61 protein-coding genes and 3 tRNA genes (2 of these 64 running past the window's edge) are annotated in these 54,495 nt (G+C 67.9%); 47 read left to right on the top strand and 17 right to left on the bottom strand.

Features of this window, described 5'->3' with window-relative positions:
- The 5 genes in view from JK358_RS19220 to nagB are tightly spaced (each overlapping or abutting the next) and all read left to right on the top strand, a layout consistent with a single transcriptional unit that may run on beyond the window.
- On the top strand, positions 1-1,001 hold the 3' portion of the coding sequence (locus JK358_RS19220; protein ID WP_232851541.1) for a PTS transporter subunit EIIC. It extends 223 nt beyond the left edge of the window; 1,001 of the gene's 1,224 nt are visible here — the last part of the coding sequence; the start codon falls outside the window, past its left edge; the stop codon is at positions 999-1,001.
- Complete coding sequence (locus JK358_RS19215) at positions 998-1,261, top strand: HPr family phosphocarrier protein (protein WP_201949114.1); 264 nt, start codon at positions 998-1,000, stop codon at positions 1,259-1,261. The genes JK358_RS19220 and JK358_RS19215 overlap by 4 nt, the downstream gene beginning before the upstream one ends.
- Positions 1,251-2,906 carry a phosphoenolpyruvate--protein phosphotransferase gene (gene ptsP / locus JK358_RS19210; RefSeq protein ID WP_201949113.1) on the top strand — a complete coding sequence of 552 codons (1,656 nt, stop codon included), beginning with the start codon at positions 1,251-1,253 and terminating at the stop codon, positions 2,904-2,906. Before JK358_RS19215 ends, ptsP begins: the two co-directional genes overlap by 11 nt.
- Positions 2,903-4,069, top strand: a complete 1,167-nt coding sequence (locus JK358_RS19205) for an N-acetylglucosamine-6-phosphate deacetylase (protein WP_201949112.1) — start codon at positions 2,903-2,905, stop codon at positions 4,067-4,069. The genes ptsP and JK358_RS19205 overlap by 4 nt, the downstream gene beginning before the upstream one ends.
- Positions 4,057-4,839 carry a glucosamine-6-phosphate deaminase gene (nagB, locus tag JK358_RS19200; protein WP_201949111.1) on the top strand — a complete coding sequence of 261 codons (783 nt, stop codon included), beginning with the start codon at positions 4,057-4,059 and terminating at the stop codon, positions 4,837-4,839. The genes JK358_RS19205 and nagB overlap by 13 nt, the downstream gene beginning before the upstream one ends.
- 21 nt (positions 4,840-4,860) lie before the next feature.
- On the opposite strand, the gene JK358_RS19195 is transcribed toward nagB, so the two are convergent.
- Positions 4,861-5,463, bottom strand: a complete 603-nt coding sequence (locus JK358_RS19195) for a TetR/AcrR family transcriptional regulator (RefSeq protein WP_201949110.1) — start codon at positions 5,461-5,463, stop codon at positions 4,861-4,863.
- A gap of 100 nt (positions 5,464-5,563) precedes the next feature.
- On the opposite strand from JK358_RS19195, the gene JK358_RS19190 reads away from it, so the two are divergent.
- The gene (locus tag JK358_RS19190; protein ID WP_201949109.1) at positions 5,564-6,682 is read left to right on the top strand and encodes an alpha/beta hydrolase family protein; all 1,119 of its coding nucleotides are present in this window, start codon (positions 5,564-5,566) and stop codon (positions 6,680-6,682) included.
- Positions 6,683-6,721: 39 nt separating this feature from the next.
- On the opposite strand, the gene JK358_RS19185 is transcribed toward JK358_RS19190, so the two are convergent.
- Complete coding sequence (locus tag JK358_RS19185) at positions 6,722-7,498, bottom strand: AraC family transcriptional regulator (protein ID WP_232851540.1); 777 nt, start codon at positions 7,496-7,498, stop codon at positions 6,722-6,724.
- Between the two features lie 91 nt (positions 7,499-7,589).
- Between JK358_RS19185 and JK358_RS19180 the strand changes: the two genes are divergently transcribed.
- Together JK358_RS19180 and JK358_RS19175 are read left to right on the top strand one after the other, a co-directional pair.
- Entirely contained in the window at positions 7,590-7,955 is a 366-nt protein-coding gene (locus JK358_RS19180; protein ID WP_201949108.1) for a DUF4345 domain-containing protein, read from the top strand.
- Positions 7,956-7,995: 40 nt separating this feature from the next.
- Positions 7,996-8,865, top strand: a complete 870-nt coding sequence (locus tag JK358_RS19175) for a class I SAM-dependent methyltransferase (RefSeq protein WP_201949107.1) — start codon at positions 7,996-7,998, stop codon at positions 8,863-8,865.
- A gap of 46 nt (positions 8,866-8,911) precedes the next feature.
- Here the strand turns inward: JK358_RS19175 and JK358_RS19170 are convergent, their stop codons facing one another.
- From JK358_RS19170 to mptB, 4 genes are all read right to left on the bottom strand, one after another.
- On the bottom strand, positions 8,912-9,880 hold the full coding sequence (locus JK358_RS19170; RefSeq protein WP_201949106.1) for a COX15/CtaA family protein: 969 nt from the start codon (positions 9,878-9,880) through the stop codon (positions 8,912-8,914).
- 65 nt (positions 9,881-9,945) lie between these two features.
- Positions 9,946-10,728, bottom strand: a complete 783-nt coding sequence (locus JK358_RS19165; RefSeq protein ID WP_201949105.1) for an ABC transporter permease — start codon at positions 10,726-10,728, stop codon at positions 9,946-9,948.
- Entirely contained in the window at positions 10,725-11,657 is a 933-nt protein-coding gene (locus JK358_RS19160) for an ABC transporter ATP-binding protein (RefSeq protein ID WP_201949104.1), read from the bottom strand. Before JK358_RS19160 ends, JK358_RS19165 begins: the two co-directional genes overlap by 4 nt.
- A gap of 38 nt (positions 11,658-11,695) precedes the next feature.
- The gene (gene mptB / locus JK358_RS19155; protein ID WP_201949103.1) at positions 11,696-13,450 is read right to left on the bottom strand and encodes a polyprenol phosphomannose-dependent alpha 1,6 mannosyltransferase MptB; all 1,755 of its coding nucleotides are present in this window, start codon (positions 13,448-13,450) and stop codon (positions 11,696-11,698) included.
- Between the two features lie 138 nt (positions 13,451-13,588).
- On the opposite strand from mptB, the gene JK358_RS19150 reads away from it, so the two are divergent.
- The 12 genes from JK358_RS19150 (at position 13,589) to JK358_RS19095 (ending at position 24,422) form a co-directional block, all read left to right on the top strand.
- The gene (locus JK358_RS19150) at positions 13,589-14,557 is read left to right on the top strand and encodes a hypothetical protein (protein ID WP_201949102.1); all 969 of its coding nucleotides are present in this window, start codon (positions 13,589-13,591) and stop codon (positions 14,555-14,557) included.
- Positions 14,558-14,641: 84 nt separating this feature from the next.
- On the top strand, positions 14,642-15,235 hold the full coding sequence (locus tag JK358_RS19145; RefSeq protein ID WP_201949101.1) for a TetR/AcrR family transcriptional regulator: 594 nt from the start codon (positions 14,642-14,644) through the stop codon (positions 15,233-15,235).
- 40 nt (positions 15,236-15,275) lie between these two features.
- Positions 15,276-16,295, top strand: a complete 1,020-nt coding sequence (locus JK358_RS19140; RefSeq protein WP_201949100.1) for a zinc-dependent alcohol dehydrogenase — start codon at positions 15,276-15,278, stop codon at positions 16,293-16,295.
- An 83-nt stretch (positions 16,296-16,378) separates the two neighbouring features.
- A complete protein-coding gene (locus JK358_RS19135) occupies positions 16,379-17,293 on the top strand; it encodes an alpha/beta fold hydrolase (protein WP_201949099.1) in 915 nt (304 codons plus the stop codon).
- Positions 17,262-17,831, top strand: coding sequence for a peptide deformylase (locus JK358_RS19130; RefSeq protein WP_201949098.1), 570 nt, complete (start codon positions 17,262-17,264; stop codon positions 17,829-17,831). The genes JK358_RS19135 and JK358_RS19130 overlap by 32 nt, the downstream gene beginning before the upstream one ends.
- 148 nt (positions 17,832-17,979) lie before the next feature.
- On the top strand, positions 17,980-18,828 hold the full coding sequence (locus JK358_RS19125; RefSeq protein WP_201949097.1) for a helix-turn-helix transcriptional regulator: 849 nt from the start codon (positions 17,980-17,982) through the stop codon (positions 18,826-18,828).
- The gene (gene sufB / locus JK358_RS19120; RefSeq protein WP_201949096.1) at positions 18,825-20,261 is read left to right on the top strand and encodes a Fe-S cluster assembly protein SufB; all 1,437 of its coding nucleotides are present in this window, start codon (positions 18,825-18,827) and stop codon (positions 20,259-20,261) included. The genes JK358_RS19125 and sufB overlap by 4 nt, the downstream gene beginning before the upstream one ends.
- The gene (sufD, locus tag JK358_RS19115) at positions 20,261-21,463 is read left to right on the top strand and encodes a Fe-S cluster assembly protein SufD (protein WP_201949095.1); all 1,203 of its coding nucleotides are present in this window, start codon (positions 20,261-20,263) and stop codon (positions 21,461-21,463) included. Before sufB ends, sufD begins: the two co-directional genes overlap by 1 nt.
- 37 nt (positions 21,464-21,500) lie before the next feature.
- A complete protein-coding gene (gene sufC / locus JK358_RS19110) occupies positions 21,501-22,301 on the top strand; it encodes a Fe-S cluster assembly ATPase SufC (protein ID WP_201949094.1) in 801 nt (266 codons plus the stop codon).
- Between the two features lie 2 nt (positions 22,302-22,303).
- Complete coding sequence (locus JK358_RS19105) at positions 22,304-23,557, top strand: cysteine desulfurase (RefSeq protein WP_201949093.1); 1,254 nt, start codon at positions 22,304-22,306, stop codon at positions 23,555-23,557.
- Between the two features lie 3 nt (positions 23,558-23,560).
- The gene (sufU, locus tag JK358_RS19100; RefSeq protein ID WP_201949092.1) at positions 23,561-24,064 is read left to right on the top strand and encodes a Fe-S cluster assembly sulfur transfer protein SufU; all 504 of its coding nucleotides are present in this window, start codon (positions 23,561-23,563) and stop codon (positions 24,062-24,064) included.
- Entirely contained in the window at positions 24,057-24,422 is a 366-nt protein-coding gene (locus tag JK358_RS19095; RefSeq protein ID WP_201949091.1) for a metal-sulfur cluster assembly factor, read from the top strand. The genes sufU and JK358_RS19095 overlap by 8 nt, the downstream gene beginning before the upstream one ends.
- A gap of 91 nt (positions 24,423-24,513) precedes the next feature.
- Here the strand turns inward: JK358_RS19095 and JK358_RS19090 are convergent, their stop codons facing one another.
- Positions 24,514-24,825, bottom strand: coding sequence for a hypothetical protein (locus JK358_RS19090; protein ID WP_201949090.1), 312 nt, complete (start codon positions 24,823-24,825; stop codon positions 24,514-24,516).
- 139 nt (positions 24,826-24,964) lie between these two features.
- On the opposite strand from JK358_RS19090, the gene lexA reads away from it, so the two are divergent.
- The 3 genes from lexA to JK358_RS19075 all read left to right on the top strand — a co-directional run bounded on the left by lexA (position 24,965) and on the right by JK358_RS19075 (position 26,973).
- Positions 24,965-25,624, top strand: coding sequence for a transcriptional repressor LexA (lexA, locus tag JK358_RS19085; protein WP_201949089.1), 660 nt, complete (start codon positions 24,965-24,967; stop codon positions 25,622-25,624).
- Positions 25,625-25,786: 162 nt separating this feature from the next.
- A complete protein-coding gene (locus JK358_RS19080) occupies positions 25,787-26,224 on the top strand; it encodes a DUF4189 domain-containing protein (RefSeq protein ID WP_201949088.1) in 438 nt (145 codons plus the stop codon).
- Between the two features lie 128 nt (positions 26,225-26,352).
- Complete coding sequence (locus JK358_RS19075) at positions 26,353-26,973, top strand: hypothetical protein (protein WP_201949087.1); 621 nt, start codon at positions 26,353-26,355, stop codon at positions 26,971-26,973.
- Between the two features lie 74 nt (positions 26,974-27,047).
- Here JK358_RS19075 and JK358_RS19070 read toward each other — a convergent pair whose 3' ends face one another.
- The 4 genes from JK358_RS19070 to JK358_RS19055 form a co-directional block, all read right to left on the bottom strand.
- Positions 27,048-27,533: a hypothetical protein gene (locus JK358_RS19070; RefSeq protein ID WP_201949086.1), complete on the bottom strand. Its 486-nt coding sequence runs from the start codon at positions 27,531-27,533 to the stop codon at positions 27,048-27,050.
- 55 nt (positions 27,534-27,588) lie between these two features.
- Positions 27,589-28,149, bottom strand: coding sequence for a GNAT family N-acetyltransferase (locus JK358_RS19065; RefSeq protein ID WP_201949085.1), 561 nt, complete (start codon positions 28,147-28,149; stop codon positions 27,589-27,591).
- A 75-nt stretch (positions 28,150-28,224) separates the two neighbouring features.
- Positions 28,225-29,136 carry a non-homologous end joining protein Ku gene (gene ku / locus JK358_RS19060; protein WP_201949084.1) on the bottom strand — a complete coding sequence of 304 codons (912 nt, stop codon included), beginning with the start codon at positions 29,134-29,136 and terminating at the stop codon, positions 28,225-28,227.
- Positions 29,137-29,336: 200 nt separating this feature from the next.
- Positions 29,337-30,035 (bottom strand): sialidase family protein, encoded by a 699-nt coding sequence (locus JK358_RS19055; RefSeq protein WP_201949083.1) that lies wholly within the window; start codon positions 30,033-30,035, stop codon positions 29,337-29,339.
- A gap of 472 nt (positions 30,036-30,507) precedes the next feature.
- Here JK358_RS19055 and JK358_RS19050 point away from each other — a divergent pair, with 472 nt between their 5' ends.
- The 4 genes from JK358_RS19050 to JK358_RS19035 all read left to right on the top strand — a co-directional run bounded on the left by JK358_RS19050 (position 30,508) and on the right by JK358_RS19035 (position 31,272).
- On the top strand, positions 30,508-30,867 hold the full coding sequence (locus JK358_RS19050; RefSeq protein ID WP_201949082.1) for a hypothetical protein: 360 nt from the start codon (positions 30,508-30,510) through the stop codon (positions 30,865-30,867).
- Between the two features lie 84 nt (positions 30,868-30,951).
- Positions 30,952-31,035, top strand: a tRNA-Ser gene (locus tag JK358_RS19045).
- 88 nt (positions 31,036-31,123) lie between these two features.
- Positions 31,124-31,197: transfer RNA gene (locus tag JK358_RS19040), tRNA-Met, on the top strand.
- A gap of 3 nt (positions 31,198-31,200) precedes the next feature.
- A tRNA-Lys gene (locus tag JK358_RS19035) sits at positions 31,201-31,272 on the top strand.
- Here JK358_RS19035 and JK358_RS40795 read toward each other — a convergent pair.
- Both JK358_RS40795 and JK358_RS19025 read right to left on the bottom strand, forming a co-directional pair.
- Positions 31,234-32,874, bottom strand: a complete 1,641-nt coding sequence (locus JK358_RS40795) for an ABC transporter permease (RefSeq protein WP_504739719.1) — start codon at positions 32,872-32,874, stop codon at positions 31,234-31,236. The genes JK358_RS19035 and JK358_RS40795 overlap by 39 nt on opposite strands.
- Before the next feature lie 19 nt (positions 32,875-32,893).
- A complete protein-coding gene (locus tag JK358_RS19025) occupies positions 32,894-33,832 on the bottom strand; it encodes an ABC transporter ATP-binding protein (RefSeq protein WP_201949080.1) in 939 nt (312 codons plus the stop codon).
- A gap of 94 nt (positions 33,833-33,926) precedes the next feature.
- On the opposite strand from JK358_RS19025, the gene JK358_RS19020 reads away from it, so the two are divergent.
- Positions 33,927-34,511, top strand: a complete 585-nt coding sequence (locus JK358_RS19020) for a TetR/AcrR family transcriptional regulator (RefSeq protein WP_201949079.1) — start codon at positions 33,927-33,929, stop codon at positions 34,509-34,511.
- Between the two features lie 67 nt (positions 34,512-34,578).
- Here JK358_RS19020 and JK358_RS19015 read toward each other — a convergent pair whose 3' ends face one another.
- Positions 34,579-35,244: a hypothetical protein gene (locus JK358_RS19015; protein WP_201949078.1), complete on the bottom strand. Its 666-nt coding sequence runs from the start codon at positions 35,242-35,244 to the stop codon at positions 34,579-34,581.
- Between the two features lie 141 nt (positions 35,245-35,385).
- Here JK358_RS19015 and msrA point away from each other — a divergent pair, with 141 nt between their 5' ends.
- The 3 genes from msrA to JK358_RS19000 all read left to right on the top strand — a co-directional run bounded on the left by msrA (position 35,386) and on the right by JK358_RS19000 (position 37,661).
- Positions 35,386-35,853: a peptide-methionine (S)-S-oxide reductase MsrA gene (gene msrA / locus JK358_RS19010; RefSeq protein WP_232851589.1), complete on the top strand. Its 468-nt coding sequence runs from the start codon at positions 35,386-35,388 to the stop codon at positions 35,851-35,853.
- Positions 35,854-35,895: 42 nt separating this feature from the next.
- Entirely contained in the window at positions 35,896-36,771 is an 876-nt protein-coding gene (locus JK358_RS19005) for an alpha/beta fold hydrolase (protein WP_307817619.1), read from the top strand.
- Positions 36,772-36,920: 149 nt separating this feature from the next.
- On the top strand, positions 36,921-37,661 hold the full coding sequence (locus JK358_RS19000; RefSeq protein ID WP_201949076.1) for an SDR family NAD(P)-dependent oxidoreductase: 741 nt from the start codon (positions 36,921-36,923) through the stop codon (positions 37,659-37,661).
- Between the two features lie 23 nt (positions 37,662-37,684).
- Here the strand turns inward: JK358_RS19000 and JK358_RS18995 are convergent, their stop codons facing one another.
- Together JK358_RS18995 and JK358_RS18990 are read right to left on the bottom strand one after the other, a co-directional pair.
- Positions 37,685-38,392 carry a hypothetical protein gene (locus JK358_RS18995; protein ID WP_201949075.1) on the bottom strand — a complete coding sequence of 236 codons (708 nt, stop codon included), beginning with the start codon at positions 38,390-38,392 and terminating at the stop codon, positions 37,685-37,687.
- An 87-nt stretch (positions 38,393-38,479) separates the two neighbouring features.
- Positions 38,480-39,988 (bottom strand): PucR family transcriptional regulator, encoded by a 1,509-nt coding sequence (locus JK358_RS18990; protein WP_201949074.1) that lies wholly within the window; start codon positions 39,986-39,988, stop codon positions 38,480-38,482.
- Positions 39,989-40,151: 163 nt separating this feature from the next.
- On the opposite strand from JK358_RS18990, the gene uraD (JK358_RS18985) reads away from it, so the two are divergent.
- The 13 genes from uraD (JK358_RS18985) to JK358_RS18925 all read left to right on the top strand — a co-directional run bounded on the left by uraD (JK358_RS18985) (position 40,152) and on the right by JK358_RS18925 (position 52,761).
- The gene (gene uraD / locus JK358_RS18985; RefSeq protein WP_201949073.1) at positions 40,152-40,676 is read left to right on the top strand and encodes a 2-oxo-4-hydroxy-4-carboxy-5-ureidoimidazoline decarboxylase; all 525 of its coding nucleotides are present in this window, start codon (positions 40,152-40,154) and stop codon (positions 40,674-40,676) included.
- Entirely contained in the window at positions 40,673-40,972 is a 300-nt protein-coding gene (gene uraH / locus JK358_RS18980; protein WP_201949072.1) for a hydroxyisourate hydrolase, read from the top strand. Before uraD (JK358_RS18985) ends, uraH begins: the two co-directional genes overlap by 4 nt.
- 3 nt (positions 40,973-40,975) lie before the next feature.
- Positions 40,976-41,848: a factor-independent urate hydroxylase gene (gene pucL, locus JK358_RS18975; protein WP_201949071.1), complete on the top strand. Its 873-nt coding sequence runs from the start codon at positions 40,976-40,978 to the stop codon at positions 41,846-41,848.
- A gap of 16 nt (positions 41,849-41,864) precedes the next feature.
- Positions 41,865-42,734 carry an FAD binding domain-containing protein gene (locus tag JK358_RS18970; protein ID WP_201949070.1) on the top strand — a complete coding sequence of 290 codons (870 nt, stop codon included), beginning with the start codon at positions 41,865-41,867 and terminating at the stop codon, positions 42,732-42,734.
- Positions 42,734-43,207: a (2Fe-2S)-binding protein gene (locus tag JK358_RS18965; RefSeq protein WP_201949069.1), complete on the top strand. Its 474-nt coding sequence runs from the start codon at positions 42,734-42,736 to the stop codon at positions 43,205-43,207. Before JK358_RS18970 ends, JK358_RS18965 begins: the two co-directional genes overlap by 1 nt.
- Positions 43,204-44,556 carry an 8-oxoguanine deaminase gene (locus JK358_RS18960; RefSeq protein WP_201949068.1) on the top strand — a complete coding sequence of 451 codons (1,353 nt, stop codon included), beginning with the start codon at positions 43,204-43,206 and terminating at the stop codon, positions 44,554-44,556. The genes JK358_RS18965 and JK358_RS18960 overlap by 4 nt, the downstream gene beginning before the upstream one ends.
- Positions 44,553-46,883 carry a xanthine dehydrogenase family protein molybdopterin-binding subunit gene (locus tag JK358_RS18955; RefSeq protein WP_232851537.1) on the top strand — a complete coding sequence of 777 codons (2,331 nt, stop codon included), beginning with the start codon at positions 44,553-44,555 and terminating at the stop codon, positions 46,881-46,883. The genes JK358_RS18960 and JK358_RS18955 overlap by 4 nt, the downstream gene beginning before the upstream one ends.
- Before the next feature lie 133 nt (positions 46,884-47,016).
- The gene (locus JK358_RS18950; RefSeq protein ID WP_201949067.1) at positions 47,017-48,453 is read left to right on the top strand and encodes an NCS2 family permease; all 1,437 of its coding nucleotides are present in this window, start codon (positions 47,017-47,019) and stop codon (positions 48,451-48,453) included.
- A gap of 1 nt (position 48,454) precedes the next feature.
- A complete protein-coding gene (locus JK358_RS18945) occupies positions 48,455-49,558 on the top strand; it encodes an XdhC family protein (protein ID WP_201949066.1) in 1,104 nt (367 codons plus the stop codon).
- A gap of 225 nt (positions 49,559-49,783) precedes the next feature.
- Positions 49,784-50,569 carry a PRC and DUF2382 domain-containing protein gene (locus JK358_RS18940; protein WP_201949065.1) on the top strand — a complete coding sequence of 262 codons (786 nt, stop codon included), beginning with the start codon at positions 49,784-49,786 and terminating at the stop codon, positions 50,567-50,569.
- Between the two features lie 33 nt (positions 50,570-50,602).
- Positions 50,603-50,863 carry a hypothetical protein gene (locus JK358_RS18935; RefSeq protein ID WP_201949064.1) on the top strand — a complete coding sequence of 87 codons (261 nt, stop codon included), beginning with the start codon at positions 50,603-50,605 and terminating at the stop codon, positions 50,861-50,863.
- Between the two features lie 38 nt (positions 50,864-50,901).
- The gene (locus JK358_RS18930) at positions 50,902-51,945 is read left to right on the top strand and encodes an LGFP repeat-containing protein (protein ID WP_201949063.1); all 1,044 of its coding nucleotides are present in this window, start codon (positions 50,902-50,904) and stop codon (positions 51,943-51,945) included.
- 444 nt (positions 51,946-52,389) lie between these two features.
- Positions 52,390-52,761, top strand: a complete 372-nt coding sequence (locus JK358_RS18925; protein ID WP_201949062.1) for a hypothetical protein — start codon at positions 52,390-52,392, stop codon at positions 52,759-52,761.
- A 14-nt stretch (positions 52,762-52,775) separates the two neighbouring features.
- Here JK358_RS18925 and JK358_RS18920 read toward each other — a convergent pair whose 3' ends face one another.
- Positions 52,776-53,501 (bottom strand): IclR family transcriptional regulator, encoded by a 726-nt coding sequence (locus JK358_RS18920; RefSeq protein ID WP_307817618.1) that lies wholly within the window; start codon positions 53,499-53,501, stop codon positions 52,776-52,778.
- A 118-nt stretch (positions 53,502-53,619) separates the two neighbouring features.
- Here JK358_RS18920 and JK358_RS18915 point away from each other — a divergent pair, with 118 nt between their 5' ends.
- The 3 genes from JK358_RS18915 to uraD (JK358_RS18905) all read left to right on the top strand — a co-directional run.
- Positions 53,620-53,862, top strand: a complete 243-nt coding sequence (locus JK358_RS18915) for a thiamine-binding protein (RefSeq protein ID WP_201949060.1) — start codon at positions 53,620-53,622, stop codon at positions 53,860-53,862.
- Positions 53,855-54,256 carry a helix-turn-helix domain-containing protein gene (locus JK358_RS18910; protein WP_201949059.1) on the top strand — a complete coding sequence of 134 codons (402 nt, stop codon included), beginning with the start codon at positions 53,855-53,857 and terminating at the stop codon, positions 54,254-54,256. The genes JK358_RS18915 and JK358_RS18910 overlap by 8 nt, the downstream gene beginning before the upstream one ends.
- 203 nt (positions 54,257-54,459) lie before the next feature.
- On the top strand, positions 54,460-54,495 hold the start of the coding sequence (uraD, locus tag JK358_RS18905; RefSeq protein ID WP_201949058.1) for a 2-oxo-4-hydroxy-4-carboxy-5-ureidoimidazoline decarboxylase. 462 nt of this gene lie beyond the right edge of the window; only the first 36 of its 498 coding nucleotides appear in the window; the start codon lies at positions 54,460-54,462; its stop codon lies beyond the right edge, outside the window.

The raw sequence follows: 54,495 nt of genomic DNA, 5'->3' as shown, positions 1-54,495 counted from the left end.
CCGTCGGCATCGCCATCGGATGGGCGAAGAAATCCGACGGCTCCACCGCCCTCGCGGCCGTCGTGGGCTACCTGGCCCTGGGCGGCGTGTTCAAAGCCATGTCACCCGTGGTGCTGGAGGGCAAGCTGGACGCCAAGGGCTCCCAACTGATGATCAACTTCGGTGTCCTCGGCGGCATCGTCATGGGCATCACCGCCGCCGTGCTGTGGACGAGATTCCATCGCACCCAACTGCCCGACTATCTCGGCTTCTTCTCCGGACGCCGCCTGGTGCCGATTCTGACCGCCTGCGCGGCCGTCGTGATCGGCGTCGTCATGGCGTTCATCTACCCAGCCTTCAACTCCGGGCTCACCTGGCTCGGAAACACGGTGGCGGACAACAGCGTTGCCGGTGGCGGCATCTTCGGCTTCGCCAACCGCCTGCTGCTGCCGCTGGGCCTGCACCACATCCTGAACTCGGTGGTGTGGTTCGTCATCGGCGACTACAACGGCGTCCACGGCGACATCCCGCGCTTCCTGGCCGGTGACCCGACCGCAGGCACCTTCATGACCGGCTTCTTCCCGATCATGATGTTCGGCCTGCCCGCCGCGGCGCTGGCCATCTGGCGCAACGCCAAGCCGGAGAACCGCAAGATGGTCGGCGGCATCATGCTCTCCACCGGTCTGACCGCCTTCGTCACCGGCATCACCGAACCGCTGGAATTCGCCTTCATCTTCGTGGCCTGGCCGCTGCTGCTCATCCACGCGATCTTCACCGGATCCGCACTGGCACTGACCAATTGGCTCGGTATCCACGACGGTTTCACCTTCTCCGCCGGAGCCATCGACTACCTGTTGAACTTCGGTAAGGCGACCCATCCGCTCCTGCTGATCCCGATCGGACTCGGCTACGCGGTCCTGTACTACGTGACCTTCAGTTTCATCATCAAGCGCTGGAACCTGCCGACACCCGGCCGGGAACCCGAAGCCGACGAACTCGAGAAGGAGAACACCGCACAATGATCACTCGCACCGCTGTCGTTGCGTCCAAGACCGGACTCCATGCCCGCCCCGCAGCCCTGTTCGCCAAGGCTGCCGCCGAATCGCCCGTGCCCGTGACCATTTCGGTCGACGGCAAGCCGGGCGTGGCGGCCGGTAGCCTGTTGCAGGTGATGACCCTGGGCGTGAAGCAGGGCGACAAGGTGACCCTGTCCGCCGAGGACGGGGCCGACGCCGCACTCGACAAGCTGGTCGAGCTGCTGGAGACCGATCTTGACGCGTGAGGTGCGCGGGGTCGCCGCCGCTCCCGGAGTGGCGCTCGGACCGGTGAAGTGGCTGGCGTCCGCGCCGGCCACCAGCCCGAACGACGCTCCCGGCAGTGACCCCGAAGCCGAAATCGCCCGTGCGGAAGCCGCTTTCAAGACCGTCGCCGCGCGCTACGCCGCCCAGGCGAGCGCGGCGACGGGACCGGCCGCCGACATTCTCTTCATGACCTCTGCGCTGGCCGAGGATCCGTCGCTGCTGGACCAGGTGCGCGTCGGCATCACCATCGGCGGGCCCACCGCCCATTCGGTGACCGAGGCCGTCGAACATTTCGCGGAGCAGTTGAAGGCGCTGGGCGGCATGATGGCCGAACGCGCCTCGGATCTGCGCGATGTCGGGCAGCGCGTGGTGGCGGAACTGCTGGGCGTCGATCCGCCCGGAATTCCGGACAGCGCAGAGCCTTTCGTGCTCGCCGCGCAGGATCTCGCACCGGCCGACACCGTGACCCTGGATCCGGCGCAGGTGGTCGGCCTGCTCACCGTGGCGGGCGGACCCACCTCGCACACCGCGATTCTGGCCAAGGCCCTGGGGATTCCGGCTGTGGTCGCCGCCCCGGGTGCGGTGGATATCGCCGAGGGGACGGTGGTCGTACTCGACGGCGGCACCGGCAGCGTCGAGATCGATCCGGACGAGCGGCGTCGCGAGGAAGTGCGTGCCGAACGTACCCGGCAGGCAGACGCGCCGACCGGGCCGGGGCGGACCGCCGACGGACACGCCGTCCCGCTGCTGGCCAATGTGGGCAGTGTGGCGGACGCGCGGCTCGCGGTGGAACTCGGCGCGGAGGGCGTCGGGCTGTTCCGCACGGAATTCCTTTTCCTGGGCCGCAATTCGGCTCCCACCGTCGAGGAGCAGACGCGGCAGTACGCGGAGATCTTCGCCGCCCTGGGCGATCGGCCGATCACGGTGCGGACCCTGGACGCGGGTTCGGACAAGCCGCTGCCGTTCCTGAACCTCCCCGAGGAGGAGAATCCGGCGCTCGGTGTGCGCGGACTGCGGTTGAGCAACGTCAATGAGGGGACGCTGCTCGACCAGCTGGCCGCCATCGAGGCCGCCGCGCAGGAGTCCGGGGCGAGCGTCAAGGTCATGGCTCCGATGGTCGCGACGGTCGACGAGGCGCACTACTTCGCCGGGCGCGCCCGCGAGGCCGGGCTCGAGACGCGCGGCGTCATGATCGAGATTCCCGCCGCGGCAATCCGTTCCGCGCATCTCGGCGCGGAGGTGGACTTCTTCTCCATCGGCACCAACGACCTGTCGCAGTACCTGTTCGGCGCGGACCGCATGTCCTCGGCGGTGGCGGCGCTGCACGATCCGTGGCAGCCCGCCCTGGCAGCGACCATCGCCATGGTCGTCGAGGGCGCGACCGCCAACGGCGTGAAGGTCGGTGTCTGTGGCGAATCGGCGTCGCATCCCGAATTCGCCTGTGTGCTGGTCGGTCTCGGTGTCGAGACGCTGTCCATGGCGCCGCGCTCGCTCGCCGGAGTGCGGGCCGCGCTGGCCGGGGTCACCCTCGACCAGTGCCGCGCCGCCGCACAGGCCGTGCTGTCGGCCCGCACCGCCGCCGACGCCGCCGCGGCGGCCCGCGCCGCCCTGGGGCGAGCCGGTTGAGAACTACGCTACGCGGCAGGGTCGTCAGCCTCGCAGCGGCGGGCGACCTCGCCGACGGAGTCGTGTCCTTCGACGGCCCCCGGCTCGACTATGTCGGGCCCGCAAAGGATTTCGACGGCGACCTGCCGCCGCTCCCGCGCGAACCGGTGGTGATCCTGCCCGGCCTCATCGACGTGCACTGTCACGGCGGCGGCGGATTCGGTTTCCCGGAAACCGATCTCGCGGGCGTCACCGCGGCGGCGAACTTCCATCGCGGGCGCGGGACCACCACCCTGGTGGCCTCGCTGGTCTCGGCCACCGAAGCCGAACTGCGCGAACGCATCGACGTGCTGTCCCCGGCCATCGACTCCGGGCTGCTCGCCGGAATCCACCTCGAGGGTCCGTTCATCAGCGAATACCGCAGGGGCGCACACGATCCCGAGCGCATTCTGCCCGGCGATCCGGGCATGCTGGATCGGCTGCTCGACTACGCGGGCGGGCGCATCGTCTCGGTGACCATCGCGCCGGAGACCGCCAAGTTCGACGAGCTCGCCGATGTGCTGGCCGCCGCGAATGTGGTGCTCTCGCTGGGCCATACGGTCGCCGACTACCGGCGCTCGGTGCATGCCATGCGGCGCGGCTGGCGGGTCTCCATCACCCACCTGTTCAACGCCATGCCGGAACTGGCGCACCGGGACGCGAATTTCCTCACCGCCGCCATGGCCGCGGCCGGGCGCGGCGATGTGGTGGCCGAGGTGATCGGTGACGGCGTGCACCTGGCCGACGGCACCGTCCGCATGGTGTTCGACACCCTCGGAGCCGAGAACCTGGCCCTCATCACCGATGCCATGGCCGCCGCCGGATGCGCGGACGGCCGCTATCACCTGGGCAGTTTGGACGTCGTCGTGCAGGACGGCGTCTCGCGCCTGTACGACCCCGACGGCGAGGGCTCCATCGCGGGCGGCACCGCCTCGGCCTCGGATGTGCTGCGACGCACCGTCTTCGACGCCGGTGTCGATCTCACCGCCGCGGTCACCGCCGCCTGTGCGACACCCGCCCGCCTGCTGGGCATCTCCGATCATGTCGGCGCGCTGCGCCCCGGCATGCACGCCGACGTGCTCGTCACCGACCACCATTTGAACCCCCTCACCGTGTACAAGGACGGAACCGCATGGAACTCGTGATCACCGACAACGCGGCCGAAGCCGGTGTGCTGGCCGGCCGCATCATGGCCGACCATGTGCGCCGCGGCGCCCGCGCCATCGGGCTGGCCACCGGGTCCTCACCGCTGGGCGCGTACCGGGAGCTGATCCGGCAGCATCGCGAGGAGAACCTGAGTTTCCGTGGCGTGCACGCCTTTCTGCTCGACGAGTACATCGGCCTGCCGCCCGGACATCCGCAGTCCTACGCGCAGTTCATTCGCGACGAATTCACCTCGCACGTGGACTTCGCCGACAACCTGGTGCACAGCCCCGACGGCAATGCCGCCGACATCCCGGCTGCCGCAGCGGAATACGAGCAGATGATCGCCGACGAAGGCCCGGTGTCGGTGCAGATCCTCGGAATCGGCGCGAACGGGCACCTCGGATTCAACGAGCCTGGTTCCTCGCTGCGCTCGCGCACCCGGGTCAAGACGCTGACCCCGAAGACCCGCGAGGACAACGCGCGCTTCTTCGAGGACGATCTCGCGCAGGTGCCCACCCATGTGCTGACCCAGGGCCTCGGAACCATCGGCGACGCGGACCATCTGCTCATGATCGCCACCGGCGCGGGCAAGGCTGAAGCCGTCGCCGCCGCCGTGGAAGGCCCGGTCTCGGCGTTCTGCCCGGCGTCGATTCTGCAGATGCACCCGCATGTCACGGTGATCGTGGATCCCGCCGCCGCGGCGAATCTGAAGGCCGTCGACTACTACCGTTTCGCGGTCGAGAACAAGCCGTCCTGGCAGAGCTTCTGAGCAGACCGCGAGCAGCCCTGGTCACGACTCTCCTGACCAGGGCTTTTCGCTGTCCGGCCCGGCCGCCAGCGTGCGCGCGAGATGGTCGGCCGCTCGGGCGAGGCGCTCGGCGGGCCAGTCTCCCGGATTCTCCACGCTGGTGATCATCGCGCCGCGGGAGGCGAGGTAGAGGACATCCGCGGCGGTGTCGGCATCCGGTACCTGCGCGGCGCGCAGGGCCGCGATGAGCCGCCCGCGCAAGCGGTCGAGTTCGTGGTGCAGGGTGGCCAGTCGCTGTGCGTCGATCGCGTTCTCGCCGAGGATCTGGACCAGGATCTTCGCCACCGTCGGGCCGGTGTCCCGGTTCCAGTCCAATGCCCACTCGGCGAGTCGGCGCAACCGCTGCCCGGCATCTCCGGTCAGTTCATCGACCTGGGTATCCCATTGGTGCACCAGGGTTTCCAGGGTGAGATCCAGTAGCTGGGTGCGGTTGCGCACGTAATTGGTGATGAGGCTGGTGGATCCGCCCAGCGCCGCGGCCACCGCGCGCACCGTCAGACCGGCGACGCCGTGCTCGCGGACGATCCTCACCCCCGCCTCGCCGATGCGGCGGCGGCGATCGGCGCTGTCGACCTCGACTGGCATGTCACATCCCTTCGGTCTTGCGGAAGTCGCGGCTCTCCGGCAACACTGTCATACAACAGTGTTGCATAACAGCGTTGCCGAGAACCGAGGAGCAGCCGCCATGAATCGTTCGATACCCGCCGTCGTCGCCGCACTGTTCGGCGCGGCCGTCGTGTGCACCGCCTCAGGACCTGCGCACGCGGATCCGGCAGGGGCCCGCGCGGCGGTCGCCGATCTGGCCGCTGATCAGTGGATTCCCGGCGCGGCCGCAGCCAAGCGCCTCGAGTACCGGACACAGAACTCGCTGGGCGAGCCCGCGCTGTCCTCGGGTGCGCTGTTCGTGCCGAACGGAACTCCGCCGCCGGGCGGCTGGCCGGTGGTGGCCTGGGAGCACGGCACCGTCGGGCGCGCCGACGACTGCGCGCCCACCCGCACCGACTTCACCTTCTACCGCCCCTACCTGCAGAACCTGCTGAGTCAGGGCTTCGCGGTCGCGGCTACCGACTACATCGGGCTCGGCACCCCGGGCGAGCACGCCTACCTCGACGGGCGCGCGGCCGCGAACAGCGCGATCGATCTGGTTCGCGCCGCGCGAGCACTCGACCCGTCACTGTCGGCGCGGTGGGCGGCGGTCGGCCATTCCCAGGGCGGGCACGCGGCACTGTTCACCGCGGCCCAGGCCACCACCTACGCTCCGGAGCTGGATTACCGTGGGGCGATTGCCATCGCACCCGGCGCCAGCATTACCGACACCCTGCTGCTGCTGGGCCGTCCGGGTACCCCGGACATCCTGCCCGCGGGGATGAAGACCTACACGAGCTACGTCCTCGGCGGCCTGCGGGCCGCCCGGCCCGGCTTCGACCTGGACGCCTACCTCACGCCCCTGGGCCGCCGGATCGTCGCCGACAGCGGGCAGTATTGCTACGACGACATGACGGCCCGGCTCGAGCGGGTCTCCATGGCCGATATGTTCACGAAACCCTTGGCGGACGGTGGTTTCGAAGCAATGGCCCGCTCCGTTCTCGACGTCCCCACCACCGGCTACGACCACCCGCTACTGATCGTGCAGGGCAGCAACGACATCGACGTGCCCGCGCCCATGTTGTGGAAGCAGGTCGCGGACCTGCGGGCCGCCGGTGTCGGCGTCGACACCCGCGACTACCCGGGCTACGACCACATGCAGGCGCTCGACGACACCTATGCCGACACGAACACCTACCTGCACAACCTCTTCCGGTAGCGGAGGGGTCGGTTCAACCCTCCACAGGTACATTCGGCGTCAGTTCCTTTCCTGATCCAGCAGGCGCAGACGCGCGCCCGAACCGAGCAGGCGGGTGGCGGACAGGCCGAAGGTGATCCGGAACCGGTCGGCGAAGTGCGAGGGGCTGGCGAATCCGGCTTCGGTTGCGGCCCTGGTCAAATCGTGGCCCGCGAGGAAGACCGTGGCGGTGTGCAGCAGCCGCGCCCACTGCCGGTAGCGGCGCAGGCTGGTGCCCGCCTCCTGCCGGAACAGGTGCAGGAAGCGGGATTCCGACAGCCCGGCCTGGGCGGCGAGTTCACCGGCCGGGACCGTGGCGGCGGGGTCGTTGTGAATTATCTTGACCGCCTCCGTGATTCGCGCGTCCATCACCTGCTGGAGCGCCGGTGCGGCGAGGTCGAGCCACGCGATACCCAGGGTTTCCGTGGCCGAGCGCGCACCGTCGATCGGAATCTCCGCGGCGGTGGCGGCGAGCAGGGTGGCTCCCAGCTCGCGGAGCCGCTGGTCGGCGGTGTGGCCGACGCCGACGGCCCGGGTCCGGTCCGTCATCAGCTCCCGGCACGCCTGCGCGCGGTGCGAGCTCGGATCCAGGTAGGCGAAGATCATCCGGCCGCCGTGCGCGATGAGCTGATGGGTGGTGCGTGGCGGGATCAGCGCGGTCGTGGTGTCGAACCGATCGGCGTCGCCGAGCCGGATGGTGAAGGGATGGTCGACGCCGACGGCGAAGCACCACACCGAGCCCGAGTGTGGTTCCAGGTCCAGGGCCGGTCCCGCGTACAGGGCGTGACCTGCGGACATCCACACCGTCGGATAGCAGGTTGACGGAAGCGCCGTCGACCCCGGCCCCGGCATCCTTGCCTCATCGCTCGACACGAAACGGAGGCTACCGGTGCCCGTCATTTTCATCAGCATCACCGCGCTGTTCTTCCTCGGGATGGGCGTGTACGCCCTGGCGGCTCCCGCGGCCGTGGTGCGCCCCTTCGGAATTCGACTCCAGGATCCGGCGGCCCGCTACGAGGTGCGGGCCGTGTACGGCGGCTTCGGCGTGGCGATGGCCGGAATTCTGGTCTTCGCCGCGACGCGGGACGATTCGCTGCGCACCGGCATCCTGGTGACCGTGGCGGTCGCCCTGGCCGGAATGGCGGTGGGCCGGGCCGTCGCGGCCGTCCTCGAGGAGCGCACCTCCTTCTATCCGAACTGGGTGTTCTTCCTGGTCGAACTGGTGGGTGCCGGACTGCTGCTGGCCGTGGCATAGGTACGGGCACAAGATCGAAAACCCGCACATAATGGGCGGCATGACCGAGCGCAGAGCCAGCAGAACCGCGATTCTTGTGTGTCAGGGCCGGGCGGCCGCCGATGGGCGGCTGGCGGCGGGACGATTCGCCGACCCGCTGGCCGTCGAACTGCTCACCGAGGACGAGCGGGGGATCGTGGGGCTGGTGCGCGCCCGGACCAAGCCCAAGGGCTTCGCGGACGCGGTGGAATACGAATTGCTCACCGCCACAGCGGAAGTGATGGCCGCACGGACGGTGGTCATCGACGATGCGTTGCGCGAGAAGGGGAATCAGCAGCTCGTGATACTCGGCGCCGGGCTGGACGCGCGCGCCTGGCGCATGCCGGAGCTGGCGAGCGTCGAGGTCTTCGAGGTGGATCAGCCCGCCTCACAGGGGGAGAAGCGCGAGCGCATGGGGGAGCGGCAGCCCCTGGCCGCGGTGCGATACGTGCCGGTCGACTTCGAACACGATTCGCTCGGAACACGATTGGGCGAGGCCGACCACGACGAGACCGTGCCGACCACCTGGATCTGGGAGGGCGTCGTCATGTACCTGACGCCCGAGCAGGTGGCGGCCACCCTCGGCGAGATCGCCAAACACAGTGCGCCCGGCAGCCGGTTGATCCTCACCTATCAGACGCCGTCGCGGCTCGCCGGACTCGGCCGCAAGGCCGCATCGCTGATTCTGGCGCGCAGCGGCCGCAATCCGATGGCACACGAACCGACCCGATCCCAGTGGACACCGGAGCCGATGCGAAATCTCTTGAACGAGTACGGGTTCGGCGTGATCAGCGATGTGGATCAGCTCACGGCCGCACAGGAGATCGGCATCGAGGGCGCCAACAAGCCCGCCTTGCGCGCCGGACGCGTGGTCGTCGCCGACCGGCGCTGACACGGGGTTACCGGCGGGAGAGGAATCCTCGCCGCCGGTGGCCGATTCAGGCCGTGACGGGTTTCGCGATCTGCGCGGGCACCGACTCGCGGGTGCGCATGGCGGCCCACAGGGCGGCGGTCGCGGCGGTGCAGGCCGCCGCGCCGCCGACGTGCACGGCCACCAGCGCCGCCGGGACATCGGTGAAGTACTGGACCAGACCCACCAGCGCCTGCGAGCACACCAGCGCGACGAGCACGATGTAGCGCGTCCGGATCGCCTTGGTCATGCCGATCGCGGCGAGCCCGAAGCCCAGGCCCACCAGCAGCGACAGATACGCGACAAGCAGTTCGGCATGCAGGTGCACCAGGGTGACGATCTCGACCTGCAACCGCTCGACCGGACGCTCGAGGCTCTTGTCGCCCGCGTGCGGTCCCGCGCCCGTGACCAGCGTGCCCGCGATGAGTGTGGCGGCCAGGGCCACACCGCTGATCACCGTCAGGATCCGCAGCGGCTTGGGCACCTGTACGACCGCGACCCCGTCATCGGGTTCGCTGATCTTCGCGTACAGCAGCACCGCCAGCCACACCATGACCATGGAGGCGAGCAGGTGTACCGCGACTGTCCACCACAGCAATCCGGTGCGCACGGTGATGCCGCCGATGATGGCCTGCACCACGGTGCCGCCCGGCATCATCCACGCGTAGGCGATCACCTCGCGCCGCCGCCGCGCCCGCACGACCGCCAGCACGATGGCCGCGGCGAACAGCGTCACCACGAAAGTCAGCATGCGGTTACCGAATTCGACCGCCTGATGCAGCACCGGCACCTCGGCCACGGTCACCGGCACGAAGCTGCCGGGGAAGCACTGCGGCCACGTGGGGCACCCCAGTCCGGACGCGGTGACGCGAACAATGGCTCCGGTCACCGAGATTCCGGCCTGGGTCAGGATGACCGCGAAGGCGATCCATCGCTGCGCCCGCAGCGAAGGCAGCGGGAACAGGTCGGCGAGTCGCTCGATTGCGCGAGATAGCACGGACCGATGGTAGCGGGGCGGAATATCGCCCGATCACCCGCCCTACTACGCAGCGTCGTCGGTGTTCAGTCGAAGCGGAAGAAGCGGGTGGCCAGGAAGCCGCTGAGGCCGCCCCAGCCCAACAGGACCGCGATGCCGTACCAGTCGATGCTGTTGCGCATGGCCTGATCCAGGCATTCCGCCAGCGCGCCCGACGGGATGAGGCGTGCGATCAGGCTCACCGCGCTGGGAATGTCCTCCGACACCAGCACCAGGCTGCCGATGCCGAGCATGACGAACCAGAGGATGTTCGCCAGCGCCAGAATGATCTCGGCCTTGAGGGTGCCGCCCAGCAGCAGGCCCAGCGCCGCGAATGTGGCTGTGCCGAGGGCGATCACGACCGCGCCGAGCAGCAGCCCGGTGATCGTCGGCCGCCAGCCGAGCGCGAAACCGATGCCGCCCAGCAGAATCGACTGCAGCACCACCACGATCAGCACGGCCGCGCATTTGCCCGCGACGATGCCCCAGCGCGGCAGCGGTGTCGCACCCAGGCGTTTCAGCGCCCCGTAACGCCGGTCGAAGCCGACGGCGATGGCCTGGCCGGTGAACGCCGTGGACATGATGGCGACCATCATGACCGCGGGCACCACCTTGTCCACGCGATGATCGCCGAGCCCGCGCAACGGCAGCAGCGTCAACCCGATCAGCAGCGTGATCGGAATGAACATGGTCAGCAGCAGCTGTTCGCCGTTGCGCAGCAACAGGATCAGTTCGAGCCGGGTCTGCGCCGCCAGCATCTTCGCCCGCGTGGTGGGGCGCGGGTCCGGGGCGAAGGTGCCGGGCGCGAAACGGTTGGCGGTCTCGATCACCCTCGCAGCTCCCGTCCGGTCAGTTCGAGGAACACGTCTTCCAGCCGGCGCTGGTCGATGCGGATATCGGTGGGCAGCACGTCGATTCGCGCGCACCAGGCCGTCATGGTGGCCAGCACCTGCGGGGTGATGTCACCCTGCAGCAGGTACGACCCCGGCGAGGTCTCGCGCGGCGTGAACCCTTCCGGCAGTGCGGCTTCCAGCAGCGAGAGATCGAGTTTCGGCGGCGCGTGGAACGCCAGTCGCCCCTCGGCCCCGTGCGAGGTCACCTCACTGGGCGTGCCCTGCGCCACGATCTGCCCGTGATCGATGATCACCAGCTGATCCGCGAGCTGCTCGGCCTCGTCCATCATGTGCGTGGTCATCAGCACGCTCACCCCGTCGCGTCGCAGCGCGTCGATGAGCTCCCACACCAGATGCCGCGCCTGCGCGTCCAACCCGGCGGTCGGCTCATCCAGGAACACGATCTCCGGCCGTCCCACCAGCGCACACGCCAAGGCCAACCGCTGCTGCTGCCCACCCGACAACCGCCGGTACGGCGTCCGCCGAGCCTCACTCAGTCCGAGCGTCTCCAGCAGCCACTGCGGATCCAGCGGATCCGCCGAATACGACGCCACCAGATCCAGCATCTCCCCGGCCCGCGACCCCGGATAGGCCCCGCCCCCCTGCAGCATCACCCCGATGCGCGGCCGTAGTCGATCGGAATCGGCGATCGGGTCCAGGCCCAGCACCCGCACGCTCCCGGCGTCCGGAGTCACAAACCCCTCGCACATCTCCGTGGTGGTCGTCTTCCCGGCCCCATTGGGTCCGAGCAACGCCAGCACCTGCGCGCGTTCGAGTTCGAAGCTGATGCCATCGACCGCGGTGGTCTCGCCGTAGCGTTTCACGACGCCGTCGACACGTACGGCGGGTACGGAAGCTGCGGTCACGGATGTACACCGTAGGTGGTCACTGGAAGTGACCCACGCTACACCCCACCGACGTGGTGTTTCGCGCTGCTCGCTACCGGCCGGTCATCGCTCGGATCGCGGCGGTGTTGCCAGGGGAGGGAGTTGCGGGTGGCGAGGATGAGGATGACGCAGGTGACCACGGTGATGATGGCGGCGTAGATGAGGACGAAGGGGGTGATGTCGCGGCCGGTGGGCATGAGGAAAACGCTGACCACGGCGGAGGCGACGGTTGCCGGGATGCGGAAGGCGGGGCGGTTGGCCCAGGCGGCCAGGGGGATTATGCCCCACAGCAGGTACCAGGGCTGGACCACGGGGAAGAGCAGGACTACGAAGCCGAACGAGACGCCCAGGGCGCCAACGGGATTCAGGCGGCCGTTGTAGGTGGCTATGAGCATGCGCAGGACGATGACGCCGGCCACCGCCGCTGCGATCGGGCGGGTGAGGCTCAGCAGGGCTGTGGTGTGGTCGCCGATGCCGAGCAGGACGCCGCCGAAGGCGGTGGCCACGCCGATGGCGGTGGGCAGGGACATCCAGCTGCGGACGGCGTTGGCGGTGGTGAGGGTGGAGATCCAGCCGAAGCCGAGGCCGCTGGCGAGACAGACGGCGACGGTGACGAAGCCGGTCACCACGCCGAGGAGGGCCGCGGATCTGACGAGGGCGCGCCAGCCTCCGCCCCAGTATCGCGTCAGCGCCATCCAGACGAAGGCCATGGCGAGCATGGACGGGATCTTCACCATGGACGACAGGGCGATCACGGTGACGCCGGCCAGGAACAGCGTCAGGGTCGAACCGCGTAGTGGCCCAGGGAAATCCAGGGCTCGCAGACAGAACTCCAGGCCGACGAGCATGAGGCCGATCATGAGCGCCTCATTGTGCGCGCCGGAGACCAAATGGAAGAGCACCAGCGGATTGGCCGCGCCCAGCCACAGGGCGGCAACACTGGAAACGCCGCAGCGGCGGGCCAGTCGCGGCAGTGCCCAGACAATGCAGGCGACGCCGAGCAGGGCCACCAGCCGATGCAGGAGCACCCCGGCGATGATGTTGTCGCCGGTTATCTCCGCGATACCGCGACCTATCCACAGGGATAACGGTCCATAGGGGGCGGGGGTTTTCTGCCAGATTCCCGACACCTGTTTGGTCAGTGGATTGTCGAGGGTGAGTCCCTGTTCCGGTCCGACCGAATAGGGGTCGAGTCCGCGGGCCGCGATTTCACCCTGCGCGAGATACGAGTAGACGTCATTGCTGAACATCGGCGGCGCGATGGACAGCGGAATGATCCACAGCAGCAGCGTGCGATCCAGCTGCGAGCGGGTGACCCGGCGAACTCCCCGCGACGGCAGCCCGAGTGCGAAGCGTCCCATCAGCAGCCACGAGAGCATGACCACCGCGGTGCCGACCATGGTGATGGCCAGTGTGGCGTTGTAGGTCCGCGCGAGCAGCCCCAACAGGGCCTTGCCCGAGGTCGGGTTCTGCAGGGTCGGCTGGGCGCCGAGTCCGAGCGCGCCCAGGGCCATCATCACCGAGCCGGTCGCCCCGAGCATGCGCACCCGGTCGAACTGGGTTTTCTCCCGGGCGTTGAGCCTCTGGGAGGCGGCCTCGTCGTGGTGCAGGTCGCCGACCGTGTGGTCGCGTGAGACGTCCAGGCCGATGAGCCGCCGGCCCAGTTCCACGGTGCGATGCACGGCCGCGCTGCGACGAGGTCCACGGGGGTGGGCGATTACGCCGGATGGGCTACTCCCGCTGGCCTTCTCATCGCTGTCACCCGCCGTCATGCGGGTCAGCGTAACCGATCGCGACCGTACTTCCCGGTTCGGTTGCGGCTGCCGCCCCGACAGCGATTATTCGGTGACGCGGTTCGCCGCGGCCGCGAGCCGATCGGCTCGTGCCGGCAATTCAATTCGGAGATCGTCATGGCGAAAGCAGTAGAGAAGAGCCGCGCCGGATTTCTCGTCGGGCACGCGGGACTCGGCCTCGGGTCCACCGGAAAGCCGATGAGTGTGGCTCAGGCGGTGCACGACGGCGATACCGTCACCGTCGATCCGATCGGCAATATCAGTACGCGATTCCTGGGAATGGATACGCCGGAGGTGAGTTTCTCGCTGCCCGCGAATCCGGACGCCTTCCCGTCCATCGGTTCGGCGGCGTGGACGGAATTCCTCACCGATCCGTTCGCCCCCGGTTTGCCGCCCTTCGATCCGCCGCTGCCGCCGGAGTTGGAGGCGGATCTGCGGGCGCGCACCGGCCCGGACTGCGCGGCCAACCACGCCCGGCACGCGCTGGCCGCGCATCGGGCGCTGGAGGGTTTCGTCGAGCAGGATCGGATGGCGAGCGGGCTCGAGCCCGCCGATTTCCGGTTCTTCATGGCGTTCGCGTCGGATGTGTTCGACCGCTACGGCCGTTTCCTCACGTACTTGAATGTCGAGGCGGCGACCACGCCGCGTCCGCCGACCTACAACGAGCGGATGCTGGCGGGTGGCTGGGCGGTGCCGTACTTCATCTGGCCCAATATCAATCCGTTCCGCAAGCAGCCGGGCATGGTGGAGGCGGTTCCTGTTCCGGGGCAGCCGATTTCGGATCCGGGCCTGAATCGGGCCCGGCAGGCGGTGGGGGCGGCGCGGGCGGCGCGGCTGGGCGTGTTCGCGCGCCAGGATCCGCTGGACATCCTGCCGTCGGAGCTGCGTTTCCTGGCTCGTACGGTCGGCAAGGGCGCGGCCGGTTTCCGGCCCGGCCCGGATCGCTGGGTCATCGACCTGGGCACCGCCGATGATCGATTGCTCCCGCCCGCACGGTATTTCGACGTCCCACTGCCGGAGGATCGTCTGTTCGTGCCGGTCGAGTTCGTGCCGCTGTTCGTCGAGAAAGGTTGGGTCAAAGCATGATCCGGTGTCCACGCAGCGGATGGATCGACGCCCGATAGCGCGATTCCGGCTGCCGTTGTCGGACCCCGCCCATACTCTGAATTGATGGTTTCGGAGTCCAAGCGGCGTATCGAGATGGCGGCGGCGGGTCTGCTGGCCCGGCACGGCTATCACGGATTCGGTCTGAAGAAGTTGAGCGAGGCGGCGGGGCTGCCGTACGGCTCCATCTACCACCACTTTCCGGGTGGTAAGGAGGAGATCGCCGTCTCGGCCATCACCGGTACGGGAGTTCTGGTGGGGCGGATGATATGTCAAGCCCCGCCGGATGTGTTCGCCACGGCGGCAACGCTGTTCGACTTCATGGCGGCCAAACTCGCCGAGTCGGGCTGGACGGAGGGCTGTCCGGTCGGCACGCCCGCTCTCGACGGCGGCAGTGACGTGGATGCCGTACGTGCGGCCTGCGTTTCGGCGTTCGACGCGGTCGCGGGCGGTTTCACCGACATGCTCACCGAGATGGGACTGCCGCGGGACGAGGCGTTCGAACTGGCCACCACGGTGGTCGCCGCCTACGAGGGAGCGACACTGCTGGCCCGGGTGCGCCGCTCGGAGGAGCCCTTGCACACCGTGTCGCGGGCCATGGCCCGGCTGATCCGGTTGAGTGTGGCGGAAATCGGTGCCGCCGAGGTGAATTCACCGTAGCCTGGAAGTCTGGAAAGAACGTTCTAGCGAAGGCTCGCAGATGCAGCGACTCATGCTCGACGGCCCCGGCGCACTACGCTGGGAACAAGCCCCCGAACCCGCCATCGAATCCAACGACCAGGCCGTGGTCCGCCCGATCGCCCTGGCCACCTGCGACATCGACCCCGCGGTCCTGCACGGCAGGTTCCCGCTCCCGGGTCCGTACCCGTTCGGGCACGAGGGCGTCGCCGAAGTGGTCGCCGTGGGGGAGGCCGTGCGCACGATCGCCGTCGGCGACCGCGTGGTCGTACCCTTCCAGATCTCCTGCGGCACCTGCCCGGCCTGTCTGCGCGGGCGCACCGGCAACTGCACGGCCCACCCGTTCATGTCCACCTACGGCCTCGGCCCGATGGGCGGCCTCGACTGGGGCGGGCTCTGGGCCGATCTGGCCCTGATCCCGCACGCCGACGCCATGCTCGTCCCCGTGCCGGAGGGCGTCGACCCGGTGGCCGTGGCCAGTGCCAGCGACAACATCCCGGACGGATACCGTGCGGTGGCACCGCAATTGGCCGCCGACCCGGGCGCCGAGGTGCTGGTGCTCGGCGGCGCGGCCGCACCGTCCATCGGCCTGTACGCCGCCGGTCTGGCCGTGGCCCTCGACTCCGCGCGTGTGGTGTACCTCGACACCGACCCCGAAAGACTGTCCATCGCAGCGAAATTCGGTGCGGAGGCCATCGAGGGTCCGGCTGATGCCAGGGTCGGCCGCTTTCCGATCACCGTGGAGGCCGCGGGCGGCCGCCGCGCCCTGGTCGCCGCCGTGCACGCCACCGCCGTCGACGGCTGGTGCACCAGCGTGAGCGTGCAGACCCAGGACGTCCCCCTGCCGGTGTTCGAAATGTATTCGCGCTGCTGCACTTTCCACACCGGCCGCGCGCACGTCCGCCCCGCGATTCCCGCCGTGCTCGCTCTGGTCGCCGCCGGTCGCTTCGATCCGGCACTGGTCACCACACGCACGGTCGGCTTCGCCGATTCGGTGGACGCCCTGCTGGAGGGGCCGCTGAAACTGGTCGCCGTGCGCTGACGCGAGAACGGCCCGTCCGCATCGAATGACGGCGGCCCGGAGGGGTACCCGGAGAAAAACACGTCGCTCACAGGAAGGCGCAGATGTTCGACGGGTTCTCCGAATTCGATATCCAGGTGTCCGGCACCACGATTCATGGTCGCCGAGGCGGTTCCGGACCGCCGCTGCTGCTCCTGCACGGCATCCCCGAAACGCATCTGATGTGGCATCGCGTGGCCCCGGAACTGGCCCGCTCCCACACCGTGGTCGCCACGGACCTGCGCGGTTTCGGTGCGAGCGGCAAGCCCGCCAGCACCCCGGATCACCTGCCGTACGCCATGAGCACCCTGGCCACCGACCAGGTCGAGGTGATGGCCGAACTCGGTTATCCGCGCTTCGCCGTCGCCGGTCACGATCGCGGCGCGCGGTGCGCCTACCGGATGGCCCTGGACCACCCCGATGTGGTCACGGCCCTGGCCGTCCTCGATATCGTCCCCACCGGTGACGTTTTCGATGTGGGCGATCACGATCTCTGGCTGGCGTACTGGGTGTGGACCTTCCTGGCCGCCCCGCGCCCGATCCCGGAAACGCTGATCGCGCGCTCCCCGTCCACCTTCGTGAATCACATGCTCGACAGCTGGTCCACCGATCCCGCTGTCTTCCCGGATCCGCTGCGCACCGCCTACATCACCAATTTCGCCACCCCGCAGGGCATTCGCGCCATCTGTGAGGAGTACCGCGCCGCCGCCACCGTCGACTACGCCGCCGACCTCCGCGACCGGGGCGTCCGCCGTATCCACTGTCCGGTCCTGGCCCTCTGGGATGAGAAGGGCGCGGTCGCCGAATGGTTCGACCCGCTGCGCGTCTGGGGTCGCTGGGCCGCCGACCTGCGCGGAAAACCCTTGCGCGGCGGTCATTTCCTGCCGGAGGAGAATCCGGGCGAGGTGGTGCGCGAGCTGCTGGACTTCCTTGCCTATTCTCGTGCGAGTGGCAATTCGACCGATCCTCATCGCCGGTGATCCGCGCCTGACCGCACCGGCTGTCCCCGTCACCGAATTCGATTCGGAGCTGGCCGCTTTCGTCGACACGCTCTTCGAGACGAATACCGCGGCGCGCGGAGCCGGGCTGGCCGCGAACCAGATCGGCGATCCCCGAGCCGTTTTCGTCTACGACCTCGTCGTGGGTGGGACACGGCAGCGCGGCTATGTGGTGAACCCGGTGCTGGAGACCTCGGCGATCCCCGAGACCATGCCCGATCCGGAGGACGATATCGAGGGCTGCCTGTCGGTGCCGGGGGAGTGGTACCCGACCGGTCGCGCCGACTGGGCGAAGGTGACGGGCGTCGACGCCGAGGGCAGGCCGACCGCCGTCGAGGGCACCGGCTACCTCGCCCGCTGCCTGCAGCACGAGACCGATCACCTGCTCGGCCACCTCTACCTGGATCGCCTCATCGGCCGGAATCAGCGCGCGGCGAAGAAGATGATCAAGGCCAACGGCTGGACCGAGCCGGGTCGCTCGTGGCTGCCGGGGCAGGACGCCGACCCCTTCCACGGCTAGGCCGGAGATCACGCGCGGCGGGTTTTCGGTGCGGTCGGCTTGCGTAAATACGCCCGATTCGATCGGTTCCGGAGTGCACCAGGTCACACCCGTGAGCATTCTCGCAGGTCGCCCTCGTTAAGTCAGGCAAACCTTACTGGATCGCGGAATGGAATTCCGTCACACTTGTGTTGTGAAAACCGTGGGTTTGCGGAATGCGGGATCAGGCACCGGGCGCCGGAAGGGCGCCCGGCCTGCTGTCGCGCCCGAACCCGCGGGCGAGGGCCACACCCGTGAGGCCGTCGTCAAGCTCCTGCTCGAAGAGGGTCCCATTACCGCCACCGCCATCGGCGAGCGGCTCGGGCTCACGCCGGCCGGGGTGCGCAGGCACCTCGAGGCGCTCATCGAGTCGGGCGAGGCGCGGGCCACCACGTCGGCGAAGTGGCAGCAGAGCGGCCGCGGCCGTCCCGCCAAGCAGTATCAGCTGACCTCCACCGGCAGGGGCCGGTTGGGGCACGCCTACGATGACCTCGCCGGTGCCGCGATGCGACAGCTCCGCGAGATCGGCGGCGACAAGGCCATCGTCGATTTCGCACGTAAGCGGGTCGGAACCATTGTCGCGGGCATCGATCGGTTGAAAGGACACACGTCCGAGGAGACCGAGGCCAAGGCCGAGGAGATCGCCGACGCCTTCACCGACGCCGGGTTCGCCGCATCGACCCGGAAAGTCGGTGCGGGCGTTCAGATCTGCCAGCACCACTGCCCGGTGTCGCATGTCGCCGAGGAGTTCCCGGAGTTGTGCGCCGCCGAGTTGGAGGCGTTCCGGGAGATTCTCGGCACGCATGTGCAACGGCTGGCCACCATCGCCAACGGCGACTGCGCGTGCACCACGCATGTGCCGTTGCTGATGCCCACCGTCAAACCGAATACCGCCGCTAAGTCCCAAAAGAACGCACGATCTGTCGCTGCTCAGCCCGCATCGACTTCTACACACGACTCCGGAAGGAGTGCCGAATGACGACGACCGCCGACCAGGCGCAGCCGCTGACCCAGGAAGAGACCATCGCGTCGCTGGGTACCTACGAGTACGGCTGGGCCGACAAGGATGTCGCCGGTGCCAGTGCCAAGCGCGGCCTGTCCGAGGAGGTCGTCCGCGACATCTCGGCGAAGAAGAGCGAGCCCGAGTGGATGCTCGACTTCCGGCTGAAGGCGCTGCGCATCTTCGACAAGAAGCCCATGCCCAACTGGGGTTCCGATCTCAACGGCATCGACTTCGACAACATCAAGTACTTCGTGCGCTCCTCGGAGAAGCAGGCCGCCTCCTGGGAGGAACTGCCCGAGGACATCAAGAACACCTACGACAAGCTCGGCATCCCGGAGGCGGAGAAGCAGCGCCTGGTCGCCGGTGTCGCCGCGCAGTACGAGTCCGAGGTCGTCTACCACTCCATCCGTGAGGATCTGGAGAAGCAGGGCGTCATCTTCCTCGACACCGACACCGGTCTCAAGGAGCATCCGGAGCTGTTCCAGCAGTACTTCGGCTCGGTCATCCCGTCGGGTGACAACAAGTTCTCCGCGCTGAACTCGGCCGTGTGGTCGGGAGGCTCGTTCATCTACGTGCCGCCGGGCGTGCACGTCGACATCCCGCTGCAGGCCTACTTCCGGATCAACACCGAGAACATGGGTCAGTTCGAGCGCACGCTGATCATCGTCGACGAGGATGCCTACGTGCACTATGTCGAGGGTTGCACCGCGCCGATCTACTCGTCGGACTCGCTGCACTCCGCGGTCGTGGAGATCATCGTGAAGAAGGGTGGCCGCTGCCGGTACACCACCATTCAGAACTGGTCGAACAACGTCTACAACCTGGTCACCAAGCGGGCCAAGGCCGAGGCGGGCGCGACCATGGAATGGGTCGACGGCAATATCGGCTCCAAGGTCACCATGAAGTACCCGGCCGTGTGGATGACCGGTGAGCACGCCAAGGGCGAGGTGCTCTCCATCGCCTTCGCCGGCGAGGGCCAGCACCAGGACACCGGCGCGAAGATGCTGCACCTGGCGCCGCACACCTCCTCGAACATCATCTCCAAGTCGGTGGCGCGCGGCGGTGGCCGTGCCTCCTACCGTGGCCTGGTGCAGGTCAACAAGGGCGCGTACGCGTCCAAGTCGACCGTGAAGTGTGATGCGCTGCTGGTGGACAACATCTCTCGCTCCGACACCTACCCCTACGTCGACATCCGCGAGGACGACGTGACCATGGGCCACGAGGCGACCGTCTCGAAGGTGTCCGAGGATCAGCTGTTCTACCTGATGTCGCGCGGTCTCACCGAGGACGAGGCCATGGCGATGGTGGTGCGCGGATTCGTCGAGCCGATCGCGAAGGAACTCCCGATGGAGTACGCGCTCGAGCTGAACCGCCTGATCGAACTGCAGATGGAAGGAGCCGTCGGCTGATGGCCGTCGAGAACGTTGCCACTTCGCCGGAGGCGAATATCGCTGCGGCCGCTGAGTCCCGCACTCCCGCTGTGAACAAGGGCGAGGTGTTCGCGTCGTTCGACGTGAACGCCTTCGAGGTGCCGTCGGGTCGGGATGAAGCCTGGCGCTTCACCCCGATGCGCCGGTTGAACGGCCTGCACGACGGCACCGCCGTGCGGGACGGCCAGGCCACCGTTGAGGCGACCGAGGTCGCCGGTGTGACGGTGGAAACCGTGGACCGCAACGACTCTCGCCTCGGCGAGGGCGGCGTGCCCACCGATCGTGTTGCCGCACAGGCGTACTCGGGCTTCGAGCAGGCCACCATCGTGTCGGTCGGCGCGGAAACCGAAGTGGCCGAGCCGGTCACCGTGACCATCACCGGTCCGGGCGAGGGCAAGGTCGCCTACGGCCACCTCCAGGTGCGCCTGGGCAACTTCGCCCGCGCCACCGTGGTCGTCGACCAGCGCGGCAGTGGAACCTACGCGGAGAACGTGGAATTCGTGCTCGGCGACTCCGCCGCGCTGAATGTCGTCATCGTCCAGGACTGGGCCGACGACGCCGTGCACGTCACCGCGCACCACGCAAAGCTGGGCCGTGACGCCACCCTGCGCCACACCAATGTCACCCTCGGTGGCGATGTGGTGCGCCTGACCGGCAATGTCCGCTACGCGGGTCCGGGTGGCGACGCCGAACTGCTCGGCCTGTACTTCGCCGACGACGGTCAGTTCTTCGAGCAGCGCCTGCTGGTCGACCACTCGCAGCCCAACTGCAAGTCCAACGTGCAGTACAAGGGTGCGCTGCAGGGTGATCCGACCTCGAACAAGCCGGACGCGCACACCGTGTGGGTGGGCGATGTGCTCATTCGCGCCGCCGCCGAGGGCACCGACACCTATGAGGTGAACCGCAACCTGGTGCTCACCGACGGCGCGCGCGCCGACTCGGTGCCGAACCTGGAGATCGAGACCGGCGAGATCGTGGGCGCCGGACATGCCGCGGCCACCGGCCGTTTCGATGACGAGCAGCTGTTCTACCTGCGCTCGCGCGGTATTCCGGAGGAGGCGGCGCGACGTCTGGTCGTGCGCGGCTTCTTCCACGAGATCATCCTCAAGATTTCGGTCCCCGAGGTCCGGGAGCGGCTCGAGGCGGCCATCGAGGCCGAGCTCGCCGCTGTCGGCGTCTGACACCAACTTCCCCTCCCTGCAAAGGAATTCGAATTCGATGACCACCCTGGAAATCAAGGACCTGCACGTCGAGGTCGCCAACCCCGATGAAAACGGCGAGCCCATCAAGATCCTCAAGGGCGTGAACCTGACCGTGAAGTCGGGCGAGACCCACGCGATCATGGGCCCCAACGGTTCCGGCAAGTCGACGCTGTCCTACGCCATCGCCGGTCACCCCAAGTACACCGTCACCCAGGGCTCCATCACCCTCGACGGTGAGGACGTCCTCGAGATGTCCGTCGACGAGCGTGCGCGCGCGGGTCTGTTCCTGGCCATGCAGTACCCCGTCGAGGTCCCGGGCGTCTCGGTCTCCAACTTCCTGCGCACCGCCGCCACCGCCATCCGCGGTGAGGCCCCCAAGCTGCGCACCTGGGTCAAGGAAGTCAAGGAGAACATGGCCGAACTCGAGATCGACGCGGCCTTCAGTGACCGCTCGGTCAACGAGGGCTTCTCCGGCGGTGAGAAGAAGCGCCAGGAGATCCTGCAGCTGAGCCTGCTCAAGCCGAAGATCGCCATCCTCGACGAGACCGATTCCGGCCTCGACGTCGACGCGCTGCGGATTGTTTCCGAGGGTGTGAATCGTTACAAGGAGCGGGGCTGGATCGATGGCTCCGGCAAGCCTACGGCGGGCGGCGTACTGCTGATCACCCACTACACCCGCATCCTGCGCTACATCCAGCCCGACTTCGTCCACGTGTTCGTGGGCGGAAAGATCGTGGCCGAGGGCGGCCCCGAGCTGGCCGACGAACTCGACGCGAATGGCTACGTGCGCTTCACCTCTGCTTCCGTAGGAGCTTGACTATGACCACCACGGTGCCCGCTCTGGACGTTGCCCGCATCCGGGCCGACTTCCCGATCTTGAGCCGCACGGTGCGCGACGGAAAACCCTTGGTCTACTTGGACTCTGGTGCCACCGCGCAGCGGCCCATGGAGGTGCTGGAGGCTGAACGCGACTTCCTCATCCAGCGCAATGCGGCAGTGCACCGTGGTGCTCACCAGCTGGCCGAAGAGGCCACCGATGCCTACGAGGGCGCCCGCGCCGACATCGCCCGCTTCGTGGGCGTGCGCGCGGACGAGATCGTCTTCACCAAGAACGCGACCGAATCGCTGAACCTGGTGACCTACGCCTTCGCCGACGACCGGTTCCCGTACCACGTGGGCCCCGGCGACGAGATCGTCATCACCGAGCTCGAGCATCACGCGAATCTCGTTCCGTGGCAGGAGCTCGCGCGCCGCACCGGTGCGACGCTGAAGTGGTACGGCATCACCGACGACGGGCGCATCGACCTCGATTCGCTCGAATTGTCGCCCGCCACCAAGGTCGTCGCGTTCACCCACCAGTCCAATGTGACCGGTGCGATCGCGCCCGTGGCCGAATTGGTGCGCCACGCAAAGGAAGTCGGCGCGCTGGTGGTGCTGGACGCCTGCCAGTCGGTGCCGCACATGCCGGTGAACTTCCGCGAGCTGGGCGTCGATTTCGCCGCCTTCTCCGGACACAAGATGCTCGGCCCGTCGGGTGTCGGTGTGCTCTACGGCCGCTACGCGCTGCTCGAGGAGACCCCGCCGTTCATCACCGGTGGCTCCATGATCGAGACGGTGTTCATGGACCACTCGACCTTCGCCGCCCCGCCGCAGCGTTTCGAGGCCGGTGTGCCGATGACCTCGCAGGTCGTCGGATTGGGTGCCGCCGTGCGGTACCTCGAGGAGATCGGCATGGAAGCCGTTGCGGCGCACGAGCACTCGCTCGTCACCGCGGCCCTCGAAGGTCTTTCCAAGATCGACGGCGTCCGCATCGTCGGCCCCGCCGACACCGTGAACCGTGGTGGCGCTGTCGCTTTCGTGGTGGATGGCATCCACGCCCACGACGTCGGCCAGATCCTCGACGACGAGGGTGTCGCCATCCGCGTCGGTCACCACTGCGCCTGGCCGCTGCACCGCAAGTTCGGTGTGGCCGCGACCGCCCGTGCCTCCTTCGCCGTCTACAACACCCTCGACGAGGTGGACGCGCTGATCGCCGCCGTGCGGAAGGCCCAGAGCTTCTTCGGAGTTGCATAAACCATGCGCATGGAGCAGATGTACCAGGAAGTCATCCTGGACCACTACAAGCACCCGCACCATCGCGGCCTGCGTGAGCCGTTCGGTGCGGAGGTGCACCACGTCAACCCCACCTGTGGTGACGAGGTGACCCTGCGCGTCCACCTGGACGACAACGGTGACGTGGTCGACGTGTCCTACGACGGCCAGGGCTGCTCGATCAGCCAGGCGTCCACCTCGGTGCTCACCGACCAGGTCATCGGCCTGCCGCTGCAGCAGGCCATGAAGGTCGTCGAAGCCTTCGACGAGATGGTTACCAGCCGCGGCACCGTCGAGGGCGATGAGGACGTCATCGGCGACGGCATCGCCTTCGCCGGCGTCGCCAAGTACCCGGCCCGCGTGAAATGCGCGCTGCTGGGCTGGATGGCGTTCAAGGACGCCGTCGTGCGGATAACCTCCGCACAGGAGAGCAAGCAGCCCGCGCTTTCTACCGAAGCCGTGAACGGGGAGACGAAATCCGATGAGTGACACCACCGAACAGCCGACCGAGGCCGTCGAGCTGACCGCGGAGGAGATCCAGCACCTCGAGGATCTCGAGGAAGCCATGCGCGATGTGGTCGACCCCGAACTCGGCATCAACGTCGTCGACCTCGGCCTGGTCTACGGCCTCAAGGTCGAGGACCAGATCGCCAAGATCGACATGACCCTCACCTCCCCGGCCTGCCCCCTCACCGACGTCATCGAAGACCAGGCCCGCAACGCCCTGGTCCGCAGCGGCCTGGTCGAGGACCTCCAGATCAACTGGGTCTGGATGCCCCCGTGGGGCCCCGACAAGATCACTGAAGACGGCCGCGAGCAACTGCGCGCCCTCGGCTTCACCGTCTGATCGCACCAGCACGCGCGATGCGGGCCGATCCCCCTGGGGGATCGGCCCGCATCGCGTTGAGGCAGAAACTTTGGCCGCGGCCGGCCCCGAGTCAGAACGCGCGTTCCCAGTCGAGCGCGTCGAGGCGCTGCCAGTCGTCGTGCACCCAGTCCCATAGGAGAAGGGAAAGGAGTGTCGCGCCACTGACATAGGTGGCCATCATGTGTTTCACCGCGTCCGAACGATACTCGAGCCGGTACTCCTCGTCGCCTAAGGCGAGCGCCTGGATGAAAGAGTCCGGATTCTCGCCGCGTCCGACGATCACGAACTCCTCCATGGTCGCGATCCATGCGTCCAATTGCTGCCGGGTGACCGGTTCGGATCGGTTCTGCCCATCGACGGTGGCGGTGACGTCAGCACTCATCACTTGCTCCTCGGGTAGCTTCTCCGCATCCAGCGTAATTCGGTTCCCGCGAAAGGAATCTCGCTTGTTCTGCCGCAACACGCGTCGTGCGGAGCGCCGAGAACCGGGGGAGAGTGACCGGCCCGCTTAGGATGCCCCGGTGACCGGTTACGACTACGACTATGAGCATCTCGACACCTCGACGCTACCCGAGCGCCAGCAGCACATTCTCGGCGTGATCCGGGATCATGTGGTGCGGCACGGATATCCGCCCAATACCCGGCAGATCGGGGACGAGGTGGGGCTGAAGTCCTCGTCGTCGGTGTCGAAGCATCTGAACGCGTTGGAGGAGCGCGGGTTTCTGCGTCGCAGCGAGACCATGTCGCGGCCGATCGATGTACGGATGTTCCTGCAGTCCGCCGAACCGCAGGCGCGGCAGTCCGAGGAGCAGGTGACGGTGCCGGTGGTCGGCGATATCGCGGCCGGCACGCCGATCCTGGCCGAGGAGCATGCCGACGACGTGCTCTCGCTCCCTCGCGAACTGGTCGGTCGGGGAACCGTCTTCGGCCTGCGCGTGCGCGGCGACTCCATGATCGACGCCGCCATCTGCGACGGCGACATCGTGGTGGTGCGCAAGGAGCAGGAAGCCCACACCGGCGAGATCGTCGCGGCCATGATCGACGGCGAGGCCACCGTCAAGGTCTACCGCCGCAGCAACGGGCACGTATACCTCGAACCACGCAACCCCGCGTATCAGGTCATCGACGGCGACGAAGCGGTGATCCTGGGTAAGGTAGTCTCCGTCATGCGCCGCGTCTGACCTGTAGGCCCGCCGCCGAGGCGGCGCCGGGACGGTCGGGTCGGGCGATACCGAGAAGTGGCTCGAACGGCACCGCTGACGGCCGGTCCGACGGACTGGACAGATCGGTTCCACTCGGCCATGATTCGACCGATTACTGGGCTTCTTCACTGGGAGAATCGAATGTCGTTGCTGCACAAGGCCGGTGTCGGTTTTGCAGTGTCGTCTCTGGCGGCAATAGTGGGTGCGGGACCTGCGGCAGCGGACGACGGGTTCGTGGCCGCCGGTGGCGATCTGTACGGTGCGATCGCGGTGTCGCGAAGTACCTTCCATGTCGCCTACGCGGTGGATTACACGAACAGCGGCGGCGCGGATTCCGCGGCTGTCGACGGGTGCGGTGGCGGCGACTGTTACGCCATCGTGAATTTCGCCAATGCCTGTGGCGCGGTGTCCCAGTCATCCGACGGGCGCTTCGGTGCGGGCTGGGCGGGTACGAGGGTGGAGGCCGAACAGGCCGCCCTCGACAACATCAAGAACGGTGGCGGCAAGCTGGACCTCGGCTCCTCGCAGGGCGCCGGGGCCCGGGTGGTCATGACGGCCTGCACGTCCAACGCACGCTGAGCTGTACGAAGGCCATATATGCGCCACGCCGGATACGTCCGGCGTGGCGCATATGTTTTTGCCGGACAACATTTGCGGGCAAACCGAATTCGCCGCACTACCCGTGCTGATACGGCCATGATTTCGGAGTGGACGACATCAAGTACGAGGACACCCGGTTCGCGTTGCACGCGGCAGCGGAGCTGCTGATCGCGGGCCCGCAGTATCGGCGCTTCGGCAGCATTCGCATGCGCATCGTGCTGGGTGGCTTCACCGGCGTGAAATGGCCGGTCACGGTGACCGGGACCGATCTGGTGTGGCCGCAGGGGCGCACCAAACTCCACGGCACCTATCGCGACCTCGCCCAGACCGCGGGATTCGAAGCCGACGGACCGCCCGGCGGGCTCTACAACGAGGGCACGCATATGGACCCCGACGAGCCATTCACCGTCGACGAGGACGCCGCCGCCCGCATGCACGACTGGTTCGCGGTGGGGGACACCGCATTACGCCGCTTCGCCGCGGAGCAGCCGGTGCTGTGGCCGGAGCACTTCGATCTGTCGGTGTCGGTGGGCGAGGTGAATTTCGGTGTCTCCCCGGGGGATTGGGAGAATCCGCACCCCTACGCCTACGTCGGACCGTGGACCAGACGCCGGGGCGAATTCTGGAACGCGCCCTTCGGAGCCATGCGCCCGCGCAGCGAGGTCGGCACCGTGGCGGGGCTGCTGGAATTCTTCCGGGAGGGGCAGGCCCGCGCGCTCGAGGACTGAGCACGCGGACGATCCCGGGCACGGACCACCACCACCGCCGCGTGCCGTGGCAGACCGGTGCGCCCGTCCTCGGTTCAGTTGGTGGGTAGTCGATCGGTGGACCGGTTCTCCAGCGCCGCAGCGACATTCGCGATGCCGGCGCGCACGCCCTGGTCGTATTCGGGGCGGTCGGCGAGCGTGCCGAGGCCGTCCCGCGCCTGCGCCAGGTGCCGGTGGGCGGTGTCGAACGCGCCCAGCCGCCGGTAGCAGTCCGCCAGGTTCAGATGCAGCGACGGATAGAAGCCGCGCACGCTCAGCGACGCGTCGTGCTGCTGGGCACGGTCGTCGGTGAGCGCGTCGGCGGCGTCCAGTGCGCGCAGATCCCAGGTGAGCGCGTCGGCCGCGTGCTCCTGCACATCGGCCAGGTAGTGCGCCAGCGTGCAGCGGTGGAACGGATCGCCTGCCGCGCCGATCGAATCCCACAGTGCGGTGAGCGCCTCCCGTGCGGCATCGGTATTCCCTTGCCGCCCAAGGGTTACCGCCTCGGTGATGGCGATCATGGTCTCATCGACGACAGTCATGCGCCCCACCGTAGCCGCGGGGTCCGACAGGTTCCGGCCCCGCGGATCGGCGCGGCTACTGCTTCGGCCGCCCGTGCCGTCCGTCGCCGGTGATGCGTCCACGCCGGATCAGATCCCGCTTGGTGCCCGGCCCGAGCGTGATCTGCTCGTCGGACCCCTCGGCCGGTTCCTGCGGATTCGGCCGCACGAACAGCGTGACCGTGGTGCCCTCGGTGAAACCGTTCTTGCGCATCATCGACGCCGAGGCCGTGTTGTGGTTCTCCACATCGGTGACGATGCGCCGCGCGCCGTGCTTGAACAGCGTGTCGCAGCAGGAGGTCATGAGCCGACCGGCGATACCGCGCCCCTGCATATCCGGATCGACCGCGATCCACTCCAGATACGCCCAGTCGTCGCGCAGCTCGAATTCCATCGAGGCGAGCACGAATCCGACCACCCGATCCGAATCCACCGCCACCCAGCAGGAACGGCCCGCACTGTCCAGGTGCTCGGCCACCGAGGTCAGCGACCATGAGGTGTAGGGCTTGGCGGAGGTGTCGAACACCTGGTAACCGAGGTCGATGACCTGACGCAGATGGCCGAGGCCCATCGGGACGATGGCTATGTCGGATTCCATGCGGCTAGTTTGCCAGGCGGATGCCCCGGCTTGTCGAATCCATGACCGCCGCTGTGGCGGCAGCCACGCGGCCCGCTACGCGCCCTTTCGGGTGGCCTGTTTCGCCGGAGCCTTCTTCGCGGTCTTCTTGGCGGTGGTCTTCTTCGCCGCGGCCTTGGCGGGCTTTTCCGCGGTCTTCTTGGCGGCGGCCTTGGCGGCCGGTTTGCGGCCGGAGGCTTCCAGACTGCGCTGCAGCGCGGCCACCAGGTCCACGACCTCGGCATCCATTTCGGGCGCGGCGGTTTCCGGCGCACGCTTCACCTTGCTGCTGCCGCTGGCGATGGCCTCGTCGATGAGCCGCTTCAATTCGATCTGATATTCGTCGACATACAGGCTCGGGTCGAAATCATCCGAGAGCGTCTCCACCAGCGTCTCGGCCATCTTCAGTTCCTGGGCCTTGGGTTCGGCGACGCCGTCGAGTTTGTCGAAGGCCACCGCGCGCACCTCGTCCGGCCACAGCATGGTCTGCAGCACCAGCACGCCGTCCCGCACCCGCAGGGCGCCCAGCCTGGTCTTCTGCCGCAGCGTGAAATGCACCAGCGCCACCCGGTCGACTTCCTCGAGGGTCTTGGCGAGCAGCACATACGCCTTCGGGGTATTCGAATCCGGTTCCAGGTAATAGCTCTTGTCGTACAGAATCGGATCGATCTGATCGATCGGCACGAATTGCAGCACCGGAATCTCGTGCTTCTCCGCGGCGGGCAGCTTCGAGAAATCCTCGTCGGTGAGAATCACCCGGTCACCCTCGGGAGATTCGTAGGCCTTGTCGATATCGGAATACTGCACGGGCTGCCCGTCCACGGTGCACACCCGCTCATAGCGGATCCGCCCACCGTCGGCGGCATGCACCTGGTGGAACTTGATGTCGTGATCCTCCGTGGCGGTGTACACCTTCACGGGGACGTTCACGAGTCCGAACGCGATGGAGCCCTTCCAGATGGACCTCATGGACCCCACTCTACGTTCGACCATTCGTCCCGTCTGCCCGAATCGCCGTCGACCTGCTGTTCAAGCCGGTTCCGGCAACCACCTGACCAGCATCGACGGGAGCCGCCCGATGAGTGAACCAGGACAGATCAGCACCGACGTGCTGCCTACCGCACGGCGCTCCGCCCCGCCACTGCCCGACGCCGAACTGCGCTAGCGTCTCACAGTGTCGATCCGCGCCAGCCCAGCTGCAGTTCGGTCGACCCGGGACCCCGGCGGAAGGCGTGCAGCGCTGGGGCGCAACCGGTTTCGAAAGCGGCCACACGGGACGGCGGCTGCCAGGTGTGGTCGCCGTCGAAGGACGTGTACCAGATCTCCGGCCCGCTCGCCGACTTCCAGATGAGGTGCAGCCTGCCATCGTGCGCGGCCAGCGCGGGCGCGAGATCGGAGTAGGCGTCGGGCGGATTGGCGCGCGAAACCCAGTTGACCCCATTGCCGGAACTCCACAGCCGGATGAATTTGTCATTGTCCAGGGTCGCGTGCGTGCCGCGGTGGGCGAGATACAGGGTGTCGCCCACCGCCGCCGGCGCTGGGCTCTCGGCTGAAGCGATGCCGGGCAGCGCCACCGGCGCACTCCACCCCGTGTCGCCGCGCACCGACATGTAGATGCCCTGATTGGAGCGGGCGACCTGCTCGCCGCCGCGCCAAAAGGCGTGCAGCACACCGCGAAACGCCACCAGTGCGGGCGCGCAGGCGGTCTCGGCTCCGCCGAGGATCAGCTGATCCTCCCACTTGTGCCCATCGGTCGACGAGGACCAGTAGATACTCTGATCCCGGTCTGCTCCCTTCCATGCGATATACAGCCGCTCACCCCCCGAATCATTCACGGCCGCAAGGGCGGGCGCTTCCGAGGTGCCCACATATGGAAGATTCCAAGGCCCCGTCCACATCTCCCCGTCAGCTGTGCGCGAGAACCAGATGCTGTTGGAACTGTCATCGGCCCGCCAAGCGGCATGCAACTGCTGCTGGAATACCGCGAGCGCGGGCCCTCGCGGCGAGGTGGCGCCGGGAATCGGAGCCTGGTCGACCCATGCCCCACCCTGCACGGCACCGGACGCCCACAACCGTGTATCGGAATTTCGACGGGAATCTGCGAACACCACTGACCTCACCGCGGCCTTTCTGCGGCTCCAGCACTAGGAAAGAACGGTCACCCCGTTGTGCCCCGAGGCTCCCCAGTCTATCCGCCGAACCCCTCCGGCAGTGCGAAACCCGTTCGCGCAAAGCACATTTCAGCGCAGTGAGCCCATCCCGGTCGGTTTGCCGCAACCCATGCACAATCTCCACACCATGCCCATCGGAGCGACACCCCCGATAACTATCGTGATGCCCATGATCAAGAACAGGCCGGCCCTTCCCGCATTGCTCTACATCGTCGGTGCGATCGTCCTCGGCCCGACCATCTTTCTGGCCGGCTACCTGATCACGCCCGCCAACGGGGACTTCTGCGACGCGAGTCCCCACGGCTCCCGCGAACAACGAGACCGCGACTACGCCCTGATCGGAAACATCCAATCCATCGGCGGCGCAATCATGTTGGTGATCGGCGTACTTGTCCTGCTCCACCTGTGGATCAACCATCGCCGAGTGGGGTGGCTGGCCGCCGCCCTGCTCACCGTGGGAATCCTCTTCATGGCCTGCGGCTACTCCATCCTGCTCAGCGCGGGCCTGGCCGGAACTACGACCTGCTGAGTCCGGCCCGGAAAATGGTTTGCGATGCCCCATCCGATTCTGCGAATGTTGTTCCACCGCAGGTTCTTCCGAACAGCGGTGAATGGAAGGTTCCGGCCTGCGGAGGCCAGCTGGTCTTGAACACCAGAGGGGCGTTTCGGCGTTGGGGTTCGACTCCTCAACCTTCCATCTGGGAGACAAACCGGCCAGGGCGCCGGAATCCGTTGCTAACGGAATTGAGCCTTCGGGCTTGGGATTCGAGTTCTCTGTCTTCCGCAGCGGTGTGGCGCAGTTCGGTAGCGCGGCGGGTTCATACCCCGTAGGTCGCCGGTTCGAATCCGGCCACCGCCTTGAACCTCCGTAGCTCAGCGGTAGAGCTGCCGCCTCTTAAGCGGCATGTCGTACGTTCGATCCGTACCGGGGGTACTTTCCGCCGAGCCTCAGGACGCGACGCAGAGGGGATGGCGTCGCTGGGTGATGCGTGGGGATGTCGCGGCGGGTGAAGGCGTAGATTCCGGCTGTGGCCAGGGCGGCTGCCAGGAGCAGGGACAGGATCGGAGCCCAGGGGTTGAGGGATTCCTGGGGGACTCGGCCCACCCAGTCGAAGGGGGACAGGTGGCGGGTCCACTGAGGGAGGCGGAGGGTGTCCGCCAGGGTGGCGATGACGGCCACGGCGGCGAAGACGGCCCAGCCCAGGCCCTGCCAGGCTGGGCGAATGCCATAGAGGGCCAAGGGGATTGCGGCGAGGACAAGGGTTGCGGGGAGGTAGGCGAGGGTGGCCGTGGCGAGGCGGGTCCAATCGGCGGTGTCGCCGGTGGCGGAGGCCGCGCTCGCGCCGAGTGCGAGGCCGCTGAGGAGGGCCACCACGATCGTGCCGAGGACGACTGCCGAGAACTCGGCGGTCAGCCAGCGGGTGCGGCTCCGGGATCCGGCCAGCAGGGGTTCGAGGCGGTTGCCGGGTTCTTCTTCGGCCGTGCGGCCGACGGCCTGTACCGCGTAGCCCGCGACTATCAGGGCCAGGAGCACTACCACGAAGGCCAGGTAGGCGTCGGCCTCGCCACTGCCGCCGAATGCGGTTCGCATGGTCTCGTTGTCGGCGATGGCCTCGTGTACGGCATCGGTGAGGGCGCCGAAGGCGAGGGCGACGAGCATGCCGATCACGCTCCAGGCCGCGATGGCTCCGCGCTGTTTGCGCAGAGCGAATCCGAAGGGCTGCAGGAGGATCGGGGACGCGGCCAGGGGTCCGCGCCGGGAGGAGAAGACGCCTGCGCCGAGGTCGCGGTGAGCGGCCAGCAGGGCGGCGAGCGCGGTCACGGCGATGGTGAAGGTCAGGAGCAGGGCGAGCGGCCACCAGCGCGCATTGCCGAAAGCCTGTGTCTGCTCGGCCCATCCGATCGGTGAGAGCCACACGAGCGCGTTGCCGCGCACGTCGCCGACACCGCGCGCCAGGAAGGTGACCGCCAGGATTGCCAGGCACAGGGCGGTGACGGTGCGGGAGGCTGCGACGACCTGCGCGCAGGCGGCCGCGACCGCGGCGAAACTCCAGGCCAGCAATGCGATGGACAAGGAATACAATACTGCGCCTTGTCGATTCAGATCGAGAGCGAGCAGCGTTGCCACAGTGACTGCGGTGATCACCAGCAGGGCCGCGCCGACCACGGTGAGCGCGGCGGCGAGGGCGGCGGTGCGTCCGATGGATCCGGCGCGCAGCAGTTCCACGCGGCCGGATTCCTCCTCGCGCCTGGTCATGCGCGTCACCAGGTGAATCGCCATGAGCGGGAAGGCCAATGCGCTGATGAATCCGAACTCGTAGGCGATCACCCCGCCGATATTGTCCAGCCCATAGGGCTTTCCGTTGATGGCGAACAGTGCTGTGCCGGATTCGGTGGCCGCGCGGTAGGTGGCCAGCTCGGCGGGCGTGGAGTACATGCTGTCCAGGGACAGTGCGGTGGCCACGAAGACGACCGCCAATCCCAGTGTCCAGCAGAGGATCTGGGTGCGGTTGCCGCGCCAGCAGAGGGCCGTCATGGTCGAGAACCCACCCATGTCACACCCCCGCGGTCTCGGCGTCGGCGCTGTCGTAGTTGCGCAGGAACAGTTCGTCCAGGCTCGGCGGATTCGCGGTGAGCGAGACCAGTCCGGCGGCGTGCAGCGCGCCGATCGCGGCATCCACCGCGGCCGGTTTCACACTGAAGGACACGCTGTAGCGCCCGCCCGAGGGGTGGATGTCGAGGGTGCTCACCTCGGCGGAAGTATCCAGACCGCAAGGACTTTCGACGGTGACGGCATGCACCTGGGTGGCGGTGTGGCGGCGCAGTTCGTGCAGGGTGCCGGTGGAGACGGTGCGCCCGTGCCGGATGATGCTCACCCGATCGGCGAGTGCTTCCACCTCGGCGAGGATGTGGCTGGACAGCAGCACCGTGCAGCCGGCTCGGGTGCGTTCGGTGAGGGTCTGCTGAAAGACCTGTTCCATCAAGGGATCCAGGCCCGAGGTGGGCTCGTCGAGGATGAGCAGTTCACTGTCGGTGGCGAAGGCCGCGACGAGCGCCACCTTCTGCCGGTTGCCCTTGGAGTAGTCCTGGCTCTTCTTACCCGGGTCGAGGTCGAACCGTTCGATCAGCTCGGTGCGCCGGGCCGTGTCCAGCGTGCCGTGCGCGGCCGCGAGCAGATCGAGGCATTCGCCGCCGGTGAGCCCGGGCCACAGTGAGACGTCGCCGGGCACGTAGGCGAGCCGGCGATGCAGTGCGACGGCCTCGCGCCATGGGTCGCGTCCGAAGAGCCGGGCGGTGCCGCCGCTGGCCCGCATCAGCCCCAGCAGAATCCGGATGGTGGTGGATTTCCCCGCCCCGTTGGGTCCGAGGAATCCGTGTACCTCGCCGCGGTGTACCCGCAGGTCGAGGCCGTCGAGGGCGGTGAAATCCCCGAATGTCTTGCGCAGGCCGATGGTCTGGATCACCGCGTCCGTAGCGTTCGCCGATGCTGTCATAATGCCTCCCCAGGCGACTGGAACCGCTCGTGTGTACCGATGGTACACATCGATAGTGTGCATCATTGGGTCGCATTCGCCTAGGATGATTTTCGTGCCACTTCCTCGCTTCACCCGCCTGCCCACTGCCGAGCAGCGCCGCATCCTCGATGTCGCCCAGCGCGCCTTCGCGGCCGATGGCATCGAGGCCGCCTCCTACAACCAGATCATCGCGGCGGCGGGCATCTCGAAGTCCTCGGCCTACAACTATTTCGACGGCCGCGACGACCTGCTGCGCGCCGTCCTGGACGGAGTCGCCGCCCGCCTGACCGAGGCCCTGGGACCCTGGACGAAAGTCGCCACCCCTGCCGAGTTCTGGCAGCAGATCAAGGCCGCCGAATTCCGCCTGCGTGCCCACATCGACACGCGCCCTGAGGATTTGGCCCTCATCGATCCGGCCTTCCTGCTCGGCGCGCAGAGCACGTTCGTCGCCTGGATCCGCGACCTGGTCGACAATGGGGCCGAAATCGGCCTGGTGACAGTCGAATGCGACCGTGATCTCCTGGTGCAGGCCACCGCGGCGGTCATCCGCGCGGGCGACGCCTGGGCCGCCGCCGCGCTACGCGAAGGCCGCGATCTGGACCCGGACCAGCCCTGGAACCTGATCCGCAATCTCTGGGGAGTTCCGCCGCGCCCCTAGCCGGGTCGACGTCGAGTGTTTCGAACTGGGCCGGGCACGCCGGACACTGCTGCCGTCGGGGCCGGTGTTATTCCCCGAAAACACTGTTCGCGTCGATTGGGAGTGGCTCGACGACTGGGTCCGAGTCGTCCAGTGCGGGCGGGATATAGGTCACGCCGCGCTTGGCGGCTCGGGCTTCGAGTTCCGCGTGCAGTTCTTTGCGGATCGCGGCGACTTCGGCGGCCAGGGCGTCGCGGTCCTGCTCTCGTTCCCGGAGGTTGGCTCGCAGACCCTCGAGGGTGTTGTTGAGCGACAGCAGACGGCGGTCCGCGCCTTTCAGCTGATGTTCGAGGATGGCCCGGCGGTCCACGACCGCACTGGCGTCCTCGACCCAGGTCATCACGTAGTCGAGCCACTGCGGCTGTTTGGGCATCTCGACGCCGTCCTCCCAGCCTTTGCGCTGGGCTGCCTTGGGCGAGATGACCCGTTCGCCGCCGTGCTTCTTGGGCGCGTTGAGCTGGATGAGGCTGAATTTGCCCGCGCTGGTGACGACGGCGGTGAGGCGGAAGCGGCCGATCAGGTGCATGCGGAGTTCGGCGGCGCCGCGGCCGTCGGCGTCGATCGCGCCGAGCCAGGGGCCGAAGGACGCTTCGATGATCGACTCGAGAATGCCCAGCTGACCCACGCCGCAGCGCATGCGGGTGACGCGGCGGCGTAGGTCGTCGGTGGTGTCGGTCATCTGGTCCCAGTGCATCCGGTGAATATATCCGTGTCCGATTCGTACCCTGGGTAGGGAACTTCCGTGCCGTGGCGTGGGTTGTACCCAACGCCTAACGAAGGAGGAAGCGTGACCGACACGCGTACTGCTGTTCTCGCCGGTGGATGTTTCTGGGGTATGCAGGACCTGATTCGCAGGCAGCCGGGTGTGCTGGCGACCCGGGTGGGCTACACCGGCGGGTCCAATGACAACCCGAACTATCGGAATCATCCGGGGCACGCGGAGGCGGTGGAGATCGTCTACGACCCGAAGGAGACGGATTACCGGGCGCTGCTGGAGTTCTTCTTCCAGATCCACGATCCGACGACCAAGGATCGGCAGGGCAACGACATCGGGACCAGCTACCGGTCCGCCATCTTCTACACCGATGACGAGCAGAAGCGGGTGGCGCTCGACACCATCGCCGACGTCGAGGCGTCGGGCCTGTGGCCCGGCAAGGTGGTCACCGAGGTGACGCCCGCGCCCACGTTCTGGGAGGCCGAGCCCGAGCATCAGGACTACCTGTTGCGCTACCCGAACGGCTACACCTGCCACTTCCCGCGTCCGGGCTGGAAGCTGCCGAAGCGCGAAGCTGTCACCGAGTAATCCGCCAGGGGCCGATGAGTTTTCGGCCCGGGAAGCGTCCACATGGATATGACGACACATGTGCTCACGCTTCCCGAGGTCGACCTCACCTACGACGTGCACGGCCCGCTGCCGACCGCCGACGGCCGTGCACCCCTGGTCATGATCGGCCAGCCGATGGACGCCGGCGGTTTCCGCGCCCTGGCCGCCCAGTTCCCGGACCGGACCGTGATCACCTACGATCCGCGCGGCCTCGGCCGCAGCACCCGCCGGGACGGCCGCACCGACAGTGTGCCGGAGGTCCAGGCCGAGGATGTGCACGCCCTCGTCGAGAAGCTCGGTGCGGGCCCGGTGGACCTGTTCGCCAGCAGCGGCGGCGCGATCACCGCTCTGGCGCTGGTGACCGCGCATCCCGGCGATGTCCGCACGCTGGTCGCGCACGAACCGCCGCTGGTCACCGTCCTGCCCGACGCCGCGGCCGCCGACCGCGCGCTGACCGGAGTGCGAGAGGCGTACCAGGCCAAGGGATTCGGCGCGGGTATGGCCGCCTTCATCGCCATGACCTCCTGGCAGGGCGAGTTCACCGACGCCTGGTTCGCCCGGCCCGCCGCCGACCCCGCCATGTTCGGCCTGCCGTCCGAGGACGACGGCGGCCGCGAGGATCCGCTGCTGTCGGAACGCGCCGTCGCCGTCACCGCGTACCGTCCCGATATCACCGCCCTGCGGGCCGCTCCGACGCGCATCGTGGTCGCCGTCGGGGAGGAATCCGCGGGTACTTTCACCGCCCGTACGGTCGAGAGCCTCGCCGCGCTGCTGGAGCAGCAGCCGACCGTGTTCCCCAGCCATCACGGCGGCTTCGTGGGCGACGAGTACGGCTACCCCGGCAAGCCCGAGGAGTTCGCCCGCGTCCTGCGCGAGGTGCTCGACGAATCTCGCTGAGTCCGAGAGGTTTTCCCGCAGCGTGTGCCGCGCGGACCGTGCCGCCGCCCCGGTGGCCACCGTTTCGATCGCGAAGAGCATCACACCGGCGACCCGTGTTCCGAGGAGTAGTTTCGATAGGAAACTACTTCACCGAGAAGGGGCGAACGATGACGCGACGCGCAGTGGTCACCGGCGGTGGAACCGGAATCGGAAAGGCCGTGGCCCGGCGCTTGGCCGGTGCGGGCGACGAGGTGGTCGTCGTCGGCCGCCGACTGCCGATCCTGGAGGCCGCGGCCAAGGAGATCAATACCGAGATCGGCGCGGAACGCGTCAGCGCCGCCGTGGCCGATCTGACGGTTCCCAACCAGGTCGAGGCGCTCGCCGCCCGGTTCGCGGGCGACGGCCTCGATGTGCTGGTCAACAATGCGGGCGGCAACCCCGCACACGCGCCGGATGATCTGACCGGACTCGCCGACGCGTATCTGGAGACCTTCCGGCTGAACGTGATCACCGCCGTGCTGGCGACCGAGGCGCTGCTACCGCACATCCGGCGGCCGGGCGGGCGGATCATCTCGGTGAGTTCCATTGCGGGACTGCGTGGTCCGGGCGCCTACGGTGCGGCGAAGGCGGCCCTGCACGGCTGGTCGCTGGGTCTCGCGCAGCAGTTGGCGCCGCAGGGCGTGACCGTCAATGTGGTGGCCCCGGGATTCGTCCCGGATACCGAATTCTGGTCGGAGCGACTGACTTCGGAGCTGGCGGCCGACCGGATCGCGCAGATTCCGGCGGGCCGCGCGGGCACTCCCGAGGAGATCGCCGCCGGTATCGCCTACCTCGCGTCGCCGGACGCGGGCTGGACCACCGGCCAGATCCTGCAGATCAACGGTGGAACCCTGCTCGGTCGCGGCTGAGTCCCGACACAACCCGCGCCGAGTCACCGCGCCGGCATCACGGTGCCGATCGCGCCGGCCAGCGCCCGCGCGACGGCCTCCGCGCCGGTGCGCAGTGCGGCCGCGAGCTCTGGATCGGCGCCCGCCGCCGGCATGGCACCCGAGTAGTCCTGGTCCGAGGTGATCACGTCCACGGTCAGATTGCTCATCCGGAATCGGGTGCGCACCTCGGTTCCGTTCGGTCCCACGCGGCGCTCGCGGGTGTCGGCGTCGTCGCCGATGTCCATTCGGGTGAACTCGTCGGGGGCGTTCGCGCGGAAGCGCTGGAACTGGTCCGCGGCCGCCGCGGCAGCGTCGCCGGGGGAGTCGTTCACGGTGAACGAGATCGACAGGTAGCGCAGTGCCGAGCTCGAATCCGCCTGTGCGAGTTCGCCGAACCGGGCATTGCAGATCAGATGCGTCGCGGCCATGCCCGGTGCGGCCGACAGATCGGTGGGGGTGAACACCGCGCCCGCGCCGTAGCGCGTTCCGGCGTACTGCCGTACCGCGTCCGCCACCGGCCGCACCGAGGTGGCGGCCGCGCAGTCCGCGGGCGGTGCGGTGAACTGCCGGGTGGTCGCGGATGCCGTCGTGGACCCGGTGTCGGAGGTCGAACAGCTCGCCACGGTCAGTCCCGTCAGTAGGAGTGTCCCGACGCCGGCGACGGGCCCGAAGGTTTTGGCGCGCAAGAAGATCCCCACAATCAACGGCACGATCGACGGCTTGCTGCGCCGCCGGGAACAGCCTCCACGGACCGCGATCCGCTGTCAATCAACGGATTGCTTGACCTACAGGGGTTTTCACCGCAAGGCGAGGGCGAGGAAGAAGTCGACGCGGTCCTCCAGCCGGGACAGATCGCGCTCGGTGAGTTCCTCGATGCGCTGGATCCGGTAGCGCAGCGTATTCACGTGCAGGTGCAGGAGTTCCGCGCATTTGGTCCAGGATCCGGAGACCTCGAGGAAGGTTTCCAGCGTGTGCACGAGGTCGGCGCGATTGTCCTTGTCGTAGTTGATGAGCGGGTCCAGCAGCCGGACCCGGAACATGCGGCGCACCTCGTCGGGGACGCTGGCCAGCAGCAGCATATGGGTGGCGAGTTCGTCGTGCCGGACCACGCTGGTGATCTGATTGCGGGAGGCGGCCATGCGACGGGCGTAGCGGGCCTCCTCCACCGCGCCGCGCAACCCCTCACCGTCGACCGCGCCGCTGATGCCGACCGCCAGCCGGCTGCCCTGCAATCCGGGTTCGAGGGCTTCGATGGCCCGGTGGATGCGGTCGTCGATGTGCGGATCGTCGCCGAGCGGCACCAGCGCGATGGCCTCGCCGTCCACGATTCCGGCGGCAGGGCTTGCGCCGTAAAGGATTTCGCGCAGCAGCGCGCGCAGTTCGCGGGGCCGGACCGCGCCCGCGTCGGCGGTGGCGGCCACGGCCAGGTAGCGGTCCGACAACCCCAGTCCGGTGAGCTCGAGCCGCGAGATGATCTCGGTGGGCTTGGCGTCGGACACGATCAGTTCGATGAGCTCCTGCGCCAGCCGTCCTTCGGCGCTCTGCCGATCGTCCTGGCGCGCGCGTTCCAGGGAGACCACCGCCGCCAGCTCCCCGGTGATGAGCCGCCGCTCCTCCGGCCAGTCCTTGTGGTCGCTCTCGAACACCAGGAACCAGTCGGCAACCCGTGAGGTGCCGTCCGGATCGACCGCGAACAGCGAGTACCGGGTCCCGTCGACGGCGACCACGTGCGGTAGTCGCCGGGCGGCCAGAAAAGCCGTGCGCAGCGCTTTCGGCGGAAGCTCCGAAGGTCCGGCGACCACCCGGCCGGTGGAGGTCACCACCCAACATCGCGACCCCAGATTGCGGTCGATGAGTTCGAGTACCGAATCCAGCCCACCGCCGGACACCAGCTTGCGATGCCGATCCAGGATGGCGGCCAGATCCGCGGCCCGCCCGGTCGACAGATTGCGGTTGACCTGCTCGGTGACCGTGGCGAACGCGATCTGCTCGGGTACCCGGAACAGCGGGATTCGGTGTTTCCGACAGGCCTCGACGATATCGTCGGGCGCTTCGCCGTAGAGCGCGTCACCGGCCGCGAGCGCGGCGACCTTGGCTCGGGCCAACGCGGCCACGAAGGTCTCGCTGTCGCCGGGTGAGCGTCGCCACTGCATGCCGGTGAGCACGAGTTCGCCGCCGGAGAGGTATCGGCTGGGGTCCAGCATGTCGGTGGTGACGACCCAGCGTACGAAGCGTTCCAGCTCGTCCTCTCCGGTGACGAGTTCCAGGCCGATCTCGCTCATGGCGAGCAGGGAGCGCAATCGCATGATTGCCAACGCTAACAGTGAGTGACCGTCCGGTTACCACGCTTGGATGTATCTACGAAGATCCCGCTGTGAAGCAGGCCACATGTTCGGAGGTCTCGTCCCTGCCGTCCTGGACGTGTGCCCGGTGTACTTACCGGGCAACACGCCAATGGATGGAGGTCGGATGTCGAGTCGCCTGGAATGGCTCGGATCGCTGCCCCTGGAGGAAGCCGAGGCGCAGCTGCTGACCTGCTGTGCGTCGCGGCGCTGGGCGCGGAAGATGGTGGCCAATCGCCCCTATCTGGGCGAGCTGGGTCTCGAGGAGGCCGCGGTCGCGGGGATCAGGGAACTGGAGTGGCCGGATATCGAGGAGGCTCTCGCCGCGCACCCCAGGATCGGTGATCGAGCCGAAGCTGTTCGCTCGCACGGGATTTCGCAGCGGGAGGCACAGTGGTCCAGTCAGGAGCAGTCCGGGACGGCAACCGCGTCGGTTGAGGTGCTCGATGAGCTCACTGCGCGAAATATCGCCTACGAGAACAGATTCGGGCATGTGTTCCTGATTCGCGCCACCGGCCGCAGCGCCGGGGAGATGCTTGCGGAACTGCATCGCCGGCTGCACAACTCGGCGGCGGACGAAAGAGAAACCGTCCGAGCCGAACTCGCCGACATCACCGTCCTGCGGATCCGGAAACTGCTGGGGTTGCTATGAGCCTGTCCACGCATGTGCTCAATGCCGCGACCGGCCGCCCCGCCGCGGATCTGCCGGTGCGCCTGGAGGCCGAAGTCGGCACCGTGCTCGCGCAGGGCCGGACCGACGCCGACGGACGCATCAAGGATCTGCCCGCCCCGGCGGCCGGCGTGCACCGCCTGATCTTCGAGACCGGCGATCTGAGCCCGTTCTACCCCTCGGTGACCATCGCTTTCACCGTCACCGATCCGGCGCAGCACTATCACGTGCCGCTGCTGCTGAGTCCCTATTCCTTCTCCACCTATCGAGGTAGCTGAACCATGTCGATCAAGCTAGGTCCCAATCGTTACGGCAAGGCGGAGACCCGCGTCGTCCGGGTGACCAAGAACGGCGCCAAGCACGATCTGCGGGATCTGAACGTGAGCGTGGCGCTGTCGGGCGAGATGGAAGCCGTCCACTACACCGGCGACAACGGTGCGGTGCTGCCCACGGACACCCAGAAGAACACGGTGTTCGCGTTCGCCAAGGAGTACGGCATCGCCTCGCCGGAGGATTTCGGCCTGCGGCTGGCCCGGCATTTCGTGGATTCGCAGCCGACCATCGGGCACGCCCGGGTGGAGCTGGAGGAATACACCTGGGAGCGGAATGTGGTAGGGCTCAACAGCCATCCGCATTCGTTCGTGCGCTCGGGCCGCGAAACCCGCACCGCCGTAGTGCATTACGACGGCCGCAAGGCGTGGGTGGTGTCGGGTCTGAAGGATCTGGTGGTCCTGAACACCACCGGCTCGGAATTCCACGGCTTCATCAAGGACCGCTACACCACGCTGCGGGAGACCAGCGACCGTGTGCTGGCCACCGAGGTGAACGCGCAGTGGCGGCACACCGGCGACACCATCGAGTGGGACAAGTCCTACGAGGTTGTGAAGCGTTGCCTGCTCCAGGCTTTCGCCGATACGCACAGTCGCTCCCTGCAGCAGACGTTGTTCGAGATGGGGGAGCGCGTGCTCGAAACCGTCTCCGACATTGTGGAAGTCAAGCTCCAGCTGCCCAACAAGCATCACTTCGAAGTGGATCTGTCCCCGTTCGGTCAGGTCAACGGCAACGAGGTGTTCTGGGCCGCCGATCGTCCGTACGGCCTCATCGAGGGCACGGTGGTGCGCGAGGTGCCGGCCGCCGGACCGGCGTGGGATTGAGAGCGGGAGCGGCGCAATGGAATTCCTCCGACCCAACGACTGGGCGCACGCCTTGGAGCTCAAGGCGCAACATCCCGACGCCGTGCCGATCCAGGGCGGCACGGATGTCATGGTGGAGCTCAACTTCGACCGGCACCGGCCCGGCTACGTGCTGGATCTGAATCCGTGCCGGGAGGTCTTCGGCGTCGATCGCACCGACGGGCAATTGCGCATCGGCTCGGGCGTCCCATACGTGAAGATCATCAACCGGTACGGTCGCGAACTGCCGGGTCTGGCCCAAGCCTCGCGCACCGTCGGCTCCCCGCAGATCCGCAATCGCGGCACGGTGGGCGGCAACCTCGGCGGCGCGTCCCCCGCCGGTGACGCGCATCCGGCACTGCTGGCGGCGAATGCAGTGGTGGAGGCCGAATCCGCGGCGCGCGGCACCCGCATGATCCCCATCGACGACTTCTACGTCTGGGTGAAGAAGAACGCGCTGGAACCGGACGAGCTGATCCGCGCCGTCTGGCTGAAGCCGGCCACGGGTCCGCAGTACTTCGCCAAGGTCGGCACCCGCAACGCCATGGTGATCGCGGTGTGCTCCTTCGCCATCGCCCTGCATACCGACACCAGGACCGTCGGCACCGGTATCGGTTCGGCGGGCCCGACCCCGCTGCGGGCCGTCGCGGCGCAGGACTTCCTGGCCGCGAATCTGCCCTGGGACAACCCGATTCCGCTGTCCGAGGAGCTGGCGCGCGAATTCGGCGCGCTGGTCTCGCAGGCCGCCAAGCCCATCGACGATGTGCGCGGCACCGCCGACTACCGCAAGCACGCGCTGTCGGTGATGGCGCGGCGCGCACTCGGCTGGGCCTGGACCGACTACACCGCAGAGAGGAGGGCCGCCTGATGCGAATCACCTTCGATGTCAACGGCTCCGAGGAAATCGTCGACGACGTCTGGGAGGGGGAGTCCCTGCTCTACATGCTGCGTGAGCGGGTCGGGCTGCCCGGTTCCAAGAATGCGTGCGAACAGGGTGAATGTGGTTCATGCACTGTCTATCTCGACGGCACTCCTGTCTGTGCTTGTCTGGTGGCGGCCGGCCAGGTCCAGGACCGCTCGGTTCGCACGGTGGAAGGTCTCGCTGATGGGGATCGACTCGACCCCATGCAGCAGGCGTTCGTCGAATGCGGCGCGGTCCAGTGCGGATTCTGTACGCCGGGGCTCCTGGTCCAGGCGCACGACCTGATCGAACGCATTCCGGACCCGTCGGACGCGGAGATTCGCGAGGCGCTCGCCGGAAACCTGTGCCGCTGCACCGGTTACGAGAAGATCCTGGACGCCGTACGTCTGGCAGCAGAGCGGAAGGCGGCAGCCAAATGACCAAGCTCGTCATCGAGAACGCTTATATCGCCCCGGTCGTGGGCGAGGAGATCCCCGACGGATATCTGATCGTCGGTGACGACGGTCGCATCGAAGCCCTCGGCGCGGGACCCGCGCCGACGGTGGTGGGAGCCGACCGCCTCTCCGGCACCGGCTGCCTGGTGACCCCGGGCCTGGTGAACACCCACCACCATCTCTACCAGTGGGCCACCCAGGGCCTCTACCAGGACGCCACCCTGTTCGAGTGGCTGACCGGGCTGTACCGCCTGTGGGCGCGCATGGACGCCGAGGTCGTCTACGGCGCTGCCTCGGCGGGCCTGGGCTGGCTGGCGCTGACCGGCACCACCACCTCCACCGATCACCACTACGTCTTCCCCAAGGGCCGTGGCGATCTGTTCGAGGCCGAGGTGCGGGCCGCGCGGGAGCTCGGCGTGCGCTTCCACCCCTGCCGCGGGTCCATGGACCGTGGCCAGTCCCAGGGCGGGCTGCCGCCGGACGAGGTGGTGGAGCAGCTCGACGAGATCCTGGCCGACACCGCCGAGACCATCGACAGGTACCACGACGCGTCCTTCGACTCGATGTTGCGCGTGGCCGTGGCCCCCTGTTCGCCGTTCTCGGTGAGCGAGGCGCTCATGCGGGAATCGGCGGCGCTGGCCCGCGACAAGGGCGTGCGCCTGCACACCCATCTCGCCGAAACCCTCGACGAGGAAGAGCACTGCCTCGAGCAGATGGGTTGCACGCCTGTCGAATACATGGAGAAGCTGGGCTGGCTCGGCGACGACGTGTGGTTCGCGCACGCGGTGCACCTGCACGACAAGGATATTCGCCGCTTCGCCGACACCGGCACCGGCTCGGCGCACTGCCCGAGCTCGAACGCCCGCCTCGGCGCGGGTATCGCCCGGGTGATGGACCTGCTGGCCGCGGGCGCGCCCGTCGGCCTCGGCGTGGACGGCGCGGCCTCGAGCGAACTGACCTCGATGGCCGGGGAGATGCGGCAGGCCATGCTGTTCCAGCGCGCCGTGCACGGTCCCAAGGCGCTCACCGCCCGCCAGGCCCTCGAGATCGGCACCCTCGGCGGTGCGCGAAACCTGGGGCGGCAGAACGAGATCGGCTCCCTGGAGCCCGGCAAGCTCGCCGACATCGCCATCTGGAAGGTCGACGGATTCCGTTCCGCGCTCACCGATCCGGTGTGCTCGCTGGTGTTCGGCCCGCAGCCGCCGCTGGCCCGGTTGCTCGTCGGCGGCAACACCGTCGTGGAGAACGACGAGCTGAAGACGGTCGCGCACGACCAGGTCGGCCGCAACGGCGTCGCGGCGCGCGAGCGAATCATGCGGCAGGAGCAGCGATGACGAGCGTACGCACCACCAACTTCCCGCACGAGGTCGCCGCGCCCGGTCGCGGCGGCATCGGCGAGAGCCCGCTGCGGCCCGACGGCACGCTGAAGGTGAAGGGCGAATTCGCCTACTCCTCGGACCTGTGGATCGACGGAATGCTGTGGGGCGCAACGCTTCGCAGCCCGCATCCACGCGCCAAGATCCTCAACATCGACATCTCGAAGGCGCTGGCCATGACCGGCGTGCACGCGGTGCTCACCCACGAGGACGTGCCCGGCCGCAAGGTGTACGGGCTCGACCACACCTGGGATCAGCCGGTGCTGGCCTTCGACGAGGTGCGCCACCACGGCGAGCCCATCGCGCTGGTCGCCGCCGACCACCCCGAGATCGCGCGCCGTGCCATCATGGCGATCGAGATCGAATGGGAAGTGCTGGAACCGATTACGGATCCGATGGCGGTCGTCGCCGATCCGGAGGCCAATCGGGTGCAGGAGCGCGGCGGCATCACCCGTCACCAGCCGGTGCGCGTCGGCGACACCAATGTCGGCCGGGAGCTGGCCGCCGTGGTGGTCACCGAGGAGTTCGAGGTCGGTATTCAGGACCAGGCGTTCCTGGGCCCCGAATCCGGTCTGGTGATTCCCACCGACGAGGGCCTGGAGTTCTACGTGGCCACCCAGTGGCTGCACTGGGACCTCACCCAGATCGCGCCCTGCCTGGATCTGTCCCAGGACCAGATCAAGATGACCATGGCGGGTGTGGGCGGCGCTTTCGGTGGCCGCGAGGATATTTCGATGCAGATCCACGCCGGCCTGCTGGCGCTGCACACCCGCAAGCCCATCAAGATGATGTACAACCGCGAGGAGTCCTTCTTCGGGCACGTGCACCGGCATCCGGCGCGCATGCGCTACGAATACGGCGCCATGGCCACCGGAAAGCTCACCTACGCCAAGGTTCTCATCGTCCTCGACGGCGGCGCGTACACCTCGGCCACCCAGAACGTGGTCGGCAACGCGTCCTCGCTGGCGGTGGGGCCGTACGAGATCCCGCATATCGAGATCGACGTCTACGGGGTGTACACCAACAATCCGCCGTGTGGCGCGATGCGCGGATTCGGCGCTGTGCAAGCGTGTTTCGCGCACGAATCCATGATGGACAAGGTTGCGCTGTCGCTGGGCCTGGATCCGGTCACCGTACGTCAGGTCAATGCCGTCAAGCAGGGGTCGAAGCTGGCCACCGGGCAGCTGGTGCACGCGCCGATGCCGATGGCCGAGATGCTCGAGATGTCCAAGGCCATGGAATTGCCCGGCCCGACGGACTTCTCGGATATCCGCAACCTGCCCGGCGGTGCGTCCCAGACCACCCATGGTGAGGGCGTGGTGCGCGGCGTCGGCTACGGCGTCGGCATCAAGAACATCTGCTTCTCCGAGGGCTTCGACGACTACTCCACGGCGCGTGTGCGTTTGGAGATCATCGGCGGCGAACCGGTGGCGCTCGTGCACACCGCGGGCGCGGAGGTGGGCCAGGGCCTGGTCACCGTCGAGGCGCAGATCGCGCGCACCGAACTCGGCATCGAGAAGGTCGTCATCCACCCCGCCGACAATGGCGTGGGCTCCTCCGGCTCCTCGTCGGCCTCACGGCAGACCTACATGACCGGCGGCGCGGTGAAGGCGGCGTGCGAGGCAGTGCGCGACCGGCTGTTGCAGCTGGCGCGGGTCCGCCTGGATACGCCGAAATTCCTGCAACTGGTGGGGGGCAAGCTGGTCACCAACACCGGTGAGGTCATGGCGGCCATCGAGGATGTGCTCGGCGACGACGTCCTCGAGGAGACCCGCGAATTCCACCACAAGCCGACCACCGGCATGGATCCGATCACCGGTCAGGGTGACAGCCACACCCAGCTCGCGCTCTGCGTGCACCGGGCCGTGGTGGATGTCGACACCGACCTCGGATTGGTGAAAGTCGTTGCGCTGGACGCGGTCCAGGATGTCGGCAAGATCATGAACCGCCTGTCCCTCGAGGGCCAGATCCACGGCGGTTCGATTCAGGGACTGGGTCTGGCCGTGATGGAGGAAATTCAGGTAACCAACGGCAAGGTACGAAACCCGTCCTTCACGGACTATCTCATCCCCACGATTCTCGATACACCCCCGCAAAAGCTGGAGATTCTCGAAAACGCCGATCCGCACGCCCCTTACGGCCTGCGCGGCGCGGGCGAACCGCCCACTCTGTCCTCCACGCCGGCGATCGTCGCGGCCATTCGCGACGCCTGCCGGAACCGGGGCGGCTCCGGGAACATCACCCGGGTGCCGGTGCGACCGGAAGACATCATCCGGAGCAGTTGATCAACAGGGGCAGACCGAATCCGCGGTAGGGACCCCACAACAGCGATACACCGAATCCGCGGTCCGGGGAGTTCATCGATGTGGCGATGAAGAGCCCGGACCGGCGGTCGGCTACGCCCCGAGGAGGGCAGCCATGACCCAGACCAAGTCCCCGACTACTACCCCCGACGTCAGTCGGTCGGCACTGGACCGGTTCTTCCGGATCAGTGACCGGCGCAGTACCGTCTCGCGCGAAATCCGCGGCGGTATCACGACTTTCGTGGCGATGGGGTATGTGATCCTGCTGGTTCCGTTGATCATCGGCGGAGTCGCCGACATCGACGGCAACAAGCTGAGCATCGCGCAGCTCACCACCGCCACCGCCTTCTCGGCCGGATTGTCCACGATCCTCATGGGATTGGTGGGCAATGTGCCGCTGGCACTGGCGGCCGGGCTCGGGGTCGTTCCCGTCGTCGCCTTCCAGGCGGCGCCCTATATGACCTGGCCGCAGGCGTTCGGCCTGGTCGTGCTCATGGGCGTGATCATCGTGGTGCTCGCCGCCACCGGTCTGCGAACCATGATCATCAATGCCATTCCGGTCGCCCTGAAGAATGCCATCGGCGTCGGCATCGGCATGTTCATCGCCATGATCGGCCTGGTCTCCTCCGGAGTCGTCGGCCACGGCACGCCCGGCGGCCCGCCGGTCACGCTCGGCGCGGACGGACATCTGCAGGGCTGGCCCGTGGTGATCTTCGCCGTCGGCCTGCTGCTCATGCTCGCGCTGTTCATCCGCAAGATCCCGGGCGCGATCCTGATCAGCATCGCGGTGGTGACGGTGCTCGCCGTCGTCATCAACTCGGTGGCCACCATCGAACCCACGGCGTGGGGCGCGGTGGTACCCACGGCCCCCGAATCCTTCTTCGCCGCACCGGATTTCGGTTTGATGCTGAATATCGACCTGTTCGGCGGCTTCGCTCGCGCCGGCGGTCTGGTGGCCGGGGTCGTGCTGTTCACCCTCGTGCTCACCGGCTTCTTCGACGCCATGGGAACGGTCTTCGGCGTCTGCGACGAGGCCGGACTGCTGGACGAGAAGGGCACCATGCCCGGTATCGGCAAGATCCTGACCGTCGACGGTGTCGCCCAGGTCATCGGCGGTGCGAGCGGCGGTGCGGGCAGCACGGTCTACGTGGAATCGGCTACGGGCGTCGGTGAGGGGGCCCGTACCGGACTCACGAGTGTGGTCACCGGCGGATTGTTCCTGGCGGCAATCTTTTTCACGCCGCTGGCCGCTGTCGTCCCGATCCAGGCCGCGGCTCCGGCCCTGGTGCTGGTCGGCGCGCTCATGATGACGCAGGCCCGCAAGATCGACTGGCAGGACCTCGAGGTCGCGGTGCCGGCATTCGTGACCATCGCGCTCATGCCGTTCACCTACTCGATCACCAACGGCGTCGGCGCGGGCCTGATCGCGTACGCGGTGATCAAGGCCGCGCGCGGCAAATTCCGCGAAGTCCACTGGCTGGTCTGGGTGGTGAGCCTCGTGTTCGCGGCCTACTTCGGAATCTCCGCCATCGAACAGGTCCTGGGAGGCTGATATGCGCGACATCGCGGCACAACTGGTGAATTGGCATGCGGCACACCAGCGCTACGCCATCGCCTCGATCATCGGGATCGGCGGCAGCGCGCCCCGCCCGGTCGGCGCGGCCCTGGCGGTGAACGCCGACGGTGAGGTCGTCGGCAGCATCTCCGGCGGTTGCGTCGAGGGCGCGGTGTACGAGTTGTGCCGCGAGGCGCTGGACACCGGCGAAACCCTCCGCGAAACCTTCGGCTACAGCGATGCCGACGCCTTCGCGGTCGGACTCACCTGCGGCGGCACCATCGAGGTGCTGGTGCAGCCGGTCGCCGACGCCAATCGCGCCGCGCTGGAAGCGATGCTGCGGGCCGAGGGCGCGGCGACGCTGGTGCGCGACGTGCGCACCGGCGCGGCCATGGCCCTGGGCGACTGGTGGTCGGTCGGCGCGGCGTTCTCCGAGACCGTGGTCGCCGAGGCGCGGGCCATGCTCGACGCCGGGGCGACCGGGTTGCGGACCATCGGCTGCGACGACGAGGAGATCACGGTCTTCGTGGAATCCCATGTGCCACCGCCGCGGATGATCGTCTTCGGCGCCATCGACTTCGCCGCCGCGGTCGCCCGCATCGGCAAGTTCCTGGGCTATCACGTCACCGTCTGTGATGCCCGCCCGGTCTTCGCCACCCGCGCCCGCTTCCCCGAAGCGGACGAGGTCGTGGTCGAGTGGCCGGACCGCTATCTCGCCCGCACCCGCGTGGACGCCCGCACCGTGCTGTGCGTGCTCACCCACGACGCCAAATTCGATGTGCCCCTTCTCGAAGTGGCGCTTCGCCTGCCGGTGGCGTTCGTGGGCGCGATGGGATCGCGACGCACCCACGCGGACCGCGCGCAGCGCCTCCGCGAAGCCGGGGTGACCGAGGTCGAACTCTCGCGACTGCGGTCACCCATAGGGCTCGATCTCGGCGGCCGTACACCCGAGGAGACCGCCGTCTCCATCGCCGCCGAGATCGTCGCCCTGCGGCGCGGTGGATCGGGGCTACCACTGGGCATGAGTGGCGGCCCCATCCACCGCGACAGTAGCCCGCTACCCGATCTCGAGGTACCGGACCACCTGGGTGTGACTGTGTAACACCACGATCCAGGATGAGGGGAGAGCTCCCGGTGGAGCGTGCGGGCAGTGCGCGCACCACCGGGAGCTTTCCTTATGTCCGGTTCACAAGTTTGCTGGAAGTTTGTTCGCATCGGTTGCGGGTACCGCCTGATCGCACCGCATTTTCGGTAGATCGTTCCTGAATTCAGCACCCGGATCGGACCCCACACGTCCGCCGAGTGCTGCCGACAGTTAGGAGAGATCATGGCGAATCCCACGATGGAGTCACTGATCGGCGCCACCGTCTACGACAGCGCCGGCGAACCGATCGGGCGGGTGGAGAACTTCTACCTGGACAATCAGACCGGAGCACCGACCTGGGTGGCGATGATGGACGCCACGGGCGACGGTCCGACCCTCATCCCGCTCGACGGCGCGGGCTACCGCACCGAGGATATGAGCCTGCGCGTGCCCTACGCCGAGAAGCAGATCCGCACCGCGCCGCACCTCGAACACGACGGGCGCATCGACCCTCGCGCCGAGCAGGAGCTGATGGCCTACTACAGCAGCGGGCAGCGCCGCTCCATCCCGATGGGCGCCACCAATGCTGCTGCGCGCCAACGGATCCGGCCCGGAGCAGAAGAACCCATGACCTACGGCGGCGACCAGGGCGCGGGGCTGACCCGCTCGGAGGAACGTCTCGTCGTCGGCACCGATCGGGAGGAAACCGGCACCGCACGCCTGCACAAATACGTGGTGGAGGAAGAACAGACGATCACCGTGCCCACCACGCACGAGGAAGCCCGGCTGGTGCGCGAGCCGATCACCGACCGCACCGACGCCACCATCGGCGAACAGGACCAGGAGATCGTGCTGCACGCCGACCGTGTCACCGCGCACAAGGAGACCGTGCCCGTCGAACGCGTGGGCCTGGTGGTCGACGAGGTCGCCGACGAACAGACCGTCAGCGACACCGTCCGCAAGGAGCGCATCGAGGCCGAGGGCGTGCGCGAGGACCGCATGCGCGACGAAAAGAACGACAGGGCATAGCTTTTCGATCCGATAACGCGAGGAGGAGTTGCTATGGAATGGCTGCTCGGAGTACTCGGAGGCGCGGTCGGCGGCGGTGTGGGCGGGGCCCGGAACCCGCTCGGCCCGCTGGTCAACGGCGGTATCGGCGCGGCAGGCGGCGGCATCACCGGCGCCATCATCCAGGCCGCGACATCCGGCGGACTGGACTTCGGCCAGATCCTGGCCCAGGTCGGCGGCGGCGGCCTCGTCGGCGCGGCGCTCTCGGCCCTCACCGGCCTCGCCACCCGGCCCAAGACGGGCGACATCCGCTGACCGCACCCATCGTGGACGACCCTGACAAGGAGCTTCCCATGTCACGTTGGAAGAACACGGTTTTCGGCGTCGGCGCGGCCTTCGGACTGTTCGCCGCCGCGGGCCTGGGCCTGCTGGCCACCCCCGTCGCGACGGCACAGCCCGCTGACGCCGGTCCCGCCATCGACGCCCACTACGACGACAAAGGCGGAGCGAACTCCCCGCTCGGCCACAAGATCGGAGCCGTCTATGCTTTCGGCCCCGACGGCGCCGCCCAGAACTACCAGGGCGGCACAATGATCTATTCCCCCGAGACCGGCGCGAAGGTCATGTACGGCGCCATCCTCGACAAATACCTGGCCTTGGGCGGAGCCGACGCGGGCCTCGGCTACCCGGTCAACGACGAATCCGACGCCCCCGTCGCGGGCACCGCCCGCTACAGCGAATTCTCCGCTCCGGAGGGCGCGACCATCGAATGGAGCCCGCAGCACGGCGCCTGGCTGGCCCGCGGCCCCATCCGCACCGCCTGGTCCCACCTGCACGCCACCGACGGCGTGATGGGCGCCCCACTCTCGGACACCACCGTGGAGAACGGCGTCTACACCCAGCGCTTCGCGGGCCAGAACGGCATCCCGGTCGACATCCGCTGGAGCGCCGCCGACGGATTCGCCACCACCCCACCCGATATCGCCACCCAGCTGACCGGCCTGGACGTATCCGCTCCCGGCGCTGCCCCCGGTGGCCCGGCTCCCGAATCAGCCACTGCGGCAACAGATTCCGGGACCAGCTCCGCCGCCAAATGGTGGGCCCTACCGCTGGGCCTGGTGATCGCGGCCGCCGCCGGTGGACTGGCCGCCCTGGTCACCAAGGCTGCTCGCGGGTCCCACCACTCGAATCCCGGTGTGCCCGGACAGAACACCGCGAGCGATAGCGCCACAGCCCGTGGCAAGGCCGCGGCCACGAGCAGCGCCATGACCGCAGGTAGTGCCGTGACCGGGGGCACTGCGATGTCCACGGCCACGGCTGGAATGCGCCGGGCCGGAGCCCATCTCGCGAGTGCGGCCGAACGCACTCGCGGGATGCCTCGCGCCGGCGGGGTGTGAGGATGCGCGGGGCGAGACCCGTCCAACCGCGGCCTCGCCCCGCGCTGTCACCCGGTCAACCCGGCCGCTGGATGGAAATTCGTTCAGGCACGCTGTCCGATCCCGCCGGGCGGCCTGGCCGTGCTGCGCGCCCCGCCGACGGTTCGACGCGCTGCGCGGCGGGGGTGGCCTTGCCGTGCTGATCGCGCGTCGACGGTTCGACGCGCTGCGCGGCGGGCTGCCTTGCCGTGCTGATCGCGCGTCGACGGTTCGACGCGCTGCGCGGCGGGCTGCCTTGCCGTGCTGATCGCGCGTCGTCGGCTCCACGCACTGCGCGGCGGGCTGCCTTGCCGTGCTGATCGCGCGTCGTCGGCTCCACGCACTGCGCGGCGGGCTGCCTTGCCGTACTGATCGCGCGCCGACGGCTCCACGCGCTGCATAGTGCGGGTGGCTATGCTCGGGGAGGTGTCCGATACCTTGTCGAGCAGGTCTCTTGCCTGGCGGCACGCCGGGTGGGGTGCGTTGATCGCTGTCGCGGCCGCGCCGGTGGCGGCCGCTGTCGTGGCGCTGGTGTATCGCTTTCCGGTGCCGTTGTCGGGGTATACCTCCGGGTTCGGCAGTACCTGGGCTGCTGTGGTCGGCAGTATTTTCTATCTGGTGCTGGGTGGCGCGATCGTGCTCGGAATCCTCGGTGCCGCAGGCGGTTTCCTGGCGGCGCGCATCGGTGGGGCCGATGCGCGGCTGCGCTGGTGGCTGACCGGGACCCTTGCCGTGCTGGTGGCGTTGCTCGGTGCGATCTCACTGGCCGTGCTGGAGTGGTTCGTCGGCGCCTGGTGAGTCGATCGGGGTGGTCAGCGGAGGTCGTCGGAGAGTGCGCGGCCAACGGTGGTCAACAGGGGCACCGCGCGGTCGACGAGGTCTTCGGTCATGCGGCCGACCGGGCCGGAGATCGAAATGGCCAGGCGCGCGGGGGCTTCGGGGAGGGCCACCGCGACGCAGCGGACGCCGAGCTCCTGTTCGCCCTCGTCCATGGCGTAGCCGGTGCGGGCGGCGTGTTCGAGTTGGCGGGCGAATTCGGCGGGGTCGGTGATGGTGTGGTCGGTGTAGCCGGGCATTCCGGTGCGCTGCAACAGGTCTCGGACCTTGTCGGGGGGCATGCCGGCGAGGATGGCCTTGCCGACGGCGGTGCAGTGCGGGAGGACGCGGCGGCCCACCTCGGTGAACATGCGCATGGAGTGGCGGGAGGGAACCTGGGCCACGTAGACGATGCGGTCGCCGTCGAGCATGGCCATATTGGCGGATTCGCCGAGTTCGTCGACCAGGCGGGTGAGGTGGGGGCGGGCCTGGGAACTGAGCATGCGGGCCGAGCTCTCGCCCAGTTTGATCAGCTTGGGGCCCAGCACGTACTGGCGTGACGGTTCCTGATGGAGATAGCCCAGATCCACGAGCGTGCGGACGAGGCGGTGGATGGTGGGCAGCGGGAGACCGGATTCGGTGGCCAGCTGCGAGAGACCCATCATGCCGCCGTGGTCGGCCATGGTTTCCAGCAGGCCGAAGGCGCGTTCGATCGATTGCACGCTGCCCGATCGCCCTCGGGAGGTATTCGCTGCGGTCACTGGCCCACCCTGTCGATTTTTCCGGATTGCGGAAGTTTACCGGGCTGTCGCGCGGGAACGTGGCGGTAGCCTGATGCGCATGCTGCTGCGTGCGGAATTCACCACCGAACCCTTTCACGGCGAGGGCGATCCGCCGCCGCACGCCACCGAAACCCTCGCCCTGCTCGAGAACTCCGGTCTCACCTGTGAATTCGGTCCGCTCGGCACCATGGTGGAAGGCCCGGAGGCGGTCTTGCTGCCCGCATTGCAGCAGGTGCTCGACATCGCGCTGCACCATGGCGCGTCCCGGGTGACGCTGCAGGTCGAGCGTGTCGATGAGTGAGCGCGCGCCGCTGGATGCCGGGCATCCGGTGCTGGTGACGGTGGCTCCGCTGCTCGCGCGCGTCGGAGGGCGGCTCATCCCGGCCGCGGAGTGTTTGCCCGATGATGTCCCGCTGGTGTGGGAGGGGCAGACGCTGGCCGGGGTGCGGTTGCCGAGCGCCGCGGCCGAGTCCGAGGGGGAGTCCGAGAGCGGCATCGCCCGGCTGCTCTCCGAGGTCGCCGCTGAATTCGGTGGTGCGCTGGCCGATCTGCCGCGCGCGGAGAAGCAGCGCGCGGTCCGGCTGCTGGAGGAGCGCGGCGCGTTCAGCTACCGCCGATCCGCCGAGACGGTGGCCGAGGCGCTGGGCGTCACCCGCTTCACGGTCTACAACTACTTGAACCGCACCCGATCCTGACGGCACTGTCGAGTCCCCTCGACGCACCGGTCCGTGAAACCCGCTGCCGAGCAGCGGGTTTCGCCATTTCCGGGGCGGATCGCGACCTCCGGCGCGCACACTGCAGCAACAGAAATTCAACAAACTGTTGACGATCCATCGTGACCTGTGCCACGATTTCGGTATTCGGAAAACGACTTCCGCAATGCGAGAAAGCGCTGCTCATGGTCACTGTCGACGAGTTCAACGGTATGGATACC

It is taken from the genome of Nocardia acididurans (assembly GCF_016741815.1).
Classification (GTDB): domain Bacteria; phylum Actinomycetota; class Actinomycetes; order Mycobacteriales; family Mycobacteriaceae; genus Nocardia; species Nocardia acididurans.
This window is presented reverse-complemented; position numbering and strand designations above follow the sequence as displayed.

What these genes read in the sequence shown, in the direction of transcription:
- ku (WP_201949084.1), bottom strand. Translation starts at nt 29,136, where the DNA reads ATGAGGTCCATCTGGAAGGGCTCCATCGCGTTCGGACTCGTGAACGTC.
- sufU (WP_201949092.1), top strand. Translation starts at nt 23,561, where the DNA reads ATGCGCATGGAGCAGATGTACCAGGAAGTCATCCTGGACCACTACAAG.
- JK358_RS40795 (WP_504739719.1), bottom strand. Translation starts at nt 32,874, where the DNA reads ATGACGGCCCTCTGCTGGCGCGGCAACCGCACCCAGATCCTCTGCTGG.
- uraH (WP_201949072.1), top strand. Translation starts at nt 40,673, where the DNA reads ATGAGCCTGTCCACGCATGTGCTCAATGCCGCGACCGGCCGCCCCGCC.
- JK358_RS18960 (WP_201949068.1), top strand. Translation starts at nt 43,204, where the DNA reads ATGACCAAGCTCGTCATCGAGAACGCTTATATCGCCCCGGTCGTGGGC.
- JK358_RS19195 (WP_201949110.1), bottom strand. Translation starts at nt 5,463, where the DNA reads ATGCCAGTCGAGGTCGACAGCGCCGATCGCCGCCGCCGCATCGGCGAG.
- JK358_RS19080 (WP_201949088.1), top strand. Translation starts at nt 25,787, where the DNA reads ATGTCGTTGCTGCACAAGGCCGGTGTCGGTTTTGCAGTGTCGTCTCTG.
- JK358_RS18930 (WP_201949063.1), top strand. Translation starts at nt 50,902, where the DNA reads ATGTCACGTTGGAAGAACACGGTTTTCGGCGTCGGCGCGGCCTTCGGA.
- JK358_RS18940 (WP_201949065.1), top strand. Translation starts at nt 49,784, where the DNA reads ATGGCGAATCCCACGATGGAGTCACTGATCGGCGCCACCGTCTACGAC.
- JK358_RS19070 (WP_201949086.1), bottom strand. Translation starts at nt 27,533, where the DNA reads ATGACTGTCGTCGATGAGACCATGATCGCCATCACCGAGGCGGTAACC.
- JK358_RS18910 (WP_201949059.1), top strand. Translation starts at nt 53,855, where the DNA reads ATGAGTGAGCGCGCGCCGCTGGATGCCGGGCATCCGGTGCTGGTGACG.
- sufD (WP_201949095.1), top strand. Translation starts at nt 20,261, where the DNA reads ATGGCCGTCGAGAACGTTGCCACTTCGCCGGAGGCGAATATCGCTGCG.
- sufC (WP_201949094.1), top strand. Translation starts at nt 21,501, where the DNA reads ATGACCACCCTGGAAATCAAGGACCTGCACGTCGAGGTCGCCAACCCC.
- JK358_RS19065 (WP_201949085.1), bottom strand. Translation starts at nt 28,149, where the DNA reads ATGGAATCCGACATAGCCATCGTCCCGATGGGCCTCGGCCATCTGCGT.
- JK358_RS19095 (WP_201949091.1), top strand. Translation starts at nt 24,057, where the DNA reads ATGAGTGACACCACCGAACAGCCGACCGAGGCCGTCGAGCTGACCGCG.
- JK358_RS18950 (WP_201949067.1), top strand. Translation starts at nt 47,017, where the DNA reads ATGACCCAGACCAAGTCCCCGACTACTACCCCCGACGTCAGTCGGTCG.
- msrA (WP_232851589.1), top strand. Translation starts at nt 35,386, where the DNA reads ATGCAGGACCTGATTCGCAGGCAGCCGGGTGTGCTGGCGACCCGGGTG.
- JK358_RS19090 (WP_201949090.1), bottom strand. Translation starts at nt 24,825, where the DNA reads ATGAGTGCTGACGTCACCGCCACCGTCGATGGGCAGAACCGATCCGAA.
- mptB (WP_201949103.1), bottom strand. Translation starts at nt 13,450, where the DNA reads ATGACGGCGGGTGACAGCGATGAGAAGGCCAGCGGGAGTAGCCCATCC.
- JK358_RS18970 (WP_201949070.1), top strand. Translation starts at nt 41,865, where the DNA reads ATGGAATTCCTCCGACCCAACGACTGGGCGCACGCCTTGGAGCTCAAG.
- JK358_RS18990 (WP_201949074.1), bottom strand. Translation starts at nt 39,988, where the DNA reads ATGCGATTGCGCTCCCTGCTCGCCATGAGCGAGATCGGCCTGGAACTC.
- sufB (WP_201949096.1), top strand. Translation starts at nt 18,825, where the DNA reads ATGACGACGACCGCCGACCAGGCGCAGCCGCTGACCCAGGAAGAGACC.
- JK358_RS18935 (WP_201949064.1), top strand. Translation starts at nt 50,603, where the DNA reads ATGGAATGGCTGCTCGGAGTACTCGGAGGCGCGGTCGGCGGCGGTGTG.
- JK358_RS19105 (WP_201949093.1), top strand. Translation starts at nt 22,304, where the DNA reads ATGACCACCACGGTGCCCGCTCTGGACGTTGCCCGCATCCGGGCCGAC.
- JK358_RS19190 (WP_201949109.1), top strand. Translation starts at nt 5,564, where the DNA reads ATGAATCGTTCGATACCCGCCGTCGTCGCCGCACTGTTCGGCGCGGCC.
- JK358_RS19050 (WP_201949082.1), top strand. Translation starts at nt 30,508, where the DNA reads ATGATCAAGAACAGGCCGGCCCTTCCCGCATTGCTCTACATCGTCGGT.
- JK358_RS18945 (WP_201949066.1), top strand. Translation starts at nt 48,455, where the DNA reads ATGCGCGACATCGCGGCACAACTGGTGAATTGGCATGCGGCACACCAG.
- uraD (WP_201949073.1), top strand. Translation starts at nt 40,152, where the DNA reads ATGTCGAGTCGCCTGGAATGGCTCGGATCGCTGCCCCTGGAGGAAGCC.
- JK358_RS19185 (WP_232851540.1), bottom strand. Translation starts at nt 7,498, where the DNA reads ATGTCCGCAGGTCACGCCCTGTACGCGGGACCGGCCCTGGACCTGGAA.
- JK358_RS19015 (WP_201949078.1), bottom strand. Translation starts at nt 35,244, where the DNA reads ATGCACTGGGACCAGATGACCGACACCACCGACGACCTACGCCGCCGC.
- JK358_RS19175 (WP_201949107.1), top strand. Translation starts at nt 7,996, where the DNA reads ATGACCGAGCGCAGAGCCAGCAGAACCGCGATTCTTGTGTGTCAGGGC.
- JK358_RS19150 (WP_201949102.1), top strand. Translation starts at nt 13,589, where the DNA reads ATGGCGAAAGCAGTAGAGAAGAGCCGCGCCGGATTTCTCGTCGGGCAC.
- JK358_RS19000 (WP_201949076.1), top strand. Translation starts at nt 36,921, where the DNA reads ATGACGCGACGCGCAGTGGTCACCGGCGGTGGAACCGGAATCGGAAAG.
- JK358_RS18955 (WP_232851537.1), top strand. Translation starts at nt 44,553, where the DNA reads ATGACGAGCGTACGCACCACCAACTTCCCGCACGAGGTCGCCGCGCCC.
- JK358_RS18915 (WP_201949060.1), top strand. Translation starts at nt 53,620, where the DNA reads ATGCTGCTGCGTGCGGAATTCACCACCGAACCCTTTCACGGCGAGGGC.
- JK358_RS19145 (WP_201949101.1), top strand. Translation starts at nt 14,642, where the DNA reads ATGGTTTCGGAGTCCAAGCGGCGTATCGAGATGGCGGCGGCGGGTCTG.
- pucL (WP_201949071.1), top strand. Translation starts at nt 40,976, where the DNA reads ATGTCGATCAAGCTAGGTCCCAATCGTTACGGCAAGGCGGAGACCCGC.
- JK358_RS19025 (WP_201949080.1), bottom strand. Translation starts at nt 33,832, where the DNA reads ATGACAGCATCGGCGAACGCTACGGACGCGGTGATCCAGACCATCGGC.
- nagB (WP_201949111.1), top strand. Translation starts at nt 4,057, where the DNA reads ATGGAACTCGTGATCACCGACAACGCGGCCGAAGCCGGTGTGCTGGCC.
- JK358_RS19005 (WP_307817619.1), top strand. Translation starts at nt 35,896, where the DNA reads ATGGATATGACGACACATGTGCTCACGCTTCCCGAGGTCGACCTCACC.
- JK358_RS19125 (WP_201949097.1), top strand. Translation starts at nt 17,980, where the DNA reads ATGGAATTCCGTCACACTTGTGTTGTGAAAACCGTGGGTTTGCGGAAT.
- JK358_RS19215 (WP_201949114.1), top strand. Translation starts at nt 998, where the DNA reads ATGATCACTCGCACCGCTGTCGTTGCGTCCAAGACCGGACTCCATGCC.
- JK358_RS19140 (WP_201949100.1), top strand. Translation starts at nt 15,276, where the DNA reads ATGCAGCGACTCATGCTCGACGGCCCCGGCGCACTACGCTGGGAACAA.
- JK358_RS18965 (WP_201949069.1), top strand. Translation starts at nt 42,734, where the DNA reads ATGCGAATCACCTTCGATGTCAACGGCTCCGAGGAAATCGTCGACGAC.
- JK358_RS19135 (WP_201949099.1), top strand. Translation starts at nt 16,379, where the DNA reads ATGTTCGACGGGTTCTCCGAATTCGATATCCAGGTGTCCGGCACCACG.